The 57,671-nt window shown below is 46.1% G+C and carries 43 protein-coding genes (1 of these 43 running past the window's edge); 14 read left to right on the plus strand and 29 right to left on the minus strand.

The features are described from left to right. From NF543_RS21220 to NF543_RS21235, 4 genes are all read right to left on the minus strand, one after another. The coding region (locus NF543_RS21220) for a hypothetical protein (RefSeq protein WP_257670207.1) at positions 1-654 on the minus strand (654 nt) is incomplete at its 3' end. Positions 655-683: 29 nt separating this feature from the next. Continuing rightward, entirely contained in the window at positions 684-2,267 is a 1,584-nt protein-coding gene (locus NF543_RS21225; RefSeq protein ID WP_257670208.1) for an O-antigen ligase family protein, read from the minus strand. A 51-nt stretch (positions 2,268-2,318) separates the two neighbouring features. Further along, positions 2,319-2,453 carry a hypothetical protein gene (locus NF543_RS21230; RefSeq protein WP_257670209.1) on the minus strand — a complete coding sequence of 45 codons (135 nt, stop codon included), beginning with the start codon at positions 2,451-2,453 and terminating at the stop codon, positions 2,319-2,321. Continuing rightward, on the minus strand, positions 2,453-4,630 hold the full coding sequence (locus tag NF543_RS21235; RefSeq protein WP_257670210.1) for a discoidin domain-containing protein: 2,178 nt from the start codon (positions 4,628-4,630) through the stop codon (positions 2,453-2,455). The genes NF543_RS21230 and NF543_RS21235 overlap by 1 nt, the downstream gene beginning before the upstream one ends. A gap of 295 nt (positions 4,631-4,925) precedes the next feature. On the opposite strand from NF543_RS21235, the gene NF543_RS21240 reads away from it, so the two are divergent. Beyond that, positions 4,926-5,654, plus strand: a complete 729-nt coding sequence (locus NF543_RS21240; RefSeq protein WP_257670211.1) for a hypothetical protein — start codon at positions 4,926-4,928, stop codon at positions 5,652-5,654. 48 nt (positions 5,655-5,702) lie between these two features. On the opposite strand, the gene NF543_RS21245 is transcribed toward NF543_RS21240, so the two are convergent. From NF543_RS21245 to NF543_RS21315, 15 genes are all read right to left on the minus strand, one after another. Beyond that, positions 5,703-8,174 carry a glycoside hydrolase family 95 protein gene (locus NF543_RS21245; RefSeq protein WP_257670212.1) on the minus strand — a complete coding sequence of 824 codons (2,472 nt, stop codon included), beginning with the start codon at positions 8,172-8,174 and terminating at the stop codon, positions 5,703-5,705. Between the two features lie 37 nt (positions 8,175-8,211). Then, a complete protein-coding gene (locus tag NF543_RS21250) occupies positions 8,212-9,891 on the minus strand; it encodes a glycoside hydrolase family 28 protein (RefSeq protein ID WP_257670213.1) in 1,680 nt (559 codons plus the stop codon). A 37-nt stretch (positions 9,892-9,928) separates the two neighbouring features. Further along, complete coding sequence (locus tag NF543_RS21255; RefSeq protein WP_257670214.1) at positions 9,929-11,401, minus strand: pectate lyase family protein; 1,473 nt, start codon at positions 11,399-11,401, stop codon at positions 9,929-9,931. A gap of 365 nt (positions 11,402-11,766) precedes the next feature. Beyond that, entirely contained in the window at positions 11,767-12,837 is a 1,071-nt protein-coding gene (locus NF543_RS21260) for a pectinesterase family protein (RefSeq protein ID WP_257670215.1), read from the minus strand. 7 nt (positions 12,838-12,844) lie between these two features. Then, positions 12,845-13,516 carry a thrombospondin type 3 repeat-containing protein gene (locus NF543_RS21265; protein ID WP_257670216.1) on the minus strand — a complete coding sequence of 224 codons (672 nt, stop codon included), beginning with the start codon at positions 13,514-13,516 and terminating at the stop codon, positions 12,845-12,847. A gap of 115 nt (positions 13,517-13,631) precedes the next feature. Then, a complete protein-coding gene (locus NF543_RS21270; RefSeq protein WP_257670217.1) occupies positions 13,632-15,257 on the minus strand; it encodes a DUF5123 domain-containing protein in 1,626 nt (541 codons plus the stop codon). A gap of 24 nt (positions 15,258-15,281) precedes the next feature. Next, positions 15,282-17,309 (minus strand): RagB/SusD family nutrient uptake outer membrane protein, encoded by a 2,028-nt coding sequence (locus tag NF543_RS21275; protein ID WP_257670218.1) that lies wholly within the window; start codon positions 17,307-17,309, stop codon positions 15,282-15,284. A 10-nt stretch (positions 17,310-17,319) separates the two neighbouring features. Beyond that, positions 17,320-20,727 (minus strand): SusC/RagA family TonB-linked outer membrane protein, encoded by a 3,408-nt coding sequence (locus NF543_RS21280; protein WP_257670219.1) that lies wholly within the window; start codon positions 20,725-20,727, stop codon positions 17,320-17,322. A 397-nt stretch (positions 20,728-21,124) separates the two neighbouring features. Next, the gene (locus NF543_RS21285; protein ID WP_257670220.1) at positions 21,125-25,465 is read right to left on the minus strand and encodes a hybrid sensor histidine kinase/response regulator transcription factor; all 4,341 of its coding nucleotides are present in this window, start codon (positions 25,463-25,465) and stop codon (positions 21,125-21,127) included. A 121-nt stretch (positions 25,466-25,586) separates the two neighbouring features. Next, positions 25,587-25,760 carry a pectinesterase family protein gene (locus NF543_RS21290; protein WP_257670221.1) on the minus strand — a complete coding sequence of 58 codons (174 nt, stop codon included), beginning with the start codon at positions 25,758-25,760 and terminating at the stop codon, positions 25,587-25,589. A 231-nt stretch (positions 25,761-25,991) separates the two neighbouring features. After that, positions 25,992-27,455 (minus strand): pectate lyase, encoded by a 1,464-nt coding sequence (locus NF543_RS21295; protein ID WP_257670222.1) that lies wholly within the window; start codon positions 27,453-27,455, stop codon positions 25,992-25,994. Positions 27,456-27,566: 111 nt separating this feature from the next. Beyond that, positions 27,567-28,340 carry a rhamnogalacturonan acetylesterase gene (locus tag NF543_RS21300; RefSeq protein ID WP_257670223.1) on the minus strand — a complete coding sequence of 258 codons (774 nt, stop codon included), beginning with the start codon at positions 28,338-28,340 and terminating at the stop codon, positions 27,567-27,569. 51 nt (positions 28,341-28,391) lie between these two features. After that, positions 28,392-30,032: a DUF4957 domain-containing protein gene (locus NF543_RS21305; RefSeq protein ID WP_257670224.1), complete on the minus strand. Its 1,641-nt coding sequence runs from the start codon at positions 30,030-30,032 to the stop codon at positions 28,392-28,394. A gap of 12 nt (positions 30,033-30,044) precedes the next feature. Next, the gene (locus NF543_RS21310) at positions 30,045-31,889 is read right to left on the minus strand and encodes a RagB/SusD family nutrient uptake outer membrane protein (protein WP_257670225.1); all 1,845 of its coding nucleotides are present in this window, start codon (positions 31,887-31,889) and stop codon (positions 30,045-30,047) included. An 11-nt stretch (positions 31,890-31,900) separates the two neighbouring features. Next, entirely contained in the window at positions 31,901-35,161 is a 3,261-nt protein-coding gene (locus NF543_RS21315; protein ID WP_257670226.1) for a SusC/RagA family TonB-linked outer membrane protein, read from the minus strand. Positions 35,162-35,481: 320 nt separating this feature from the next. On the opposite strand from NF543_RS21315, the gene NF543_RS21320 reads away from it, so the two are divergent. Together NF543_RS21320 and NF543_RS21325 are read left to right on the plus strand one after the other, a co-directional pair. Beyond that, positions 35,482-36,486 carry a LacI family DNA-binding transcriptional regulator gene (locus NF543_RS21320; RefSeq protein WP_257670227.1) on the plus strand — a complete coding sequence of 335 codons (1,005 nt, stop codon included), beginning with the start codon at positions 35,482-35,484 and terminating at the stop codon, positions 36,484-36,486. Between the two features lie 65 nt (positions 36,487-36,551). Next, positions 36,552-38,174, plus strand: coding sequence for an ABC-F family ATP-binding cassette domain-containing protein (locus NF543_RS21325; RefSeq protein ID WP_257670228.1), 1,623 nt, complete (start codon positions 36,552-36,554; stop codon positions 38,172-38,174). Positions 38,175-38,310: 136 nt separating this feature from the next. Here NF543_RS21325 and NF543_RS21330 read toward each other — a convergent pair whose 3' ends face one another. Continuing rightward, a complete protein-coding gene (locus NF543_RS21330; RefSeq protein WP_257670229.1) occupies positions 38,311-38,490 on the minus strand; it encodes a hypothetical protein in 180 nt (59 codons plus the stop codon). Between the two features lie 374 nt (positions 38,491-38,864). Between NF543_RS21330 and NF543_RS21335 the strand changes: the two genes are divergently transcribed. Then, a complete protein-coding gene (locus NF543_RS21335; RefSeq protein WP_257670230.1) occupies positions 38,865-39,074 on the plus strand; it encodes a hypothetical protein in 210 nt (69 codons plus the stop codon). A gap of 41 nt (positions 39,075-39,115) precedes the next feature. Beyond that, the gene (locus NF543_RS21340; protein WP_257670231.1) at positions 39,116-39,376 is read left to right on the plus strand and encodes a type II toxin-antitoxin system RelE/ParE family toxin; all 261 of its coding nucleotides are present in this window, start codon (positions 39,116-39,118) and stop codon (positions 39,374-39,376) included. 200 nt (positions 39,377-39,576) lie between these two features. Here NF543_RS21340 and NF543_RS21345 read toward each other — a convergent pair whose 3' ends face one another. From NF543_RS21345 to holA, 3 genes are read right to left on the minus strand one after another with little or no spacing between them, the layout of a single operon-like run. Beyond that, positions 39,577-39,795, minus strand: a complete 219-nt coding sequence (locus tag NF543_RS21345; RefSeq protein ID WP_257670232.1) for a magnesium chelatase subunit ChlI family protein — start codon at positions 39,793-39,795, stop codon at positions 39,577-39,579. Positions 39,796-39,841: 46 nt separating this feature from the next. Then, positions 39,842-40,402, minus strand: coding sequence for a hypothetical protein (locus tag NF543_RS21350; protein WP_257670233.1), 561 nt, complete (start codon positions 40,400-40,402; stop codon positions 39,842-39,844). Between the two features lie 3 nt (positions 40,403-40,405). After that, positions 40,406-41,413, minus strand: coding sequence for a DNA polymerase III subunit delta (gene holA, locus NF543_RS21355; RefSeq protein WP_257670234.1), 1,008 nt, complete (start codon positions 41,411-41,413; stop codon positions 40,406-40,408). A gap of 191 nt (positions 41,414-41,604) precedes the next feature. On the opposite strand from holA, the gene NF543_RS21360 reads away from it, so the two are divergent. The 5 genes from NF543_RS21360 (at position 41,605) to NF543_RS21380 (ending at position 46,571) form a co-directional block, all read left to right on the plus strand. Next, positions 41,605-42,060: a type I restriction enzyme HsdR N-terminal domain-containing protein gene (locus tag NF543_RS21360; protein WP_257670235.1), complete on the plus strand. Its 456-nt coding sequence runs from the start codon at positions 41,605-41,607 to the stop codon at positions 42,058-42,060. 179 nt (positions 42,061-42,239) lie between these two features. After that, a complete protein-coding gene (locus NF543_RS21365; protein ID WP_257670236.1) occupies positions 42,240-42,935 on the plus strand; it encodes an ATP-dependent Clp protease proteolytic subunit in 696 nt (231 codons plus the stop codon). A gap of 1 nt (position 42,936) precedes the next feature. Continuing rightward, positions 42,937-44,184: an ATP-dependent Clp protease ATP-binding subunit ClpX gene (gene clpX, locus NF543_RS21370; protein WP_257670237.1), complete on the plus strand. Its 1,248-nt coding sequence runs from the start codon at positions 42,937-42,939 to the stop codon at positions 44,182-44,184. A 190-nt stretch (positions 44,185-44,374) separates the two neighbouring features. After that, on the plus strand, positions 44,375-45,199 hold the full coding sequence (locus tag NF543_RS21375; protein WP_257670238.1) for an AMP nucleosidase: 825 nt from the start codon (positions 44,375-44,377) through the stop codon (positions 45,197-45,199). 10 nt (positions 45,200-45,209) lie between these two features. Continuing rightward, positions 45,210-46,571 (plus strand): pyridoxal-phosphate dependent enzyme, encoded by a 1,362-nt coding sequence (locus NF543_RS21380; protein ID WP_257670239.1) that lies wholly within the window; start codon positions 45,210-45,212, stop codon positions 46,569-46,571. A gap of 59 nt (positions 46,572-46,630) precedes the next feature. Here the strand turns inward: NF543_RS21380 and NF543_RS21385 are convergent, their stop codons facing one another. From NF543_RS21385 to dnaB, 5 genes are all read right to left on the minus strand, one after another. Next, complete coding sequence (locus NF543_RS21385; RefSeq protein WP_257670240.1) at positions 46,631-47,263, minus strand: YceI family protein; 633 nt, start codon at positions 47,261-47,263, stop codon at positions 46,631-46,633. Positions 47,264-47,355: 92 nt separating this feature from the next. Next, positions 47,356-48,681, minus strand: coding sequence for a UDP-N-acetylglucosamine 1-carboxyvinyltransferase (murA, locus tag NF543_RS21390; protein ID WP_257670241.1), 1,326 nt, complete (start codon positions 48,679-48,681; stop codon positions 47,356-47,358). A gap of 4 nt (positions 48,682-48,685) precedes the next feature. Continuing rightward, positions 48,686-49,384 carry a DUF4290 domain-containing protein gene (locus NF543_RS21395; protein ID WP_373275023.1) on the minus strand — a complete coding sequence of 233 codons (699 nt, stop codon included), beginning with the start codon at positions 49,382-49,384 and terminating at the stop codon, positions 48,686-48,688. Positions 49,385-49,389: 5 nt separating this feature from the next. Next, on the minus strand, positions 49,390-51,660 hold the full coding sequence (locus tag NF543_RS21400; protein WP_257670242.1) for an ATP-dependent helicase: 2,271 nt from the start codon (positions 51,658-51,660) through the stop codon (positions 49,390-49,392). A 194-nt stretch (positions 51,661-51,854) separates the two neighbouring features. Next, positions 51,855-53,429: a replicative DNA helicase gene (gene dnaB / locus NF543_RS21405; protein WP_257670243.1), complete on the minus strand. Its 1,575-nt coding sequence runs from the start codon at positions 53,427-53,429 to the stop codon at positions 51,855-51,857. A 504-nt stretch (positions 53,430-53,933) separates the two neighbouring features. On the opposite strand from dnaB, the gene ubiE reads away from it, so the two are divergent. From ubiE to NF543_RS21425, 4 genes are read left to right on the plus strand one after another with little or no spacing between them, the layout of a single operon-like run. Then, entirely contained in the window at positions 53,934-54,671 is a 738-nt protein-coding gene (gene ubiE, locus NF543_RS21410; protein ID WP_257670244.1) for a bifunctional demethylmenaquinone methyltransferase/2-methoxy-6-polyprenyl-1,4-benzoquinol methylase UbiE, read from the plus strand. Beyond that, positions 54,668-55,444, plus strand: coding sequence for a type IX secretion/gliding motility protein PorT/SprT (porT, locus tag NF543_RS21415; protein ID WP_257670245.1), 777 nt, complete (start codon positions 54,668-54,670; stop codon positions 55,442-55,444). Before ubiE ends, porT begins: the two co-directional genes overlap by 4 nt. 58 nt (positions 55,445-55,502) lie before the next feature. Next, positions 55,503-56,273, plus strand: a complete 771-nt coding sequence (locus tag NF543_RS21420) for an SDR family oxidoreductase (RefSeq protein ID WP_257670246.1) — start codon at positions 55,503-55,505, stop codon at positions 56,271-56,273. A 49-nt stretch (positions 56,274-56,322) separates the two neighbouring features. Then, positions 56,323-56,772 carry a GatB/YqeY domain-containing protein gene (locus NF543_RS21425; RefSeq protein ID WP_257670247.1) on the plus strand — a complete coding sequence of 150 codons (450 nt, stop codon included), beginning with the start codon at positions 56,323-56,325 and terminating at the stop codon, positions 56,770-56,772. 43 nt (positions 56,773-56,815) lie between these two features. Here the strand turns inward: NF543_RS21425 and glsB are convergent, their stop codons facing one another. Beyond that, a protein-coding gene (glsB, locus tag NF543_RS21430) for a glycine N(alpha)-acyltransferase GlsB (protein WP_257670248.1) crosses the window boundary here: on the minus strand, positions 56,816-57,671 show its 3' portion. It continues 101 nt past the right edge of the window; the window shows 856 of its 957 coding nt (coding positions 102-957); its start codon lies off the right edge, out of view; the stop codon is at positions 56,816-56,818.

The raw sequence follows: 57,671 nt of genomic DNA on the forward strand, positions 1-57,671 counted from the left end.
CGATACAATCTTGCCGCCGCGGTAACGCCAGCCATTGATCAGGGTTCCGTCAAGTTTGTAGAACAGCACGTCGCCCTCGAAATCCGGATCACGGTTGAAGTAGCTATTCTTGCTGATCTTGCCCCCGTTGCGAAGATACGCATAAGTCCCTACAAAAACCATCAGGAAGCTACGGGTATGACCGATCCGCAGGTCCTTGTGCACCACAAGCTTGGCCGTATTGCGAATAGACCGCGAATCAGCACCGTCAGATACCAGGGCCTTCGTCTCGCTGTCCATAAACAGGGCTCTCCCCTTGGTCATCATCGTCAGTTCCACCACTTCAATGTCACCCTTCCGCTTTTCCTTGGCATCGGCCCAGTTAGGCTTGGCGAGCAAGCCGCTTTGCCCGCTACCCATGACCGCGCCGTCAAGGGCCGAAATTTTCTCCCCGCTCCCTTCCGCAACAGTATTTGCCCCAAAATCGAATTCCACGACCGGAAGGTTGTGCTGCTCGAACCATTGCTGTGCAGTACTGCGCGTCAACTCCCGGTTCGTGCTTTGCCGCATGCGCTCCGATAGGAAGTCGTCGCGCCTGCAGGCATACACGATCAACGTGAGTAGCAGGATGCCCGCACCCCACATCGCATAATTTTTAACGGTTTGTTTTACCATAGTTTAACACATTTAAATTTATCAACGGTTTAATTAATATCAAATGATTCCCGAAGGGAACGGTGCAACTCATAGGTGTCAAATCCGTATACCTTTACCGGCTCCTCCAATACCTGCCGAGCCAACGCCATGCCCTCCGCATCACGCCCCTGTACCTTATACAGCATCGCCAAGCGTCCACGCGCTGCCTGCCGCGACGGCACCATGCGGGTGGCATAGCGGTATCTGGACTCGGCACCTTCAAGGTCTCCCGTCTCCCGGAGGCAGTCGCCCCAAAGGATATAGTGATCCGAGTGCGGCATTTTCGGCACCCATCGTTTTAACAGGGCGATACAATCCGCATATTGCCCTGTCTGGTACAATTCACGACCATACCATGACAGGTAAAGCTGGTCTCCGGCTAAATAAGCCATGTTCCTGCCAAGGAAGTCTTTCACCTCGGCGGTATCCTTTACCCTCCCCTTCAGCAAAACATGGAGCATGGCATAGCGGCGATGTAGGTGTAAGATAGCCGACAGCCCAGCCAGGAGCAAAAGGCCCAGTGCCAGCCGTTGTACAGGCACCGCTATGATGGGCATAGCGGTCGTCAAGGCCTTCTGACCCGGCAAACCACAGGCAGCCGACCAGATAACCGTCATCCATGCCAACATTGCATATTGCTGCTGCGGATAGGAGAAAAGCCCGTAGGCAAGGAAAGCCAACAAGACGCCTTTTAGTACGTACCCCATCGGCACCTGGGGACGAAAGCCCCACAACAGGAAAGATACCGTGGCCAGGTACCCAGAAAGTCCGATAAGTCCGTATTCCACGGCGATACGGAGGGGTTCATTGTATGCCAGTACGTTGTTCCCGGCCAATAGCCGCTCGTCCATCGGCCGCTCTTGCTCGAAATAGCGGGCCTGGTGATGCATGTACTGCGAGGCAAATCCTTGTGCCCCGTGCCCGAACAGCGGCTTTTCCTGTACCATACCCCAAGCAATCTTCCAGACCAGCAAACGTCCATCGGCGGAGGCCGTACGTTTTTGGTATAGCCCCCACGCACCGGCACCAATCACGCAAAACATTCCAACCAGCATCAGCATCAGATGCATCCCCCTGCATTTATAAGGGGTCAGATAACGTCGGTAGACCAGGTATCCCGTACCCACCAGATAAGCCAACCATGCCGCCCGCGCATCCAACAAGATAAATACGGGCAGCGCAAATACGATGGCGAAAAGAAAGACATGCCTACATCTACCCTTTACGACCTTGAAAAGCAGCATCCCGCAAAGGAACGACAACAGCAAGGCCATCAGTCCGGCCATGATAGCAGGGTTGGAATAAGGCCCAGTAATCGTAAAATACAGGTTATTGGACGATACCGCACCGCCGTACTGTAAATAGCCGTGGCCCGATAGGATAGAGAGGGCTGCACTGGCACTCCAGCCCAGGATGTTGACCAATGTATAAGTAGGGGTTGAAAGCCGTAGGACAACATATAAACCCGCAAGGGCTATCTTGCTCATAAACCCCAAAGCATGTGTATATACTGGGAAATAGCAACTTTCCAGCAGAAACCAGCATATAAAGACCACATCCCACACATACAGCGCCGGTCTAACGGATCTCATATCCCAGATCATAAACAAGCCTCCCCACATGACGGCATAGCATACCGCAAGCTACATCGATGTGCGCATGCCGTTATAAACATCAAAGATGGGAAGGGTCGTTGCCAACACCAATACCGCAAAGAGCCCCACCATACCCATGCCGGCTATGCGCTCATGTTGTTTGATAGCTTGCCGCGCCCTCATCACTGGTACAATGGATTATGAAGGTTAATAAATTGTTGTTCCCCGTTCGGTTGGGTAAACGGAAGTTCCTCATTTCCTTCGCCGAGATTCTGAAGACGGTATAGGGTCCCGGCCGGCACGTTGTTAAATTGCAGGTAATGGTATGAGGCCGTTTGCCTGCTATGTTCCTGCCAGTTAAGTCCGTCATGATACCACAGCCGGTATTCGTTGCCGGGGACGATTCCATTGTTAGCCGTGCGCGGGACAAAACGTACATGGGTAATCTTCACTGGGCGGCCAAAGTCCATACCTGTACCAGAAGCCCCTACGTAGGTATCCACTACACCGTCAAAGGCATGCTCCGGGTTGGAGCCCGTGGGCAATGGGGTACCGTCAATCCGCACCAGCGCGGGTTCCCCTCCCCTGCCATCTGGCGGGTAAAAGATCGGCAAATCCGTGGCTGGCCGTGCGGAAAAGCCCGGTTGCCCGGGCCCCAAAAATTCCATATGGGCAATATTAACGGGACCACGGTCCGCGGTCCAGAACCGGTAGTATCGATATGTAGAATCGTTATCCAGCTCTATTTCCTGCAAATAGGGGGCCGGGGGCCGCGAAAGCACGGCCAACGTATCATAGCCTGATTTCTCTTCCTGACTGCCTGTAAAAAAGCCGCCGATCAGTTTTTCACGCATTGCTTTGAGCCTTCGCTTCTCCGGATATTTGCGGCTGATCATGAACGCAACCGACTGTTCATCCCTGGGATAATAGGACACGTAGCGAACCGGGGCCTTCTTCTTTCTCCAGAAGGATCGCTCGAACAGTGTATCGCCATCAAGTTCCAGTACCTTCTCGTCTGCCGCGCGGTTATGCGTGAGCGGCAAAGGAATATCCCCGGGGACACCATCGGCATCCAACATAAACGGAGGGCCGATCGGCACGATTTCTTCATTTTCATCCATGTAAGCGAGCACAAAAACCGTAAAGAGCGGTACCTGCTCAAAAACCGCCTGCCGACGTTTACGTTCTATCCTACCCCACGCCACGGGATTCAGCCCCTCGCGCGTCAGCATACAGAGATACGCCAAATGGTTGCCGGTTTCTCCCCTGAAAGGCAGCTTCAGGGTTACCGTTTGATGATAACGATGGGTCTGGTCAGACAGTAGCGGGGAAGACAGCTCTTCCGGAATGTACTCGTCTTCGCCTGCCAGAAAATATGGTGTGCGCGGGTTGGCCGCAAATTGGCGCCGGTATACCTTGCCCGCATATTGGATATCGCTTTCCCAATCTTCACGGAGGGCATTATCGGGTGAGGTGTACGGCTGCCATATACCGTTGGAATCAGGAGAAACACACCAAAAATGACGGCTTGGGCGATCCTTCCATTGCAGCGTGTACTCGTAAACCACCGGGATGCCGCAGGCGCGGAGTATGCGTATACTCCAGTTGGTCATATTGTGGCAATCCATCTTGAACTTGGGAAGCAGCAAATCGTAAACTGCTGACTTGGCCTTGGGTTTCGTAAAATGGTTGATCCATCGGCTCTTGGTCACGTAGGCTTGGTAGCGCAGTAACACATCATTCAGACCAATATCATCGGGTTTATGAATTTTCGATGCCCATTGTTGCCGCAGATTGCCGCGATTGAAAATCAGTTCTTCATTGGTACTACGGTACGGCAGCACAAACTCCCTGAATGTTTCAAAATCCATTCCTTGCAGGAAAGGGCTCTCCTGCCAAACAGCAAATGCCTGATCGATGTTATTTATGAGGAATGGGGCTTCGACCACTTCGATGTCCGCACGGCCATTCTCCTTATGCCGGGGCGGATCAAGCTGACCAAATTCAACTGCCAATTCCCGCCGGACCGAATCGTACCCCTTCGGTTTGGCCTTCAGTATGGTACGGATATTCATTCCCCCGAACAATTCGCGGTACAGGGAATCGGTGCGGCTGACGAAATGGTCATAACCATCGGGAATGAGCACGGATTGCCCACTGCCATGATATGGCATGTTGGCGATAAGGAAACACGCAGCCTCGAATTTCCTTTTGTCACGGTGCCTGTAATGGTCCAGCACCGTTTCCAGCTCAGCCCTGTTGGCTCCGGTCAATGCCAGCGCCCGCTCCACGTTTCTTGGATAGGGACGGCACCCGCCCGCGGCTAGCAGCACAAAAAAACAAATCAAGGCCCGGCTCATGTTAAGGTGTTGTATGGATAGCTGTTTATAATTGTCTTTAACACACAAAATTAGGAATCGGAATGAAACAAGCAAATAATCATTGGGATAAATCTACGCAAACGATACCGGTACGGTAAAAGCGGTCAATTGGCGAGGCTTTCCACGGACCAGGCGCCGGCTGCCATGGAAAAGGTGATGCCTTCCACGGTATAGTTGTCGGCTTCCTCGGACTACCCTCGCGCTACGTGGGCCAAGCCAGCGTTGGGCTTGTATGAGCTTGCCGCTTCCATGCATAAAGAAGCGCCGAGAAGGTATGAGGCAACCGCTCCCTAGGGGTAGGCAAAAGCAGCCATGGGATAGGCAGCCGAATAAACGTACCACGGAATTGCACCCTCGGGGTAGGTTGGTACTTCCTAGGGGTAGGGAGCCGCTTCCACGGGCTAGGAAGCCTAAGGAACGTACTGCCGAATTGAACCCTTGGGGTAGGTTGGCACTTCCTAGGGGTAGAAAGCCGAAGGAATGTACTACGGAATCGCGCCCTCGGGGTAGGTTGGTACTTCCTAGGGGTAGGGAGCCGCTTCCACGGGCTAGGAAGCCTAAGGAACGTACTGCCGAATTGAACCCTTGGGGTAGGTTGGCACTTCCTAGGGGTAGAAAGCCGAAGGAATGTACTACGGAATCGCGCCCTCGGGGTAGGTTGGTACTTCCTAGGGGTAGGGAGCCGCTTCCACGGGCTAGGAAGCCTAAGGAACGTACTGCCGAATTGAACCCTTGGGGTAGGTTGGCACTTCCTAGGGGTAGAAAGCCGAAGGAATGTACTACGGAATCGCGCCCTCGGGGTAGGTTGGTACTTCCTAGGGGTAGGGAGCCGCTTCCATGGGCAAGGCAATGGCATCCATGGGCTAGGAAGCCGTTGGCACGGGCGAGGGCATGGCATCGAAGCTCTAAGCCATCGATTCGAAGTCCTACGCCGTCGGGGAGAAACCCTACGCCGACCGCACCTACTGCGTGGAAATGGCAGTTGCCTTCCCGGATCTCCTGAAAACACTGAAGCCCATGAGCTATTTTCGGATCATGGAGCGAAACAAGCTCATCGTTTTAACACGTATTTTTTACCTTGTTTTGTCATCACATCAAATTCAGTAAACACGGGGATTGCACTTGTTTGTTTATCTACCGTAGGGTGGATGATCGGTTCTTTGATCGGATGCACCGCAAAGAAGGGATTTCGGTTTTCGCCAGTGGCCGGCTCCAACCGCAATTCCGGCGGGCAGTGCTGTTCGGCCAACCGGATCCGGCAGTTGCCCCCCAGCTTCGAATAGACCACCAGTTTGGTCAACCGGCGTTGCTTCCACGCCATATCCACCACGAAACCACCCCGGGCCTTCAAGCCTTTCACCTCGCCATTGGTCCAATGATCAGGCAATGCGGGCAGGAGGTGCAAAGCCCCGTCGTGCGATTGCAGTAGCATTTCCGCGATCCCAGCTGTACAACCTAAATTTCCATCGATCTGGAATGGCGGGTGCGCATCGAGCAAGTTAGGATAAGTACCCCCGCTCTGTGCCGACTCTTCCTCGCCTGCAGGGCTCAGTTGGTCGGCGATGAGCTTATACGCCCGGTTGCCGTCGAGCAGGCGGGCCCACAGGTTGACCTTCCATCCCATGGACCATCCCGTAGATTTGTCTCCCCGATAGACCAGCGATTGCTCGGCTGCCTTGAACAAGGCCGGGTGCCTGATGGGCGATATCTGGGCTGCGGGGTAGAGCCCGTAAAGATGGGAAACATGCCGGTGCTTATCGCCCGTGCGGTCCCAATCTTCCATCCACTCCTGCAGCTGCCCGAATTTACCCACCTGCATCGGTGCCAGGCGCGCTTTCTTGCTGATGACCGTATCCCGGAAATCGGCATCAGTACCCAGTACCTTCGAAGCCTCAATAAACGCCGTGAACACATCGAACACCAACTGGTTGTCCATCGTCGTCCCGGCGGCAATGCTTACACCTGATTGATGGCCATTTTCGGGCGACATGGACGGCGCCACTACCAGCCAGTTATGTTTGGGCTCTTCTTGCAACACATCCACATAGAACATGGTGATGCCCTTCAATACGGGGTAATAGTCCGCCAGGAAACGCTTATCGCCATTGTAGAGGTAGTGCTGCCAAATATGCTGAGTCAACCAGGCTCCACCCATTGGCCACATGCCATAGAAACCACCATCAACGACTCCCGTAATCCTCCATAGGTCTGTATTATGATGCATGTTCCATCCACGTGCCTTATACATTTCTTTTGCGCTCTCCTGACCTGTAATAGCCAAATCTTCAAGCATAGCGAACAATGGTTCATGCGTTTCGCTAAGATTGGTTACCTCAGCTGGCCAATAGTTCATTTCCGTGTTGATATTGACGGTGTACTTGCTATCCCAAGGAGGAGAAAGCTTTTCATTCCAAATTCCTTGAAGATTTGCTGGCTGACCTCCCGGTTGTGAGGAACTGATCAATAAATATCGACCAAACTGAAAATATAATGCCACCAAATGTGGGTCATGGGATTTTGCAAATTCTTGCACACGCACATCGGTAGCTTTTGCCGCTTGAGGGGAAACGCCTAAATCCAACTTTACGCGATTGAACTGTTCCTGGTACTTTTTGCTATGGTTGGCAATTGCCCTTGCATACTTAACCTTTATAGCCTTATCCAGCATTTCCTGTGCGCTTTGAGCAGGATCGACAGATAAATCATTATATTTCTTAAAATTAGTTCCGATAGCGATGTACAGCACTACCTCATCAGCATCTTGAATTTCCAGTTTATCATCACTTTCGATCAACCGACCGCCTTTTAACACGGGCCGAACGATTCCTTTGAAATTGACTTTGCCTACTTTACTGTCTACCGAACTACTGGTTCCCGACATGGTTAACTGTCCGCTTTCACCACGTACCGTGGCGGAGTTATGCGGCGATGTCAAATTTAGGCTAAACGAAATACTCTTTTTCTTAGACGACGTCAAACGCACTACAACCACATTATCGGTAAAAGAGGCAAACACTTCTCTCTTGAACGTTGTTTGATCAACCTGGTATGAAGTACGGGCTACTGCGTCTTCTATATCCAAGTCACGTGTAAAATTGGTGTAGTTGGCGTGTTCTGGGAAATCTAACCAAAGGCTGCCGAATGTTTGATATGGCATGCCATAGTCTAGACCTTCAGGTGCGTGTCTAGGAAAAGCTTCGTTAGACAAAGCTTGTGCCTCATGGGCTTTTCCTGCAGCAAGTAGTGCCCGAATCTGCTGTATTTTTTCAAAGCTGTTTTTGGGAACATTATTCCCTGGTTCCCCGGCCCATATCGTTTCTTCGTTCAATTGGATTTGCTCCTTCGACGGGTTTCCAAAAACCATGGCCCCCAATCGGCTATTCCCTATTGGCAAAGCTTCGTTCCACTCCGAAGCGGGCTTATCGTAAAAAAGTCGCAATCGTTGTTCCTGGGTGACAGACTGGCAAAAAGGAACAACTGCTAAAATGGCTACAACTATCGTATGCAAGACAGGTTTTTTCATGTTAAAATGGTATTTTGTATAATGTATTTTATTCCGATTAGTTATTGTTCAATTTAATGGCATCTTCGGTAGCTCCGTATTTAAATTCCATCTTATTTTCCCCAATATTAGAATTTTTAAACAGCAAGTTCTGAGCATTGCTCCCATTTACTTCTACCAGTGTACTCAGCTCCGTTTTGTAGACCAACCGATCAAAAGTCAAATCCCGGGCACTCTCGATATAGACCAATGGATCTACCTCATCTGTATACAAAGCTGCATTCTTAATCGAAATATTTTGTGCATCTTTTATTTCTATCCCTTTATCTGCTGTCAAGAACAAATTACTTAGGTAAATATCCTTCACAGGCATTTCGGGAAGACCCCGAACAAACACCCCAACGTTTGCTCCGTTACAGATCACGTTATCAATATATACGTTTCTGATTTGGGGTGTCTCAATAGTTACCGGAGGAATTTCCTGTACTTCATTTGCCTTGGGAGGCGCTGTCCAATAGTACATGTCAAAAAAGATAGCTTCATGCACGATATTAGACATATTGATATTGCGAATATGAATATTTTCTACAACACCACCACGACCACGAGTCGTCTTAAAACGAATGCCCTTATCGGTTCCCATAAACGTACAGTCTTCTACGAAGATATCCCTAGCGCCACCCGACATCTCACTGCCAACCACGAACCCACCGTGACCTAGATAGACTTTGTTACGGCGAATAATGACTTGTTCGGTGGCTATTCCCCTTTTGCGGCCTTCTTCGTCTTTACCCGATTTGATACAGATGGCGTCATCACCGACGTCCAATACACAGTCTTCGATCAACACGTTCGAGCAAGACTCGATATCGATTCCATCCCCATTCTGCGCATAATCCGGATTCTTGATCATTAGATTCCTCAGTGTGATATGCTGGCACATCAACGGATGGACATTCCAGGCTGGCGAGTTTTGTAATGTCACCCCTTCGATCAATACTTTTTTGCAGTTAGTGAGCATCAACATGTTGGGACGCAAATAATCTTTGATATCTTCAAAATCAGCCAGTGCTTTTCCTTCCGACAACAGTACTGAGCGTTTCTCCTCATGGGCTAACTTTGTTTTTTCTGAAGGAAACCATGTTTTACCATCTGCGCTGACCAAGCCTCCTGAATCCAGCTTTCTGCGCCATTCACCATCCGTCAGCGCACCCCTGCCAACCATTCTCCAAGCATCACCATTGCCGTCAATCGTCCCTTTTCCGGTCATCGCTATATTTTCCAGGTCCTTACCACTAATTGGTGATTGGTTACGTGCTGACGGTTTTCCCTCATAGTTTCCTTCTACGATCTCATACTGGTCAAAATCCGATGTAAATTGCAGAAATGCATTGTCGTCCAAATGCAGGTTTACGTTGCTTTTTAATGCTATCGGGCCAGACATCCAATAACCAGCCGGTATCAACACCACACCTCCTCCTTTTTTGTTACTGGCCCTAATTGCCTCATTGATACTTTTGGTATTCAATGTGCGCCCATCTCCTTTAGCCCCAAAATTCCGGATGTCGATGGTGTCTTTAGGAAATACCGGTTCATGAATAGTTGGAAGGTTGGACCAACTGTATTGGCTTGTATGATTTATAAACGAGGATTGTCCCAGTAGATCATTTGAGTAAGGGAGAGACGTTATGACCAAAGCAGTAATCCACAGATTTTTTTTGAGTTTAACGGGTTTCATAAATTATAGCTATCGTATTAAATCTTGTAAAAGGTATTTAAATCTGTTCTTTCGTGATGTGTTCTACTATACTGTTGAGATAAACTTCCAAATAGGTATATCCGTCTTCATTGATGTCCTCGGCTTTTTTGGTTGGGTGATGTTTTTCCAACCAACCGTCGGGTATACCATCCCTATCGCTGTCGAGAATCGGTATGCCAGAATCCAATACCGGCCAAGCCAACCACGTTTCATCTTTAGGGTTCGGATTTAGGTCTTGTTGCGAATCGATAATTCCTTTGCGAGGATAGTTTGCGCTTTTCCATTTCCCTCCCTTACCGTTGTGTTCACTTTTACCGATAAACTGAGCGGTCCCTGTTGCGGTTTCATGAACAATGCGTTGATCGATAGCATCCCTATGTAGGGAAGCCCCAACGCATGCCAACACTTTTTCATAAGCGGTATGGGCATCGTGTGTATGTATCCTGCCCCTTACGGGCACATCTTGGTCAAGTTTAATATTCTTCATCTTTTGATCGCCGACAATGCTAACGCCAAGCCAGTTGTTTTTAGAAAAGCGGTCATCATGTGGCAGCACATTCCCTGCAATGTAATACCTGCCCCACACACCTTTGATGGAGGGAAATGGCCTGCTCTCTGTTTTCGCGTTGAGGGCAACGATTCGATCTCCAATGCGGTTTTCTGTTGCAGGCCCCCGCTTGTAGTAATTGTTGACAATATTGATGTGCATGGCCTCGCCTCCATATGCTCCATTGCCATTCCAGTTATAGATGACATTGTTACGCATGTCGGTCGTATCGTGACCCGCGTATTTCGCGCCGGGTCCTAAGCGCGGTGTACGACTATCGTGATGCGCTAGGAGATTATGATGAAAAGAAGCGTGAACGCCTCCCCAAATAGCCCCGTAGCCATGTGCGCCTTTGGAGTGCCCGGAAAGGCGCAAGCTTTCTGAAATAATGCACCATTGCATCGTGAAATTCAGGTTGTCGTAGAAGGAAGAACATTCGTCGGTACCCCAGCTTATCGAACAATGGTCTATCATAATATCTTTATTCTTCCCACCACTAAAGGCGTCCGCTCCGTCCGCTTCTTCTTTGGAAATATGGAGGCCGCCCATGCGGAATCGGAGATACCTGACAATGACGTTGTCTGCACGTATAGCGACGGGAAAACCGGCAAGCGTAATTCCCCCTCCCTGCGCCGATTGGCCCACGATAGTTACATCACCTTTATCAATCGTAAGCCGGCTGTTCAACACGATCGTCCCTCCGGTTTTGAACACAATAGTACGAGGGCCTTCTTGATTCAAGCACCATCTCAGCGATCCTTCCCGCCGCATGGCATCGCCGTTATCGTTGTCTTCTAATGTAGTGACATAATAGACCTCTCCCCCACGTCCTCCCATCGTGTACATCCCTCCTCCTTCAGCGCCGGGAAAAGCCGGCGTTTGTGCAGATACGTACAAAGTATATCCGAGAGTAGCCAAAAATATGCAGATTAGTTTCTTCATGATGTTTATTTATTTAACAAAATACTAGTCATAATAAATAGTCTAACGGCTTTTGGATCGTTGTTAGCGAGCAAACGAGTGTTCTTTTCCTTGCCCTTTTGCTTCCACAAGTATAGAGAAATCGTCTAGTCAAACAGTTCAAAAATTGACACAAAAGGTTTGTAATTTCAATTTTAGGCCTATGAAATTGTTTTTTAAGTGCCTGAATGTCATTTTGTTGTGTTTATTTCTTTAGCTCATCATACGAATATTACATGGAGGCGATTGAAAACGCCCCTAGTTGCATGCATCCACTCGCTCGGATAGGAAGAATCTTGTGAACTATTATAAACAAAATCGTGGGATTTGGCCGACAACCGCTCGGGTCAATCTTGGGTAACAATTGCCGCATCAACAAACGACGGATGTTGGTTACCGATAACCTTTTCGTACGAAAAGGTTTGTACTTGTTCTTCGGTTAGCTGGTGGGACCACGGCACCCTCGTGCTTGGGCTCGCTCCCTCACCTTTAGAATTATACTCTGCATAAAACGCAGTCCTTTCATTGTCGGCATTATTCCAGTTGTGCCAGCCTGCCTGATGGATATGCTTGTTCAATTCACACTGCAGATAAACAACACTAGCATTGGGTCGCCACGGTCTTCCGAGATAAACTGAGCTGTCCCCAACGTCTGGTACCGATGTAAAATGGCACTTATTGAACACGTAACCAAACGATTGATTTGCGGGAGTGGAGGCTGCTGTAATATAACCATTTCGGGTACTTACCACGTGACAATGGTCAAAGAAAGCCGTAGAACCTCCAAATATAAAATCGACAGACCCTTCGATATAGCAATCCTCCAAGTATTGTATAGTGCCTTCGGCCGCATACCAAGTGTCTTGATGGCCTAGAAAACGACAATTGCGAAAGGATGATCTCGCGGCACCAATATTGATGGCCAAAGCCTGCCCCGCCGCTATGCCAGCAGTATTTTCGAATGTAATCTTTTCAGCGACAAAATAGCTGCCATTAGCAAAAAATGACGAAGAGCCGCTGGTACCATACGCTGTACCGTCGGGTCTCAGGCGTTTTGCATAGTTATCATACGTAAGAATGGTCTTATTGACATCCTCGCCTATTAAGTATATATATTCCTTACCATGCGGAATCGTGATCACTTCTTTGTAAGTGCCAGCTTTAATAAAAATATAGCAATAAGATCTGCTATTGGTTGGTGCAGCATTTATCGCTTCTTGAACCGTTTCAAAATCGCCACTGCCGTCGGCAGCAACCACTAAGTCGGCCTTAATAACATTGGTTTCGTTAGGTGCTGTCGTTTCATTCGTATCTTTTCCTTTCTTTTTAGCGCAAGACGTCGCGGCAGGAGATATTGAAAAAGCAATGATGATGCAAGCCAGTAGACTGGTCATACCGCTGCACCACTTATGGGTCATGATCATATTATTTGACAGGATTCGTTAAACTATTGATATACACTTCTATATTATCGTATGCCGTACTGAGGTCTCTGCCATTTGCGTTAGGTTTTTGAGGATCTAAATTATTCGCAATTTCCCAATCATCAGGCATTCCATCATTATCAGTGTCTTTGGGTGAAATTACACTGTTCAAAACTGGCCAGCCGCCAACATCGTGAGGTCTATCAATAATGCCGTTTCTACTATATTGATCCCCGCTGGAGCCATGTGCAGTAAATGACCCATTCCTGACGTCATTGATGATACGGATGTCTACATCATCTCTTTTGAGACTTGCACCAGCATGTTGTAATACTTTTTCATAAGCCTCCTGAGCCGAGTGGGTAGTGACATTATTCGCTACATCATGCGGTTCGGTTAAACGCATGGCTATCTTAATAACTCTTCCTCCTCTCCCTCCGGTTACTTTACGCCCAAAGCCTTCTGCGCCGAGAAAAGCCAAGGCTTCCTCTTCTATAGGTGTATTCGGATCTTCATCACTGGTAGCAGAGTTACTTTTCCCACAGCCCATTAAGAAAAGCATCATAAAAACACCTATACCGAAATGGGCTTTAAATTTGAATAGATCCAACCTTAGTGGTGAAACGCTTATACTAACTGCTACATGATTACTTGAATAATTCATTTTTATCATATTATTTGTCTAAATACGGATGAATCGGCCTCCGTTAAGAGACTAATTCATCCATTAACATTTGATTTTTTGAATCTGACCATGCGCCCCAAATGACACGCCCCTTCCTCCTTTGCTAGTCAAACCACCTCGGATCTCCAGCGGTGCCGCGCCCACCAAAACCATTCCCGGCCTTGATGCTAAAATTGCGCTGTTCTGGATTGACAAACAGATCAGCTGTAGTGCCATCGAAAATGGTGATGTTAGCAAAATCACGAGAAGCCCGCTCAATTTGCAATTCGGCTGTCCTATAGCTTCCTGCAAAAGAAACGCCCAGGCCAAAATTAGCATGATCATAACTTGTGGCATTGATGCTAGCACCACTGTTTGTTCCTGCAATAATATTGTTGTTTATTGTCAGCGCTAACGGCAAGCGGTTCGTATCAAAGCGCAGCAATTGAGACATTCCCAAATTTTGATTATAGAACGTACAGTTTTCAATCACAATGCTTGCCACGCTCACACGCACATCCATCAATTGTGTGGCCAAATCAGTCAATGTACTATTAGTAAAAGAAACCAGGTCGACAGATGCCGTACTTCCGCCAATATTCACGACTCCCCACCCTCCGTTTCTATTGACCATACAGTTATCAAACGTGACATGTCGTACGCTTACACTATTATTTAGGCGAACTACCCCGTTTCCAAACCCTTCAATATAACAGTTGGCGAACGAATACCCTGCTGCTTCAGCGCCGTTCTGATCCTGCGTGATCAAGAAAGCGCTTCCACTAACGGCATGGATGTCAACATTCTCAAAAATCACCTCCCCATACACGATATCCGCAAATCTGAATGAACTGAGGTTTAATTTTGGTTTATTCCCATTGGCATCGGGTTCGCCGGTAACACTCACGTTGGACACACCTAATGGCAATGTCAACGCACCTAAATCATACGTTTGGTTTCCTGAAAACATCAAAATGACATTGGGTTCCCCTGCTGCAATCGCTGCTGAAACCAGCGTGGGAATATCATCCCCAGGGCTAATGGGAATGATCTCGCCCCCATCCAATCCCGATGTCCTTAAAATCCTTGAACCGCGCTCTACATCGTCGTTGTAGATAGCTGCCCTATAATAAGTGCCCGGTTCAAGGTCAGTGATCTCGATCGAACCATTCGTCTTGTCACTTTCGGTCAGGTCTATTCTCTTTAGCTCAAGATTGCTTAACGTATCGAAAACACTGATATGAGTGACCCTGTCACTAGGGGACCAATGCATTACAATACGGTCTATATAGGTCTCCCAAGAAGTAAACAGCTGTTCGGCGGTCGTTTGAAAGTGTATTTCAACGTACTTGGACTCTTCCCCTGTTTTGGTATTGATGCCTTTCATGCGGGCAGCATAGTTAGCGCTTCCATCTAACTCATCAAACACTATACGATATTCAACTCTTGCTGGTGAAGTGGACGGAGCAAATGGAGTAAGGGTATCCGCCAAAATCTCAACCGCTTTTACAATCTCACTAAATTCATGATCATCTGTACTGAATTCAAAAATATACTTGTCTGCAGAAACGATCTGCGTATACCTAATCTCGACCTCCGTAGCCGCTACATGACTTACATCGAAAACGAGTGGCCTGAATAGCCTTTGATACGAGAGATCGACCTCCCAATCATTTATTTTTTTCTCACAACTCGTTATAGCAGCTATTCCTACAACAAAGAGTGCCAATTTGAAAATTATCTTTTTCATGATTCATCGCTATTTACAGATTCATTAATAACCGTAAGCATTCGTTAAGAAACCTCTTGACTCTCTTATATCGTCAACATAGATAGGAAAAGGATATCTGTAGTTACACACGCCATTGCCCATTCTATATTGATTTAACAATGATTGTATTTCACTTCCGTAGGTAAGCGTAGACAAAAAGCTGGAGTAATCATATGAGGCCATTAGCCCGGTTCCTGCCAAAAGAACTCTTACAGGCCACATGGTATAATTATATATTTGGCCGGGTTGTACATTTTCAGGTTTTTCTGCTGCAGTTGGAAACCAGTTTACTGAAAGATAGTCTCCTCCCGGATTAGCGGGAAGATCCCCATAATAATTCAAAGAAGACTGATCGATATATTCAGCATTTCTAAATCTGTAGTACACCGTTTTAGGAAAATCCGTAGGTTGGTAGGTTTTGTCAAAGATCTTCACTGGTTGCTTATTGTCATACATCAGGCACAGCGCCTTTTTCATATCTTCAATCTTATCAAACAACAGCCCCCATCTCACCAGGTCCTGCTTACGGATCGATTCCCCTCCAAATTCCCATGCCCTTTCGTGGATGATGGCATCCAGAAAATTGGCATCATACGTATAGATATTGGGTGAACCTACACCAAATGCTCTTTCACGAACTTTTTCAAGTGCCTGGCGAGCGGATATTCCAGCCGATTGGTGTACAGCATCCGGCCCTTCCAACTGACTCAATGCTTCTGCATACATCAAATATACATCCGAATAGCGCATCAAAATCCAATTGACACCGGTAGCAATGCGGCTGGTTGCCGTTCTGTGCATCGCCAAATAAGCATCCGACATCCAGTAAATACGCCATTTACCCAACTTTACATCATTAGGATTGGTGCTTATCGACTCTCTGTTTTCTGCAGTATATTGCAGCCAAGTCAACGTAACATCTCTTCGTTGGTCTTCTCGATCGAACGAGTAAAAATAATAGGCGGTAGAAGTCACGTAACTGCCTCCAAAACCACGCGTCCCGTACCTGGAGTTGCCTGCAACACCGTACCCCATCAGCGAACCAATATCTCCGTTGTTACCCATTCCAAAGGCAATTTCAAATAGGTTTTCGTTATAGGTGCTTTGCCGTCCGGCACATACGGATTCCCAAATGTTTTGGAAACTTGGATCTAGGTCATGTGGATTTTCCCCGGACCCCAGCATTTCAGCGGTATGCTGCACTGCAATCTGGTAGTAGTCTCTCCAATTTTGAGGACGCCCTACATAATAACCGTTGACTTCCGGAATAGAGGGATGTCTTTCGGCCGTCGAGTTGGGAAATAAGCTGGCATCTCTTAAAGACCATCCGCCAGCAAAGAGGGCCACTCTCGCCAAAAGCCCTTTCGCAAAACCTTTGGTAATTCGCTCCACTGTGCTGTACTCTGAGTCGGCGCCCTTCCAAGGCAAATATGACTGAGCTTCATCTAAATCTTCAATTAAATAATGGTACACCGTATCTTTGTCCATCTTACCCATGTAAACATTCGTCAGGTCAGATTTGGAAGCTTCCTTCTTATAAGGTACATCTCCCCAATACCTTGTCAATTCAAAAAAAGCAAGGGATTTAAGCGTTAAAGCTTCTCCTAATAAAGGCATCATTTGTGCGGCATCGCTTTCCAAAATGGGGGAATTTCGGATACCGTCTACCACAGCAGTTGACATTTCTGCAAATTCATATAAGCGTTGCCAACGGGTTGTTTGATTGTTTGGATCTCCAAAGAAATTCCCTGCTCCATAGTCACTTGTCGGAGAATTATATTGCGTTTCACTAAACGATCCGTTTGATTCTATATCCGAAACCCCCTGCCAGTTTACAGAAAGCTTTTGCCCATAAATATTAGCATCTGTCATTCTACCATATAGCCCCATTACAGCAGCTTTGGCCATTGAACTCGTATTAAATACAGTTTCAGGACTTAAAGATGATGGCGAACTTGTCTCCAAGAATTTCTTACAAGAGGCGAAAACCACCAATGAAACAATGGAAATCAATAACAATATCTTTTTCATTTTCAACATTTTAAAATGTAACATTTAATCCAAACAATACTTTCCTTGATTTTGGATAAGCAGAATAACCTACTCCTGGAGTTAATGGATTGCGCTGTGTATCCACCTCCGGATCTTGACCTGTATAGTTTGTCCAAACATGTAAGTTATAGCTCGCCACGTAAACCCGTAATCGTTGCATCAATAGTTTATTAGCTATAGATGACGGCAGTGTATAACCTAATGTTAAATTACTTAGGCGTAAGAAAGATCCATCTTCAATAGCCCAATCGGTCAGAATACGACCGTTAGCTGCGGCTGGATTCCACATGATCTTCCCTTCATTCAGCTCACGGAAAAGGATAGGATCTGCATTATTTCCAAACATGATATTCGCTCCTGTTACGGGGTCTATGGTAGTAAACCTTTCAGACAAACTCATGTTACTGCTAATATTCTGGTATTTTTTGGATCCCTCGTAGGCTGCAAAGTCAACTTTATCAGCGTTATAGATATCATTTCCATAAGACCAATTGAACATAGCCGTCAAATCAAAATTCTTGTATTGGCTATTTAATGTAAACCCACCTGTATGTTTAGGCTGAGCACGGCCAATCACTACCCGATCTTCCTCAAGAGAAATCTCAGTACCTTCACCGCTCATTTTTTTCAATTTGATATGGCCCGGCCCAAAATAATTACCCGATCGGCTCATGACCGTGGATGCGTCTGCCACCCCCTCATTGAGCACCCACCTATTCATGTCATGGTCAAAAGTGAAGTCGTCAAAGCTATAGTATCCATCAGAAACAAAACCATACATCAGCCCTACTGACTGCCCCACTATTGCTCTAAAGTCGTCACGACCAAAATCCAACCAAGGTGAAGCTGGCGTATTCATTTCATCTAAGCCGTCGATCAATGACCTGATTTTGTTTCTATTAAAAGCGATGTTGAAATCAGCAGATAATCTAAAATCACGTTTATCCACAATGACAGCAGAAGCGGCAAACTCAAGACCTCTATTTTGTGTACTGCCCACATTTTGATACTGTTGGGCATATCCAGAGCTTGATGGTAGGGGCACTTGAAGAATCAAATCCTTTGTAATATTGTTGTAGGCATCCATGGCGAATGTAACCCTATTGTTAAAGAGACTTACATCCAAACCCACGTTAGAAGAAGAGGTACTCTCCCATGTCAGGTTCTCATTTTTCAGTGTATTCTGAGTCCGAAGGGCACTCTGTGGGATTTCATTGATATAGTATAGCTGGTTGCCTGCGGTTACAAACCCATACTCCTGCCTCCAATATGAGCCGACTCTTGCATTTCCAACGGCACCATGGCTCAGGCGTACTTTGGCATCAGATAACCACGAAGTGGTATTTTCCATAAATGCTTCGTCTGAAAATCGCCATGCGAAGGCAGCACCGGGGAAAAAGCCCCATTGATTGCCGGGCGCAAAAACATTCTTACCGTCTGCTCTTCCGACGAACGTAAAAATATATCGATCATTGAACGTGTAATTGATACGCGAAAAGAACGACGACGTTCGGGAGGGTTCGCGAATGGTGGTGTAGGTCGGTTGAGGGGTACCATAATTCCACATCGCCAGCACATCGTCGGCAGTGAAATCATGCGGGTAGAATTTAGATTCAAGCAACATATCATTACGTTGGCTATTGGTTAATTCTTGCCCTCCGACAATGGTAAACCGATGTTTATCGTCTTGCAAATTAAGATCATAGGTCAAGACGTTTTGAATAGACCACAATGTGCCTTTTTGATCTTCTCTCCGTGCCACGGGTTGACCGCCGTTGGCACTAGACTGACCTGTTCCTTTTACCCAAATATTGTCTGTAAAATCCTTGTTAAACCCAAATGAACCTTTTGTGCTAAGACTTAAACCATTAGTGATTTTCCAAGTAAGACCGCTGTTAAATGTTGCATTAAAACGGTTTTGATCTTTGTACTCATTCACAACATTAATTACAGGATCTTGCAATGAACTTAATGCTTCTGCAGATGTAATATCTTCGGCTCCTCCTAAAGCATCTTCATTAAGTGACGCCAAACTTCTAACTGGGGCATATTTAACGCCTTCTCTCAATTTTCTTCCGCTTGAAATACTCGGACCTGTGATCTTCGTATTGGACATCCGGGAATTAAATTCAAATGAGAGCTTGGGACTAATCTTTTTGTTTAATTTAGCACTCACATAGTCACGCTGATAAGCCGAATTAAGCATAATATAGTCTTCACCATCACGCGTGTAATTCAAGTTGTAATTCAACGAACCTTCTTTATCCCCTCCTGTCAATCCTAAACTGTAGTTCTGTTGCAACCCAACATTTCCATATAATTTGTCCTGCCAGTTGATGCCTTCCTTAGATTTATAGATGTCAATATCTTCCCATAAACCATACATGGAATTAAAGCTGTTATTAGCAGCCATCGATGGATCTAGTTCTCTCTGCCAATAGACATATTCGTACGGAGATAAAACTTCGGTTAGATTATAAACATTACTGACAGCGGCAAAAGAGTTGAATGTAACTTGTGATTTTCCTCCACGACCTGATTTTGTTGTGATTAAAATTACACCATTTGCTCCTTCTGAACCATAGATTGCTGTCGAAGCCGCATCTTTCAGCACATCGATTGTCTCAATATCTGTCATGGGGATATCGTTTATATTAGCAACGCGAAACCCGTCAACTATATAAAGTGGAGAATTGTCTTGTGTAATGGATCCTCCTCCGCGCACGCGCACTTTGATCTCCGCGTCCGGCGAGCCTTCTGTAATCGTCACATTTACTCCTGGTAGACGCCCTGCTATTGCTTGAAGTACTGAAACAGCGGGTATGTCACGTAGTTCATCGGCATTTATGGAGGCTACCGAACCTGTCAAATCCTTCCTTCTCGCCGTACCATAGCCAATAGCGACAACTTCATCTATTGCAAATGAGCTTTCCTGTAAAACGAGATCAATTTTTGTACGTCCTTCGACCGCTATTTCCTGAGATTCCATCCCAATCGAACTGAAAATTAAAATTGCAGTTTCGGGGATTCCCCTTATTGTATATACGCCATCCGCATTTGTAGCTGCATTCTTGGACTCTCCTTTGACATTCACCCCGACTCCGGCAAGCGCTACTCCATTATTGTCCGTCACTTTTCCCGTCACGTCAATTGTTCTTTGAGGATACCCCTCCCCAAAGGTGGCCTCCGAATCCCTATAAAATGTTTCGGGTTCCAAAGATGAAGTAATTCTTGAACCATAGGCCGTGTGAAAAGCAATCCCCAGCAAAAAGAGTGAAATCCCGAACCTAAGCGCAACTGAGCACGAAAGCCTAAATCCGCACAATGTTACCTCTCCAAAGTCAGATCTGAAAAGAGAAGCCTTGGATTTACATAAGTTAAAGTTTAGTATATTCATTCAAATTGGTTTATAATTTTTATGATATTTAATTCTCTCTGCACCTGAATGCTACCACGTCCTTGCCGCATAAAGTTGATTGACTAAAAACCAACATCACTTGCTGTTACTTACTGAAACAAGAAGTCGCTTCTAATACACTTTGATTTACCACAAAACAGTGATTAAGAAAACTCGGCCTATCTAACTGGTTTATAATTTTTAATTGATCTTCCTATTTCCCTCTAAATTTGGAGAACAAGAAGATGCAGCAAAGCTAAAAGCCAGTCGTTTTATAAAGGTTCAATTTTTGATTATTTAGGTTCAATTTTTGAAAAGTGCCCCATATATAGCTTATGAGCACAAAAAGACATTTATTGCAGGAAATAAAGTCAAAAAAATGACTCAACATCACCGGTTAATTATTCTGCTCCTGTTGGAAATAGGCTTTGGGAGATATTCCAAATTTTTCTTTAAAACAGGTGCTAAAGTACTTCGGATTGTTGAAGCCTACCCGATAGGCAATCTCCGAGACATTATCAAGACGCTGACCCAGCATCAACTTCGCTTTTTCAAGGCGCAAATCACGGACAAACTCTACAGGAGCCATATTGGTCAAGCTCTTGAATTTTTTATAAAATGTATTCCTACCCATGTGGAGCGCATCGGCAATCTTATCAATGTTTAAGTCCGGATCTACCATTTTTTCTTCTACGATAGAAATCACATCTTTCAAAAATTGACTATCGTGATCCGTGATGACTACGTCTTCGGAACTAATAAGCAGATCACGTCGATCAAGCATGCGCTCAAACAATCTCTTCCGTTGCCTGAGTAGACTTTGTACCGATGTCAACAGAAAATCTACACGAAAAGGCTTTGTGATATAATAATCTGCACCGTATTCCAGCCCCTGTATTTGTGTTTCTATTGCATGTTTCGCACTCAAAAGGATAATAGGGATATGACTCGTATTTTTGTTATCTCGAAGTTGCCTTACTAGTTCTATGCCATCCAATCTCGGCATCATCACATCACTAATGATAATGTCTGGAAGGTTTTTAATGGCCAGTTCCACTCCTACCTCCCCGCTTTCTGCTGTCGCTACCTCATAACTATCGTTTAATTGCGAAGATAAAAACGTTCGTAGTTCATCATTATCCTCCACTAAAAGAACTTGTTTTTTCGAGTTACTTTGATCTTTTGATGCTCTTTGCTTTTCATTAATGATGTGCTCCGGGCTGCCATCCATCGCATCCGGTATTAAAGTTTCTTTCGGAATAGCTGATATTTCTTTTTCCAACTTTAACGTGAATGTAACCTCTAGTCCACCGGTGTCCCTATTTGTGGCCCAAATATCTCCGCCATGTAAATGAACCAACTCTTTGCTTAAGGACAAACCAATCCCTGAACTTTTTGCGGTCTTTTCAGAAGAAATAGCCTCCACGTGAAATAAGTCGAAAATTTCTGGCAAGGCTTCCTCTCTAACCCCAGGGCCTTCATCCAAGACTGAAATCATCACGGTCTCCTCGAAAACATCTATTGTCAGGTTCAGTATAATATTACTGTTAGGTGGGGCGTATTTAAAAGCATTTGACGATAGATTATACAAAACAATTTCAATGTTGTCTCGGTCAATCAATAGAAACAACGGCTCCCCAGGCAGGTTCTCTTGTACGGTGATATTTTTTTCTTCGGCCAAAACCTTAAAACTACCCAACACCTGTTTGACCAGGTCCACGATATCGACAAGCGATTTGTTCAAGGTGTACTTGTGTTCCTGTATTTGTCTCAGTTCCAATAGCTGATCAACAAAACGCTGCATACGTTTGGCATTCTTATCAATCAATTGAGCATACTGTCTACCTTCTTTGCTAAGTGGCTCACGCTTCAGCAATTGTTCTACCGGGCTTAACATCAAGGTTAGCGGTGTTCGCAATTCATGAGACACATTGGTAAAAAAACGCATTTTTACTTCTGCTAACTTTCGTTCGACGCTCACTCGCTGTTTGAGTATCCACATGGACCTCACCAAGTTTCGCACGACAATGGCTACCGCCACTACCAAGGCAAAATAGATTAGGTATGCCCACCAGGTTTTCCACCATGGAGGCAAGATCACAATAGACAATTGCCTAAAGGGGGCAGATTTATAAAAGTCATGGTCGCTTCGAACCTCAAGGACATATTTTCCGGGTTTCAGGTTGGTGAAAGTTGCCCTATTCAATGTCCCGTTTTGATGCCATACACTGTCCAGACCCAACAACCGGTAAACAAAGTGGTGCTGGGCCAACCGAAAATCCGTCACCGCAAAATCCATACTCAGATTATTTTGATCATGTTGGAGAATTAATCCGCCTGCATATTGAATATTGATCTTTTGCTTTTCCCCAACCAAATTTTGCTCTTCGTTATTGATCAGTAATTTAGTAAACACCAAACTGACAGCATGTTGTTTATTCGTGTTCTCTTCTGGGTGATATTCGAGGATTCCTTTTCTTGTTCCCCAAAAAATGTGCCCCCCCTGTCCGCTGCTCACCGTTTTTTCAGAAAATGACAATCCCTCTAAACTATTGTTGACCTCCACATTGTAGAACTTCTCCTGCTTACTATTGTACTTAATCAATCCGCCTTCTGTAGAGAGCCAAAGATTCCCATCAAGATCTGCTATTCCACTCAGAATAAATCCATTGTACAGCCCATCACCTCTTCCGAAATTTTTAAAGTTCAACGTAGCAAACGGATCTCCCTCCACCTTGGTCAGGCCTCCTCCCGCAGTACATAGCCACATGGCACCGGTGGGGTCACTAAAGATATATTGTATGTCATTATCCCCTAATCGTATATCATCGGGTGGCGTATCGAAGAAAAAACAAGTCTCTCCATCTGGTGCATGTACGACGAGCCCTTCGGTCGTTGCTATCCAAAGATTTCCTTTGGCATCAAAGACGATATGCCTAATCTTGTTGAATAATCGCTTTGATCCTACGTTGTCATGCCAAGATACCTTCTTCAACCTGGATTTTCCAAAACCTTCCTCCATCTTGTACAAACCGTCATCAAAGGTGCCTATCCAAACATGCTGTTGCTTATCCTGAGCAAGAGAATATACTTGGTTACCGCCTAGTTCATGATTTGTTTTTGCATATTGCTTCAATACATAAGTACCGTCTTTTTCCAGTACCGCTTTAAAAAGACCTCCTGTCTTGGTACCTATCCATAAGTTTCCTGACCGATCTTCTAATAAACTGTAAATCCCACCAAACCCACCTATCGGTTTATTGATGAATATCGGTTCAGATACAGCATCGCCCTCTCGGATGTAGAGATTGCCTGCCTTCGTCCCTATCCATAACCTACCTTTTGAATCGAACATCAGACTTCGTGCCTCATCATTCAGGACATTATTGCTTTCCAAAAAAAGAAAGCGATGCCTGAAATTCGTATTGGGAAAAACTAATTTGGCAAGGCCTTGTTCTTCGGACGAAAACCAAGCTACCCCAATGGAATCATAGAAGAAATTGTTGTTGTACTGTGGAAGATCTATCACTTGATTACCACTTCCGTCTATAGCGAACTTAATTTCACGAGCTTCTTCGTCATAATATCCAAAACCACCACCCTTCATGCTAACCCAAACGCGTTGATTAACATCCTCAAAACAATGAAACAATACGGTCGAACTCCGTTGTGGATATAACGGTTTGAAAATAGTGGGCAGATTGATTTCTCGATCCAGATGCAAAACGCCATGATCTAACTCAATCCAAAGATTTCCTTTGGAATCTTCGAACATCGCAAGCAAGGCTTGTGTGTGTGTCACTAATTTGGTGACTGCTTTGGTTGATAAATCCACGCTATACAAATTACCGTCATCACTCGTGGCATAAAGAAAATCACTATACTTTGAAAACAGGAGGTGATTAATCTTACTCGACGCAAACGCTACTCGCTCAATACGACCTTTATTCTTTTCGACTAACAATGTTGCTGCACTATCCGTCATAAATGCACTTCCCCATCTTCCTTCTACAGCTTTAAGAATTGGCCGTTGGTTTCCTTGATATGGTAAACGCACTACCTGATATTCACCATCAACATAATGAAGTAGGTTCAATCCTTTATCTGTGCCTATCCAGACCTGACCATCGCTACCCCGCTGTAGAATGTTTATCCTATCAGAGTCTATGCAGTAAGGCTGTTCATTGCCCTGCCTATAGTGCGCAGTCCCCTTTTCGGCTTCATTACATGAAAAAGCGATTACCCCTTGCTGTTCCGTTCCCAGCCAGACAAGCCCCTCTTCCACCGCGAGTATTTTATTCACCGGATAAATCCCCCCTAATGATTGCTCCATATTTGGAGATATCGGATGGAACTCCTCGGTTCTCTTATCGAACCAATATACTTGCTTGTCATAGGTCAATACCCAAAGACGATCGTCACTGCCATCCGCGATTTGGACAATCCTTCGGCTTTGTAGAAAAAACTTATTGCTAACGTAGAAAGAATCGAATTTTTTAAATATCGTTCCATCATATCGATTGATACCGTCCCATGTCCCAAACCACATGAAACCATCCTTGTCCTTGACTATACTCGATATGGAACGATGAGACGGCCCGTTTTCTCCAGAATAGTAAATTACTCGCCCTTCCTCCTGAGCAAATCCAATGCAAAATGGAAAGCACAGGAGCACCATAAACACGGTTCTACATTGCAAAATATAATAAAGGCTCATCAATTGTTCAATGTCGTTCACGGACTAAAATCATCCTGATAATCTTCTTTCAAAGCTACAGGTTTATCTTGAAAAAAGTATAATCAGCCAATCACTCCATGGTTAGTTCAGCATCAATAAACGGTTGCCAATCACCGAGAACCTACCCGTAAGTATATTGCCCCAGATCGGCCTGTGTAAGCTGACTCGACCAGGAAACACGTTTACCTTCTTGATAACCCAGCCCGGTGGATTGGTACTCGGCATAATAGGCCGTTCCCTCATTGTCCGGATTGTTCCAGTTATGCCAGCCCTCCGGGCGGATATGCGCCCCCATTTCGCACGAGAGGAAAACGACCTGCGCATACGGGCGTGTCCAGATAAACCGAAGCCGTATCCACGGTCACGTCCGCCGTCAGCATGCATCGGTCAAACACATAGCCATGCCGCTGGTATCCCACCCCACAGCCTCCGAGGTGGTCATCACGATCAGGAAAATCAGCAGGTAAACGATACCTTGTTTCATCACATCGTTAGTTTATGGCAGCGTTCGCATTAACTATGCCTTTTACATCATCAGGTGTTTGACCAGGCTGTTGATATAGACTTCAATGTTGTCATAAGCCGTACTGAGGTCGTGGCCGTCCGCATTGGCCATATTGGGGTCAAGGCCGTTGGCGATTTCCCAGTCATCGGGCATGCCATCGCCGTCGGTATCGACCGGTGGGGAGAGGCTGTCCAGCACCGGCCATCCGCCCACATCGGTCTGCGAGTCAATAATACCCGGATAGCCTGTCTTGGAGCCGTTGTATGTAGCCGTTCCGTTCCTCACTTCATCCACCACACGTTGGTCCACTGCATCGCGCTTATACGAAGTACCCGATTTTTCCAGCACCTGCTCATAAGCCTGTTCGGCGGTGTATTGCATGCTCAGGGCTTCAAAGGTAAACGGCTCGGCCATCCGTGCCTGCGCTTGGGAAACACCGGAATCATAGATGACACCCAACCAGTTGTCTGCCGACACCCCACCATTTCCAGCCACATAGTTACCAGCAATGTAGAACGTCCCATGTCCCGGACTGTACTGCTCGTTATTTTCCTTCGATACCTGCATGATTCGTGCGCTGCGGTTGGCAGGCGTAGCTGGGCCGGCCTTGTAGTAGTTGCCGACCATGTTGTATTCGCCATTCTCGCCACCATATGCCGAGTTGTTCCGCCAATTGTAGATCACGTTGTAGCGGTAGTCCACGTTATCGATCCCAACAGGACTCAAGCCCCCCGTCCCCGGCCGGTTGCCTCCGTCAAACCGCGGGTTGCGGCTGTTGTGGTGCGCCAGAAGGTTGTGGTGGAATGACGCTCGGTTTCCACCCCATATCCCCCCATAGCCATGATCGTCTTTCTCGTGGAACGACTTGTTCAGGCTTTCCGAAAGGATGCACCACTGCATGGTAAAGTCCTGGTTGGCATAGAACGACGAGCATTCATCGACGGACCAGCTCATGGAGCAGTGGTCAATGACAACGTTCTTCTGGTAGCGCCCCCACAAGGCATCCTGCTCGTTTTGAGTGAGGTCGCCCATCCGGAAACGCATAAACCGGATAATCACATTGTCAGCGGCTACCGCCATTTCATAATCCTGAAGGCAAATCCCATCCCCCGGGGCGGTTTGTCCGGCAATCGTCAAATCGCCACTTGCAATCCGCAACCGGCTTTTCAATTTTATGTTTCCGGAAACCTCGAAAACAATAATGCGGCGGCCAGATTCCGCTATTGCCACCCTTAGGCTACCCGGACCCGCGTCCTCGAGATTCGTCACCTTGATTACCCTGCCCCCACGCCCTCCGGTGGTGAATTTGCCAAAGCCCTCGGCGCCCGGAAAGGCAAAGGCTTCCTCCTCTACAGGATCCAGTTTATTGGGCTCATCGGTTCCATCCCCGGGCCCATCCTCACCGGGACCGCTTTTGGAGCATGATAGCTGGAGGGTCAGCACCGCGATGGCCATGCTCAACAGTCGTAACATTGTTTTTGTCATACTCGCCATTATTTTAATATTTATTTTTTACTGGCCCGGGAAATCCACCGGCAAGTCTCGGGAATCAATCCAACACGCTGCAATTGCCTATAATACTTCATTCGGTTTTCTTCAATCAAAATCGAGCTCTTTCATTGCGTCAAACACAAGTCCTGCCACCGCACGGGCGCCAGCGGGCTGGAAGTGCGTGTTGTCTTTCTGCCCGTCGGGGTAGGCCGGGTACCGGCCCGCTTCCAGGTTCATGAAATAGTTGGTCGTGACATAGTCCTTCCCTTTGGATGAGAACACATCCATCGACAGCTGGTTTAGGTCGATAAGCGGTACCGCTAACTCGGCGGCAACGGCCTTGACGGCATCCGGATATTCCCGATGCACATTCTGGAGATGCTCGTCTTTCCACGGGTAATTCCGGGCCACGGGAGTCAGCAATATCGGCTTCCCTCCTTTTTCCCTCGTTTGCGACACGAATAGTCGCAGAAACTCTTTATAGCCTTCGATATCGACATAACGTTCGGTTTTGTCCACTGCGCCGTCATTATGGCCAAACTGCACCATGACGATATCGCCAGGTTTCAAGGCTTCATAAACCGCGCGCCAGCGTCCCTCTTGGAAGAATGTCCGCGTACTCCGGCCACCTTTGGCCCGGTCGTCCACGCGCACGCTGTCTGTGCCGATAAATGGGATTTCCCCGCTTTGGAAATCATGAAAGTAGGATCGAAATTCCTGTCCCCATCCGGCCACTGGATAACGCTTACTTTGGTAATCAGCCTCCAAGGTATAATCTGCCACCGTTGAATCGCCTATCAGATATATCGTTGTGACGCTGCTCGTTTCAAAAAAAGATAATAAAAGAGAAAAAAGCGTCAAAAAGGTTGGTACCATCATACTACTCTCCTGTTTAATTTCTCTTGTCCAAATATTCGTTTAACTAGTAAATCACATCCGCCACCTCGGGTCACCGGAATTAAGTCGTCCAGGAAAACCGTTATCCTTGATCTTGAAGTTAAAATTATCCGGATCCGTAAAAATATCTGCGCTTGTCTTGTTATAAGGTGTAACCTCTGGATACAACAAAGCTTCATTTTCACGCCAAAGGAAGTCAGATGTACTGAAGTTATTGGACGAGTTGATAGAAACACCAGTATTGCTACGTATGCCATTGATGTCATATGTCGGAGGCGTGGCGTTGCTAGCTTTCGGTCGACCGAAAATGTTATTAATTACGTCGATGCCCCCGATCGTATTTGAAGAAGCATTGCTATAATCGATCAAATACCTGTTATTGGATTGGATCGCATTGTAGAACGTATTGGAATGTAGCACGATCTTGCCTGAAGCACTACTCTTACTTGCAATGAACACCTCCACATTGGAAATGGTAGAATTAAGAATACTTATGTTATTAATTGTCGTGTTGTTATCATCCACATTGACGACACCGTATCCACCTACGTTATATATCAAGCAGTTGTCCATAATCACCTCTTCGATGGCAAGCCCGCCGCGGAATCGCGCCACTCCCCGGACAGTATGGATGTAACAGTTACTAAACACCAATTGCTGGATATTGCCGGTCGTATTGGGGTTAAATATATATTTCCCCGTCCCGTCGTTGGTATAGAGTTCCAAATCAACAAGTGCAATGAGGTCTATGGCTGATCCGGAAGCGATATTGAAGTTGCTTGCATTCGGACCAAAAAACACTTTAGAACGCGCTGTTTCCAACGGATTATCACCCCCTCGAATCGATATCGATTTGGAAATGGCCAATGAAGAGGACATCTCGTATATACCTCCCTTTTTAAGCAGGATGGTTGCACCCGATGGTGCATCATTAATCACCGTCGCTAAATCAACGGTAGTCGGATCGGCCGCTTGCAAATCAACAACCTCCCCGGCAACAGGATTCTTGGTTCGATATACATTGGCTCCGCGAAAGGTTTCTCCACTATACAGTTCTACCCGGTAATCCGAAGCACCAGTTAACCCGGTGACAAGGACATACATGTTGCCAATATCGGTCTGCGTCAAGGGCACTTCTTGCTCCAAGGTTTCATTTTCGAGCATTTCTCCCTCCAGGCGGAAAACCTTGATCGCTGTCACCGGTTCGCCTTCGTTTCGCCATTTGAATAGAACACTTGTTATCCCAATATCTGACGAACTCGAGCGCTCAACAATGCTAGGAAAGCGTTCGGTTTTGAATTCTCCCAAATTGGCGGGATGGGAGTTCTTACTCGCATCAGTGGCGTGATATGCTGTGACCTGCACTTGATAAAGTTGATCCCATTTTAGCGATTCAATAATGGCTAATGTGGTGTCTACTTCAACGGTAAGGTCAATCGTCTTAAACGTATCCACACTCAGGTCTACCCGATACCGAGATACCCCTTTATTATTCTGCCATTCGATCTGGACATAATTACTCATCACCACCATAGCACCTTTCAGAATTGGCCTGAAAATACGTGGTGGTTCACCCTCTAATTCGGCTAATTGTTCTTTTTTACAAGATTGCCATCCGAATACCACCGTACCTAGCAGCAATATATAAACTATTTTATAGATTATCGTTCTCATGATCAATGGTATTTAAAAACTGAAATTGTAGCCATCATTTTTCAGTGTACCCAAACTACTTGTTACCGTAGAAGCATGCAGCGGGAGGATATACCGCACCGGGGTTTCACCTGTATCGTCGGTATAACCGCGCCAAGAACGTAAGATATAATCCGCAGGCCTGCTTTGGTTCGCATTGTACAACGACCTAAACCAATTTATACGTGTATAGCCATTTGGATTGTCACCTAGGCTGGGGTTATCCTTGAGGGGAGGTGCCACGGCTACCTTTCTAAATATGCTTCCGTACCATTCCACCTTTCCTTCTCCATCGAGCCGATAGTAAAGATAATCCGGTAAATAGTCATATGGCCCTGCTCCATTGAATGTATTTTCCCCTATTTCGATCAATGCTTGCCTGGTTTCAGCTATTTTTTTACCGTAGTTATTCCACCGAATCAGGTCATATCTTCTCAAGCACTCTCCTCCAAGTTCCCATGCCCGCTCATCCACGATGGCTTCAAAAAACGCTCCCTTATTGGCCGATACATTGGAAACATATTGGTCGACTCTCTCCGGCCAGTATTGTGCTTCAAAAGCGCGTTTTCTCACCGTTTTCAAGGCTTCTTGTGCAGCTGGTGTCGGGCCATCCAGTTCATTCTCACTTTCAGCAAACATCAAGATTACGTCTGATAGGCGCATAATGGGCCAGTTTATACCCGTACCTTTTGCCGACGCCGATCCCGATGGTGTCGGCATCAGCAACCTGTTCCACTTGCCAATATCAATTGAGGTGACCGATCGTGGAACCTGCTCCAAGGCTGCGTTGTATTTAACCAATCCTGCTGTCTTATCCAACCGATTGTCCAATGAATCGTAGCTGTATACAAATGCCGGATTCAACGGCATATAGGTACTTCCGGATCCATAGGGGTGACTACCGGCATCGACAGCGATACCGATATTCCAACCGACATCGCCATATCCCGGAGCGAACGCAACTTCAAAGAGCACATCCGTTTCGCTATCAACAATCCATTTACTTTGGTTGTCAAAAACATCCGCAAAACTGGGATTTAGGCTACGGCCGAAATCCTCCATGACACGCTTCGCGTAAATTCTGGCTATTTCATAGTATTGCAAGTAGTCCTCCTTACGCTTGGTAGTCATATCCGGATAAAGCCAATATCCTCCTCTACATAATGCCATGCGTGCGATAAACCCAAGGGTAAACTCTTTGTTGATACGCTCTACGCCAAACTCCACCTGTGTGGCTGGCTTCATACCGGATTCAACTTCAATTAAATCGTCAATAAGCGTGGATAAGATGGTATCCCGACCGGTTCTAGGTAAATAGAAATTGTCTCCTCCGCGGGTAGGACTCAAGTTAAAAGGTACATCCCCCCAATAATTCACCAACCAATAATACCACATGGCGCGCAAGGTCTTCGCTTCGCCAAGCAATTGCGTCATATCCGGATCATTGGCGATCGCCGATGCTTCAATCGCCGCAATGGCGATGTTTGCCCGGTTAATCGCGCTGTATGCGTTATTCCACACCGTCCTGATATCACCGTTAGCATCGGTCGCCTCCATGGACCAAATGTCCCTGCGGGAATTGTCCGGTGACGCGCCTACACCTCCGACCTCAACATCTGTATTGGTAATGAATGAGTTAGACAATCTTGACGTAAACGCATCCTGATTAAATAGCGCGTAGATGCTATAAACTCCTTTTGTTGCATCTGCAACGTTACCGTAAACACTTTCTTCGGTAAAATTCGAAGGTGAATCGGTATCCAAAAATTTTTGGCAAGACGCCAAGGCGATAATCATAACGCCGCTGGCAATGTATCGTTTATGTAAAAACTGTAACATAGCTTCAATCTTTAAAAATTAACATTTAAACCGAACGTTAGCGTCCTACTTTTCGGATAGGCCGAAAAATCCACTCCCGGTGTCAGTGCTGCATAAGCACTGCTCCGTGTCGTTGAAACCTCCGGATCATAGCCACTATAATTGGTCCATGTAAACACATTATATACCGTACCGAAAACGCGAAGGCTTGAAATGCCCACCCTGCGAGTAAGGTGTTGTGGCAGGGTGTAACCCACCGTGACAAGAGACAACCGCAGAAACGAACCATCTTCTACCGCATCCGTGGTGAAGACCGGCGACGCAGAACCCATGGAGAAGGGGGACCAAATCGTGGCATTTTTGTTTAGCTCCGCCAAATCGGCAAGTTCGGTCACCAATTGTCCTTCTTCATTGATGTACTTAAACCGATTATCCGAATTCATACGATCGAAGATGTTTCCAAATGTGGAGCGATATAACATATTGAATTGGATGTTGCCGGTGTTGTAGATATCATTCCCGTAAACCCAGTTAAAGAACGCACTGATATCAAAGTTCTTGATCCGTCCATTGAAGCCAAAGCCGCCCGAGTGCTTGGCAATTGCATTCCCAATCACCCGTCGATCCCCATCAGCCGTAATCAGGCCGTCTCCATTCAAATCTTTCAATTTCATTGTTCCGGGGCGAACGCCTATTGCACCACCCAGGATTGCCGCTGCGGGGATACCCTCTTTCAACACGTAGACACGGGTAGTCGGGTTATACGACTCAAAATCGTCTGCCGTATAAAATCCGTCTGCCACATATCCGTACATCTGTCCGATCGTCCCCCCCGTTTCCAATAGAAAATCGTCCTGGGTCTTCAAATCCGTACCCGCCCAGTTTGATTGGAAAAATCGGGTATCATTTCCATCCAATTTGTCAATCTTTGGGATATTTCTTCCGATATTAAACGTTGCGCTTAACGAATAGTCAGCCTTTCGGATAATTGGTGCATTTATACCAATTTCGAAGCCTTGATTTGACGTTTTCCCAAGGTTGATCAACTGCCGTGGGAAGCCGGTATGCGCAGGTATGTCATTATTGATGATCAGGTCTTTGGTGGTATTTCGATACACATCAATGGTGGCATATACCCGGTTATTGAAAAGGCCAAAATCCAACCCCAGGTTTCTCGAAATCGTGGTTTCCCATTTCAGGTTTGGATTGGGCAGTGACGAATTGATAATATTGAAATAGGTTTGGTTGATGTCTCCGGCTCCATAGCCCCTATTTTGACTGGGCCCAAAAAGAAAGCGCCAAGAATCGTTTGCAATCCGGTTATTCCCTGCTTCCCCATAGCTTAAACGGAGCTTTAAGTCACTGACGAAATCCACATCCTGCATAAAGTCTTCTTCAGATACTTTCCATGCTGCGGATGCTGCGGGAAAATAGCCCCACCTTTCCTTTGGCGCAAACTTACTCGAACCATCAGCCCGCAGCGTCAAGTACAGCAAGTAGCGATCTTTGAAACTATAATTCACCCTTCCAAAAAAGGAAACAAAATCCTCGCCCCTCAGTTCCCTGGTTTCCAACCGCTCGGAAGTACCCAGCGCCATATTTGCAAACACGCTTTCAGGGGTCATATTCGCATCAAAATACTTTGCGCGATTTAACACGGTACTTCCGGAAGTGGTGCTTAACTCATGACCAAGTAGCACGCTTAAATTGTGCTGATCAGATGTGAAAACCCGATAGTTAGCGGTGTTTACCCAACGGTATACATCAAACTTTCCTGAGGTTAATTCCGCAACAGGCAGATTTAGCCCTTCGTTGCGTGAAACACTCGTAAGCGGCCCCCAGTAACGTTCGCCACCAGCGCTTTTCAAGGTCGTCGCCAATTCAGTTTTGAGCGTCAACCTGTCCGTAGCATTCCAAGTCAATATTGCACCCAAGGCAAAATCGCGGTTGAAACGCTGACGGTAGTCCTGCTGAACGAGGTCTCTCGGATTGATCATGCCGCGAATAAAACTATCGTAGTCATCATCGCCGTTAATGGCATCTTCGGGGTCAATGATGATTTGATCCGCTAGCCCGTTTATTGGACGGGTTTGTACGCCATCACTTATCCGCATACTCGACGAACCCGAGGTTCCTGCACCATCGATGATATTATTGGTATATCGTGCTGCAAGATCAACTTTTAGATTCTTCGCAATTTCATGATTGAGTTTAAAATTGAAATAGAATCGTTTTTGCCCGGAATTTAGCAACAGTCCATCGTCATCATTGTATGTTCCATTGAAACTCAGCTTCGTCTTTTCAGTGCCGCCAGACATACTAAGGTTATGTTGCGCAGAACGAATCGCTCCGCCAAACAATTCTCGCTGCCAATTTGTGCCGGCCTGGTATTTGTATAATTCCAAATCGTCGTATTCGCCAAAAAACTTCTTGAAATTAGTGTATTCTCCAGAGGTGGTACCTCGGATGACTCCATACTCATAATGTAGAAGTGCAAACTCATACGGCGAAAGCACATCCAATTCCTTGGGCATATACTTGCTTTGGAAAAAATTGTTATAGTTGATGTTGGTACGTCCGGCCTTCGGTGATTTTGTCGTGACGATAATGACTCCGTTTGCACCCCGTGAACCATAGATTGCGGTCGACGATGCATCCTTCAGTACATCAATGGATTCAATATCAGACACGGCAATATCATTGATATTATCTACAATGAAACCATCCACAATATATAATGGGGAATTGTCTTGCGTTATGGATCCCCCACCCCGGATCCGGATCACGATTTCCGCTCCCGGTGAACCGTCAACGCTGGTCACTTGCACGCCCGGCAACCTACCGGTAAGCGCTTCCGCCACATTCACAACGGGGGCCTGGGCCAATTCTGAACCTTTTATCGAGCTGACTGCTCCAGCCAAATCTTTTCTGGCGATGGTCCCATACCCAATCGTGACCACCTCCTCAAGCATATTATCCTCCGGCTGCAGGGATACGTCAATCTGCTGTCCTTTAGAAGCGGTTTGTTCTACGGATTGATACCCGACGTATCGAAATACCAGGGTAACGGATTCCTTTCCATTGGGTAAATCGATTCGGAAATTTCCGTTTTCATCTGTTTGGGTGGCACGTGTATCTCCCTGAACCATAATGGATACACCTGTCAACACTTCATTGTTAGTCACGTCTCTCACCGTACCCCTAATTGAATTATCGGTCTGGGAAAAAACTTGTTGACCAGCCCCAAGCCAAATAGGGATAGCAATTAAAAGAAAAAAATAAACATTTCTCATACTAGCATTTTTAAGCTTAATAATTGGTAATTGGTAAAACTATTGCAAACTGATTGACAACGTTGGCATGCTAAAACAAGTCTACCAGCAGCAGCAATTTTTCATCGCAATTATAAGCTATAATCGTATCGGCTTATGCACTGTCGGCAATAAAAATCTACGCAATCGATACCGGCAACGATTGCAGGACAGTACATGACAGCACAACACAGTTCATAACAGCTGATCATCCGCCCTAATCGCCACCTCACCATGCAGGACAAAACATCAGTAAATGCCGATTTTTTTTGCTATTTTTGACCAGAAACAAAAGATAAACCGTGTTTAAACCCATTACCATCAAAGACATCGCCCAAGCTCTGGATCTTTCACCTTCGACAGTGTCAAGGGCGTTGAGCGATAGTTATGAAATCAACGAGGAAACCAAGAAGCGCGTCCTCGAATATGCCGAACAGCATAATTACAGAAGGAACCCTGTGGCGCTGAGCCTTCGACAAGGGCGCAGTTATTCCATTGGCGTTATTGTATGTGAAGTGGCCAATAGCTTCTTCTCTCAAGCCATCAATGGTATTGAGTCCGTAGCTTACGGCAAAGGCTATCATGTCATTATTTCCCAAAGCCATGATTCGTATGAACGCGAGGTGGTGAACGTGCAACACTTGGCCAACCGCTCGGTGGATGGCTTGCTTATCTCCATGTCTGCCGAAACCAAGGATTTTTCACATTTGATAAATCTGCATGGGGAGGGATTGCCCATCGTCTTTTTTGACCGCGTCATCGATGTGTTCGATACCCATAAGGTTACCTCAGACAACCGGGAGGGCGCCCGGAAGGCTACTCAATCACTTATCGACAAAGGTCTTAAAAAAATTGCCCACCTGGCCAATGCGCCGCATTTGTCTATCACCCGGGAACGGCTTGAGGGCTATGAAGATGCACTGAAAGCCAATGGTATTTCACTAGACGAATCACTCATCCGCTACTGCCACCATGGCGGGCGTATACGGCAGGAAGTGGAAGACGCAGTGCAGTATTTCCTGAAGCTGGAGCATGTCCCAGATGCCATCTTCGTGGCCAGCGACAGGCTGAGCATGGGCTGCCTCAGTGCTTACAACAAGCTTGCGCCCCACGAACAGCATCCCGCTGTGGCCGGGTTCTCCAATTCGGAAGTGCTTGACCTTATCCAACCCGGTTTTCTCTGCGTGCGCCAGCCTGCTTTTGAGATGGGCCGCGTGGCCATGGAGATGCTCATCCAACTTATTGAAAGCAAGTACCCGGTATATGACTTTGAAAATGTGGTGTTGGATACCGAGTTGATTGACTAATTTTTGCGAAGAATCCACACGCTCCCTCATTTCTCATTTCACATTTAAACTGTACCTTTGCGGCCATGATTAATGTATCCAATCTATCGCTCCGCTATGGAAAGCGCGTCTTATTTGAAGACGTCAATCTCAAGTTCACACCCGGCAACTGTTATGGCATTATCGGTGCCAATGGTGCAGGCAAATCCACCTTCCTCAAAATCATCTCAGGCGAAGTGGATGCCACCACCGGTTCGGTAAGCTTCACCCCTGGCGAACGCATGGCCGTATTGAAACAAAATCACTATGAATTCGACGAATTTTCAGTGATTGAGACCGTGATGATGGGCCACAAAGAGCTATATGATATCATGAAGGAAAAGGATGCTATCTACGCCAAGGAGGATTTTACTGATGCTGATGGGGAACGGGCAGGCGAATTGGAAAGTCTTTTTGCCGAAATGGACGGTTGGAATGCAGAGAGTGCCGCCGCCACACTACTAAGTAACCTTGGCATCGCTGAAAATCTACATTACAAATTGGTCAAAGAGCTAGATGGCAATCAAAAGGTGCGGGTATTGCTAGCGCAAGCGCTTTTTGGCAACCCTGACATTCTACTGCTTGACGAGCCCACGAATGACCTAGACATCGATACCATTGCCTGGCTGGAGAATTTCCTTGCCGATTATGAAGCCATCGTTCTTGTGGTATCGCACGACAGGCACTTCCTCGATGCGGTATGTACCCATGTTGTCGATATCGATTTCGGTAAAATGAACATCTATACAGGCAACTACACCTTCTGGTACGAATCTAGCCAGCTTGCACTGAAACAACGTACCGACCAGAACAAAAAGATGGAAGATAAGGTGAAGGAGCTACAGGAATTTATCCGCAGATTCAGCGCCAATGCTTCCAAATCTAAACAGGCGACAAGTCGTAAAAAAGCATTGGAAAAAATCAATATTGATGAAATAAGGCCGTCCAGTCGCAAGTATCCGGCTATCATGTTTAATACCATGGCCCGCGAGGCCGGTGACCAAATTTTACAGATAGAAAACCTGGGCAAAACCCTCAATGGCGAACCTTTATTTGACCAAGTGAACCTCATGGTAAACAAGGGGGATAAAATTGCTGTATTAGCCCAAAATAGCTTGGCAACTACGGCATTTTTCGAAATATTAGCTGGTAGGGATACCGATTATGCCGGCAATTTCAAATGGGGGGTTACCATAAGCATCGCCGATATCCCCATGGATAACAGCGCCTATTTTGAAGGCAAAAATGAAAACCTTGTCGATTGGCTACGCGAATATTCGGATGCAGATAAGGATGAGCAATTTATCAGGGGATTTTTGGGCAAGATGCTGTTTTCGGGAGAGGAAGTACTCAAAAAATGCTCGGTATTGTCTGGTGGGGAAAAAATGCGCTGCATGTTTTCACGTATGATGCTTCAACAGGCCAACTTATTATTACTGGATGAGCCCACAAACCACCTTGACTTGGAATCCATCACGGCTCTCAATAATGGCATGGAAGATTTTAAGGGCACCATTCTATTCACCTCGCGCGACCATGAACTCACGCAAACCGTGGCCAACCGCGTCATCGAACTCACACCGAGTGGTATCATTGATAAGCTGATGACGTATGATGAATACATCAACAGCGAAACGGTGAAAGATCAGCGGGAAGCGATGCTTGCTTAAAAGACCATCTGGGGTTCCCATTCTGGGTTCAGAGTTGTATCTTTGAATCCGTAGCCAAGCCACCACGGAGGAAAACGTACGCATTATTCACGGATGAAGTACTGGCCGATTTGATCAAACAGCAGGATACCTATGCCTACTCCGCGACGAGGCGCAGGCCACCGATACGGTGCAGGACGTATTCGTTCATTTCTAGGAAAATGCCCCGCACTTGGAACTTCGCTTTTCCCTCAGCAGCTACCTCTATGGCGCCGCCCGCAACCAAGTGATCCAGCACATCCGTAAGGAAAAAGTGAAGGCCAACTACCTTAGCCAAAGACTAAACACTCATGCAAGCCGGTTACGGGTTTTTCCAAGACCAATGCGCAAGGGCCAACCCATTTTTCAAACTTACAAATCAAACAACACTACAGTCTACAACGAATATAAGGTAAAAGGACGCGCGCTAGCATGGAGCAACATACTAAGAAAGAACCGGGTACCATAACGGAAATACACGGAAACCACCCAATATGAAAAACCCGGCATTTGGGATAGCCGGGTACAAAGACTTGCACGAGTGAGGGGTTCCGCTGAGACTGGGATAAACGAAGTGATTTGTATCATTCATCTACCTGACGGCATGAGATAATGATTTGAAATCTGAGGTGAATCGAGTATCTTTGTCATGGAATCAAAATAGAAACGAACATGGCAACGATTGATTCAGCATTGAGCGAATTTATGCAGCTGGATTTCAACACCCGGGAAATGCTGCTGGACATCATGCAGAAGCGGCAGACGGAAGCAAGGCGTGAAGTTATCGCGCGCAACGCGAAGAGCGGCCTGCGTGATTACCGCGCAGGCAAGCTGAAAAGCGAATCGGCATTGGCGTTGATCCAGCGCTTGGAACAGCTTTAATTCCATGACAACCGCACGGAAACCAGTAGCGACCAAGGCCTTTGAAAAGATGTACAAGAAATTTGCTTCCAGAAACCATCAACTTAAATCTGCCATCGCCAAGAACACTGGCCCGTTTGGAACAGGATGCATACGATCAGGCATTGAAAACACATAAATTAAGTGGAAACCTTGCTGCTTATTTGGCATGTTCCTGTGGTTATGACTGTCGCATCGTATTCTCTATTGAAAAAGCTATCGATGATCCAGCGGCGGAAGTAATCTTGCTTCACGACATCGGAACACACGATGATGTGTATTAGTTGACGTTCATTTCAGGCAGTGCTCTTGCGCCAGGGGGCGATGACAATTGGTTTTTGGCCTATATCACCATCTATTATCTACATCACTTTATCCTTCCTCAAGCCATTATTGAGGGAAACGAAGCAAGATTGTATGAGATACAAACATACAATGGCTATGCTTTTTGTAGTCAGGCCGATCAGGAGACCTTATAAGTCGTTCAGCTCCCGTGGCTTCCGTCCATCGAGCGGTAATGGATCGCCTCGGCTACATGGGGAAGCTTGATGGTATCGCGTCCTGCGAGGTCGGCAATCGTACGGCTTACTTTAAGGATGCGGTCATACACACGTGCGGATAGCCGGCAATTCTCCGTGTGGTTATAGAGCAGCCGCTTGCTGGACTTGGTGCGCCTGGGCAGTCGCCCGGCACATCTTGCCAAGCGATCAGTACACGGGCTGAAGGCACCGAAACGGGTCAAGGTCGCATCAATGCACAAACAGTCCTATCGTAATGAATACATTGTGCTGGTTGAACATATTGCTCGAGAACCGGGAATCAAACTGCTGGAACCCATACCCTACAGTGAATAGCAAATCGGATCTTTCGGCCAAAAGCTGAGCGTAGGTGAGCCCGGCTTTAGCCAGAAAGCCCTTGAAATAATCATTGCCGATGCTGGGTGCATACCCGGCATTGGCCATCGCACCAAAGGTCCATAATGGCGATAAACTAGCTAACGGCACCCTGAAATCGGCAAAAATAGGTAAGGTATTAATACGGCGGATTGAACGTGTGCCGTCTGCTATGGTAGTTTTCCCTCGGTACACATCATTCCCGATGCCAAGCCCAAGATAGAAATTATCATAAAAATTCTTACCAAAAGCAAACTGGAATTGGTACCCATGCATCGGGCTTTGATCATTGGAACTGCTTAGACCAAAAATCCCACCTGCCTGTAAAAGTGTGTAAGTGGCGCTCCGTTGGGCCTGTACCTGTAATGAAAAACCACCCAATAAAAGAAATATTGATAATAAGAAATATTTGTCCATCTGTTAATATAGGATTTTATAAACCAATTCCTTGAGTAAATCACCTTGTTCTATATTCACCGCGTTCAGTCCCTTGGACTTCAAATCATATTCGCGCAAGTAAGCAATGATATCAAATGTCTTCCGGCGATTGTAACTTCTTGCGGCTGTATCGTATTCCCTGGTAAAGAAAGGATGAACGCCAAGCTCTCGAGCCACGGTCTGAGGCGATTTGTCCGTGAGGTAATGGTACTTCAATATTTTTATGAAATAGCCTCCCATGGCACCTAATATCACCTGTATGGGGTTACTCCGGGGATTGGTGGCGAAATAATCAACAATCTGAAAGGCTTTTACCACATCCCTTTTTGCTAAGGCTGTATTCAACTCAAACACGTTAAAATCCTTGCTGATGCCAATATTACGTTCGATATCTTGCGCAGAGATTTCTTGGCCCTTGGGTACATTCAGCATGAGTTTTTCTAGTTCATTGACCACTTTTGATAGATCGTTCCCTAAATACTCTGCCATCATCGCCGCTGCCTGGGGATGGATATCCCATCCCCTATCCATTACGAAAGAAGCAATCCATGGGGCAACCTTATCATCGTATAGTTTGGTTGATTCCAAAACTACACCGGCCTTTTCAGTAAGCTTATAAGCCTTTTTTCGTTTGTCGAATTTTGAATACTTGTAAGCCAGTACCAGCAACGTACTTTTCATTGGGTTTTCAAGGTAATTCAATAGCAGGTCATCATCACCTTTCCATTTAAGGTTTTGCGCTTCTTTTACAATAATAACCTGATAATCACTCATCATGGGATAGCGCTTGGCAGCGTTTACAATCGTGACGAAATCGGTATCCTTACCATATAATACCGTTTGGTCAAACCCCTTTTGTGCATCATCGAGCACATGATCTTCCATATAGTCGCTTATCAAATCAATGTAATAAGGTTCCTCCCCGTGCAGCAAATAAACAGGCAAGAGCTTTTTGCTTTTGATATCGGCTATGATTTTGTTGGCATTCATTTTTGTTCTGTTTCTCGCAAAGATCACGAAGGCGCATACGCTTATAGCAAAGGCCGCAAAGATGTGATACGGCCCACCACGCACGGCAACATCGAGATGGTTTTCTTCGCGCACTTTGCGAACAACTTGGCGTCTTTGCGTGACCCTCCTTCGGGTTGGCAAATTAAACAATTAAACCCTAAGTTTGCAATATGTTTACTCCGATACCCCTTAATCTGCCTACATATGCTGCAAAAATCCAACGGGATGGTGATAAGTTGTTCATATTTGACGAATTGCGCAAAAAACAGCTGATACTTACTCCTGAGGAATGGGTGCGCCAACATTGGATTCAACACCTTATCCATGGAAAACGATACCCTAAGTCGCTTATCAAAATCGAAGGGGGGTTAAGGCTAAACGACATGCAACGAAGGAGTGATTTAGTCATATATGACACGCAAGGCAATAAAATTCTACTGGCCGAATTTAAGGCACCAACCGTGAAGATTACACAAGCTACGTTCGAACAAATTGCCAATTACAACAGCGTATATCGGATTCCGTTATTATTGGTGAGCAATGGGCTGCAACATTGGTATTGCCGCATCCATTTTGATCGAGATCAATTCGAGTTTCTTGCAGAACTTCCTGATTACCAATACTAAATAAACAATGGTGGCACCGGAATGCGCAGACAGTCTGGCAGGCCTTCCGCACGGCATTTTGGCAGTAGATTTATAAACTAAACCCAATGGCGCGATGTTTGTCCAATGAATATAACATCTGGTATATTAAAAATTGGACGAAATCACCTATCTTAGTCGGATTAAAAACAACGAAAACCATGAATATAGATAAAAACGAATTCAGAAAATATGCAATCAAACACCACCGGATTGGCAGCCAACATGTCGATGGTTTTATTTCCCGTGTGCAACAAAAAGTTCCAACATCATTGACCCCATACATCATTGAAGAGCGCCAAATGAACGTGGCTCAAATGGATGTATTCTCTCGTTTGATGATGGATCGGATTATTTTCATGGGTGATGCTGTGAGCGATCAAGTGGCAAATATCATACAGGCACAATTATTGTTTTTGCAATCAGCAGATGCCCAACGCGACATTCAGATATACATCAATTCACCAGGAGGAAGTGTATACGCTGGACTTGGCATCTATGACACCATGCAATACATTTCCCCAGATGTAGCTACCATCTGTACCGGCATGGCCGCTTCAATGGGTGCTGTGTTGTTATGTGCTGGAGCAAAGGGCAAACGGGCTGCATTAACCCATTCACGGGTGATGATCCACCAACCTTCGGGCGGCGCTCAAGGTGTAGCGTCAGACATGGAAATCAACCTCAGGGAAATGCTCAAGCTCAAAAAAGAATTATATGAAATTATTTCATTCCACTCGGGCAAAGACTACGATTGGGTTGAAAAATCCTCTGACCGTGATTATTGGATGACCTCTACGGAAGCCAAGGAACACGGCATGGTGGATGAGGTCTTGACCTCCAAAAAGGAGAAATAAAATGGCAAAGAATATGAAGGAAGTAATCTGCTCGTTTTGTGGCATACGAAAACAGGACGCATTGATGCTCATCGCTGGTGATGGTGCACATATCTGCGACCGCTGTATCACCCAAGCAGGCGAAATACTGGCTGAGGAGATGAATCTCCGAAAAAGTAAGGCCCTGCAAACCACACTGAAGCTTATCAAGCCTGCAGAAATTAAGGAACACCTTGACCAATATGTCATCGGTCAGGATGACGCCAAAAAGGTGATGGCTGTATCGGTATACAACCATTATAAACGGCTTAATCAAAAGGTGGAAAAGGATGAAATCGAGATTGAAAAGTCTAATATTATCATGGTGGGCGAGACAGGCACGGGCAAAACATTGCTGGCAAAAACCATCGCCAAAATCCTCAATGTACCCTTTTCTATATGCGATGCCACGGTATTGACAGAAGCTGGCTACGTAGGTGAAGATGTGGAAAGCATCCTTACCCGGCTGTTACAGGCTGCAGACTATGATGTGCCCGCCGCCGAACGCGGCATTATCTACATCGATGAGATTGATAAGGTAGCTCGTAAAAGTGATAATCCATCCATCACACGTGATGTGTCCGGTGAAGGGGTCCAACAAGCCTTGCTGAAGATATTGGAAGGTACAATCGTAAACGTTCCGCCACAAGGTGGACGTAAGCACCCCGACCAGAAAATGATTGCCGTCAATACCAATAATATTCTGTTTATCTGTGGCGGTGCATTTGATGGTATACAGAAAAAAATTGCCAACAGGCTGCGCACGCAAACCATCGGTTATAAGGTGAACAAGGAAGAAGTCGATATCGATTTAAACAACCTGTATAAATACATCACCCCGCAAGATCTAAAAAGCTACGGGCTGATCCCCGAACTTATCGGCAGGTTGCCGGTATTGACCTACCTCAACCCACTCGACAAGGAAACATTGCTGAATATCCTCACTAAACCCAGAAATGCGTTGATCAAGCAATACACAAAATTGTTTGACTATGAGGATGTCGAACTCAAATTCGACGAAGATGTTTTCCAGTTTATCGTGGATAAAGCCGATGAATTTAAGCTGGGGGCACGTGGCCTCCGCTCCATCTGTGAGGCCATTATGCTGGATGCTATGTTTGAAACACCTTCCAATAAAATCAAAGGCGAGCAAAAAGAGCTTTATATATCGCTCGAATATGCCAAACATAAACTCGAAAAATCCGATATAAAGAAGCTGAAAGCTGCATAACAAAAACCCCCACTGAATTGGTGGGGGTTTTTGTTATACTTTTTCCTTATATTTCATCTAAAAAGCAAGTTCTCAATGGCAGATGAGAGATCGGCAAATTGCTTATATATGCCGTTTTTGCAACTTGCATATATAAGGCAATTTATCTAAGTTTGTAATCATCCTACCCGTATATCCAGCTTTAATAGATATGGCCAAAGAAGAAAAAGAAAAACCTGTAGAAAGCCCCATTAAGCCCGGGTTGAAAACCAAGGAGGATATTGTGACCAACTGGTTACCAAGGTACACCGGCCGACCATTGGAAGAATTCGGAAAATATATCCTGCTAACAAACTTCTCTAACTACGTAAGGTTATTCTCGGAGATGCACGGCAATGCACCGATCATAGGTTTGGATAAGCCTATGCAGACGGTAACAGCCGAAGGCATCACCATCATTAATTTTGGTATGGGCAGCCCCATGGCAGCCACCATTATGGATTTGCTATCTGCGATCTCACCGAAAGCAGTATTATTTTTGGGTAAGGCTGGAGGCCTCAAAAAGAAGAATAAAATCGGCGATTTGGTCCTTCCCATAGCCGCCATCAGGGGTGAGGGCACGTCCAATGATTACTTCCCTCCTGCGGTACCCGCTCTCCCAGCTTTTGCTTTGCAAAAGGCCATCTCGACCACCATACGTGACCATTCCTTGGATTATTGGACAGGAACTGTTTACACGACCAACAGACGGGTATGGGAACACGATAGGGAATTCAAGAAGTATATCAAAAGCATCCGGGCCATGCTGGTGGATATGGAAACGGCTACTATCTTTTCCGTAGGGTTTGCCAATAAAATTCCGACGGGCGCCTTGCTGCTGGTATCGGACCAACCCATGATTCCTGAAGGTGTCAAAACAGTGGAAAGTGATTCCGGTGTTACCTCCCGATTTGTAGAAACGCACCTGACAATCGGCATCGAGTCACTCAAACAGCTCATCAACAACGGGCTCACGGTGAAACATTTGCAGTTTTAATCTGTGGATTATGTGGTATAATAATATTTTAGAGACTATTGGCAATACGCCTTTAGTAAAGCTCAATAATATCACCAAAAGCGTGCAAGGCACGGTATTGGTCAAGATAGAAACCACTAACCCTGGCAATTCCATCAAGGATCGCATGGCGGTAAAAATGATAGCCGATGCCGAAAAAGCGGGATTACTCAAACCCGGGGGAACTATTATTGAAGGCACGTCGGGTAATACAGGGATGGGATTAGCCATTGCGGCGATAATCAAGGGCTACAAATGCATATTTACCACAACAGATAAGCAGTCCAAGGAAAAAATTGATGCGCTCCGTGCGTTTGGTGCAGAGGTCATCGTATGCCCTACTAATGTCGATCCGGAAGATCCCCGCTCTTACTACTCCGTATCCAGCCGGTTGGAAAGTGAAATCCCCAACTCCTGGAAAGCCAACCAATACGACAACCTCTCGAACACTCAAGCCCACTACGAACAAACAGGGCCCGAAATATGGGAGCAGACCGAAGGCAAGATTACACATTTGGTGGTAGGTGTCGGCACCGGGGGCACCATCAGTGGTGCCGGAAAATACCTCAAAGAAAGAAATCCTCATATACAGGTATGGGGAATTGATTCATATGGCTCCGTCTTCAAAAAATATAAGGAAACGGGCATTTTTGACAAGGGCGAAATCTATCCTTATATCACCGAGGGCATCGGCGAGGATTTCTTGCCGAAAAATGTGGATTTTGACATCATTGACCTATTCGAAAAGGTGACCGACAAAGACGCAGCCCTGATGACTCGGGAAATTGCACGCAGGGAAGGCATCTTCGCCGGCAACTCAGCAGGTGCTGCTGTGGCGGGCTTGCTGCAACTAAAGGATAGACTCCATGCAGACGATGTGGTGGTCATCATCCTCCATGACCATGGATCACGTTACGTGGGCAAGATGTACAACGAAGACTGGCTTCGTGAACGGGGATTCCTCAAGAATGAGAAATTAACGGCACAAGGTATCCTCAAAAAACGGGGCGATGTACCCATTGTCACCGCTGATCTGGAACAATCCGTGATGGAAACGTTCAACATCATGAAAACACTCAATATCTCGCAAATACCTGTAACACAACAGGGGATGGTCATTGGAAAGGTCACCGAATCTGACATCTTAAATGCCCTGTTGGACAATCCTGCCCTGAAATCGGCCAATGTATCGGAAATCTGCACGCCACCTTTCCCTTTCGTGGATTTACGTACATCTATCGACAGGATTTCATCCCTTATTCATAAAGATAACCAAGCTGTACTGGTGGAGGATGAGCATGGGCAGATTGCCATCATTACGCAATACGACATTATCAATGCCATTTCGGGGTAAGCAAAAAGCCCCGAAACACGCATGTGCCTCGGGGCTTTTTGTAAATCTTCACTTAATACCTATGCTCCAGCAACCAATGTTATTTTCAAATTGATTTCCTTGCTGATCAAATCATCTGCCTGTCCTGCATAACTCACACCCCAATCCTCACGGGCAATATTAAAGTCAGCAGTTGCTTTCACGGCAGAATCGCTGGCTTCTTCCACATTGGCATCAAAGGTAATGTTCTTGGTCACACCACGGATGGTCAAATTGCCTGAAATCACTACCTGGCCCGCTTCGGCACCATTTTTCACTTCGGTAATTTCAAACGTGGCCTCTGGATGATTTTCTACATGAAAGAAATCTTCAGATTTTAGGTGGCTTTCCAGCTTGCCTTTATATTCCCCCTCTAAATCCAAATTGTAAATGCTATTGAGGTCTATGATAAAACTCCCCCCTGTCAATTTACCCTCATCTACAAACAAAGAACCCGATTTGATGCCGACAACACCATGATGCTGGCCGCTTACCTTTTTGCCCAACCACTCCACTTTAGAGTCTGTGGTATCTACAGCCAGTTCGGTGCCTAGGCCAGCGCTTTCCGCTAGGTCTACACTATCCATGGTTTCTGCTTTTTTCCCCTCAGGGTTTCCAACGCAAGATGCCAATACCCATGCACCAGCGCCCAATAATAACGATACTCTTTTCATAATATTCAAATTACTGATCTAGAAATATATGATTAAACATTTATTTCATACAAAAGTATGGATTCGATTTTAATTTCCACCAAGTAATATACTTAAAGGAGTTTGGGGTTTGCATCAATACGCCTGATATCCGCTCCCAAAGCTTGTAGCCGCAATTCGATATCTTGGTACCCCCGCTCAATCTGTTCAATATTATGAATCACGGATTTGCCTTGTGCTGATAGTGCGGCAATTAGCAACGAAACACCTGCTCGTATATCTGGGGAAGTCATTTCGATGCCACGCAATCTGAAAGCCTTGTCAAGACCGATTACCGTGGCCCTATGCGGGTCGCAGAGGATAATTTGGGCACCCATATCAATGAGTTTATCCACAAAAAATAGCCTGCTTTCAAACATTTTTTGGTGGATGAGTACGTTCCCTTTGGCCTGTGTGGCCACCACCAAGATGATACTCAACAAATCGGGTGTAAAGCCGGGCCAAGGGGCATCGGAAATCGTGAGGATAGATCCGTCAATAAACGTGTCTACCTCATAGCTTTTTTGGGAGGGTATATAGATATCATCGCCCCGAAGTTCGAATTGGATGCCGAGTTTTGAGAAAACGGAGGGAATAATACCCAGTTCACCGAAATGGACATCCTTGATCGTGATTTCAGATTCCGTCATGGCGGCCAATCCGATAAACGAGCCTATCTCAATCATATCCGGCAGCATCCGGTGTTCGGCACCTCCTAGGCTGTCTACTCCTTCAATAGAGAGGAGATTGGAACCGATACCGGATATCTTTGCTCCCATTCTGTTCAGCATCTTGCATAGTTGCTGGAGATATGGTTCGCATGCTGCATTGTAAATAGTGGTCGTCCCGTTGGCTAGCACGGCCGCCATCACAACGTTCGCCGTTCCGGTCACAGAGGCCTCATCCATCAAAATGTAGGTCCCTGTCAAATTAGTGGCATCTACATTGAAGAAATGTGCATCCGCATCGTAGTGGAACCGTGCCCCCAGCTTTTCGAATCCCAGAAAATGGGTATCCAACCGTCGTCGGCCAATTTTATCTCCACCGGGTTTCGGGATGGCAGCCCTCCCAAACCTTGCTAATAGGGGGCCCACAATCATAATAGACCCCCTCAAGCCACTGCCTTTGGATTTGAATTCCGTTGATCTGAAATAATCAAGGTCGATGGTTTTGGCACAGAACACATACGTGTCTTTGCTTTTGCGCGTCACCTGCACCCCCAAATCACCAAGCAATTCGATGAGCTTGTTTACATCCTTGATGTCTGGTATGTTACTTATCGTCACCTCTTCTTCCGTCAACAATACCGCCGAAAGAACTTGTAACGCTTCGTTCTTAGCTCCTTGCGGGACAATAGCTCCTTTCAACGGCTTACCGCCGTGTATCTCGAATGCATTCATGCACTTAATACCGCTTGCCTTTTTGTTGCTTCTTTTGGACTTTTTTACCTTTCCCGTTACCGTTCGGTTGGCTGCCTCCTCCTTTTAGTTGGCTACCTCCTCCTTTTACTCGACTACCTGGAGGCGGGGTCTTGAAATCTAGCTTCGTCAGGCTTACATTCGCATCGAGTTGCAACTCACCGTTTGATAATTCCCTAAGGTCACTTATGATCAAATCGTCTTCCACCGCGTCCTTGTTCCATGTCACGTAAGCCATTTTCATGAAGTTAGCGACGGACTGGGCCATTTGCTGTCTTTTTTCAGCGTCGGGTATGGCTTTGGCCTTCGCAATCATTTTTTCGATGGTATGGCCATAATGCTTATACCTGATCCGGTGCTGCGGGTAGTCAAGCAGTTCAGGTTTCGGATGTATGGCATCCCGGTCTGGGATGGGATATGGCGAATCTACATCGATTTTGAAGTCCGATATGATATGCAAATGGTCCCACAACTTGTGTTTGAAATCGGCCACATCACGCAAGTGTGGGTTCAGGAACCCCATCATATCGATGACAACCTGCGCGTGGAGGTTACGTTCTTCCTTTGTAGGCATTGCACAGATATAGTCTACCATATTCTGTACATTTCGCCCATACTCAGCCAAAATCAATTTCGGCCTGGTGCTATTATAGTCAAATTCCATTTCTATTTTTTTTGTATTCATTAAGCTCACCCTACAATTCTCAATTTGGCAAATTTAAGCAACAATTGCTTCTGTCCCAATTCTTTGAAGAAAATAGTTGCTTTTATATCACTTTTGTTCCCTTCCACATTAATTACTTTACCAAATCCAAACCGTTCATGTTCCACTTCCATACCCACTTGGAGGTTACTGGTATCCGATGGGGCGAAGCCTGATGTGGGTGTATGTGCCTTGGGCAAGATGGATGTGGTTTTGGGCAATACCTTCGGTTTAGGTTTCGTGAATACCTCCCGCTGTTGCCATGCCGTACGCTCATCGTCAAAGGAATTGTCCGCTTGGGGCATTGTCCGAGGTTTGAAATCGAGCTCAAGGTATGCCGGATTCAATTCGTCCAGAAACCGGCTCGGTTCGCAATTATTCAAGGTGCCCCAGCGGTACCGCGAAGTGGCATAGCTAAGGGTCAGTTTCTTCTCAGCACGGGTTACCGCTACATAGAAAAGCCTACGTTCTTCCTCTAGATCGCTTCTGGAATTGAGCGACATTTGCGATGGAAAGAGATTTTCCTCCAACCCTACGATGAATACATGAGGAAATTCCAACCCTTTGGAGGAGTGGATGGTCATGAGCGACACCGTATCGGCATTGGGGTTTTTGTCATTATCATCGTTGGTCAACAGGGCCACATCCTGCATGAACACATCAAGCCCTTTCTCTGCAATATCTTCGCGTTCACTAAATTCCTTGATACCATTCAGCAACTCTTGGATATTTTCATAGCGGTTAAGCCCTTCCACCGATTTATCTTCATACAGGTCTTTCAAGATACCTGAATGTTGTGCGATATGCATGGCGGCATCGAATGCCGAATGGTTCTTGGCCACCACTTGGAAACCTTGTACCATGGTAGCAAATACCCCCACGGCCCCAGCACTCCTACCATCTAGATAGGTGCTCGCATTGCTAATGATGTCCCAAAGCGTTACTTGATGTTGGTCTGCGGCAATAAAAACGCGGTCCACCGTGGTATCGCCTATCCCCCTTCGGGGATAATTGATGACCCGCTTGATGGCTTCTTCATCATTGGGATTGAAAGTGAGCCTAAAGTAGGAAATCAAATCCTTGATCTCTTTACGTTGGTAAAAAGAGGTGCCCCCATAGATTTTATAGGGCACGTTGATTTTCCGGAGCGCTTCTTCCATTGCCCTCGATTGTGCATTTGTACGGTAAAGAATGGCAAAATCGCGGTAGTTCAACTGGTGAAGCGAGCGTTCCTGCGCAATGGCTTCGGCTATTATTTTTCCTTCCTCATTATCGCTGAATGCCCGGCAAACCTTGATTTTCTCACCTGTTTCATTTTCGGAGAACACATGTTTCTTCAATTGGTCCTTATTATTGGCAATGATGCTATTGGCCGCATTCACGATGTTCTGCGTAGAGCGATAGTTCTGCTCAAGCTTAAAGACCTTCAAATCGGGATAATCCTTCTCGAAATTGAGTATGTTCTGGATGTTGGCACCACGGAAGGCATAAATGCTTTGGGCATCATCGCCCACCACGCAAATATTCTCATTGATTGCTGCGAGCTTGCGCACAATCAAGTATTGGGAAAAATTGGTGTCCTGATACTCATCCACCATCAGGTATTTAAACTTGTGTTGGTATTTATGCAATACTTCTGGATATTCCCGGAAAAGCACATTGGTTTTGAACAATAAGTCATCGAAATCCATGGCCCCGGCCTTGTAGCAGCGTTGTGTATAGGTCATGTAAATCTGCCCAAGCTGTCCCCTACCGTTTGATAAATCATCGGCCTGTACCTGTTCATTGCCATTGTACTCAGCAGCTGATATGAGGTTGTTTTTTGCCGATGAAATTCGATTATAAACAAAATTTGCATTGTACAATTTATCATCCAGTTGCATTTCCTTGAGGATGCTACGAATAAGGCTCTTGCTATCATCCGTATCGTAGATGGTAAAATTGCGCGGATAGCCGATGTGTTCGGCTTCTACCCGCAGTATCTTGGCAAATACGGAGTGGAATGTACCCATCCAAGCGTTTTTAGCTTCATCACCCACTACAGCCATGATACGTTCACGCATCTCCTTGGCAGCCTTGTTGGTAAAGGTAAGCACCAAAATGTTGAAGGGATCCACGCCTCGGCGCACCAAATGAGCTACGCGGTAGGTAATCACGCGCGTTTTGCCGGAACCCGCACCCGCCACGATCATTACTGGCCCTTCGGTTTGTTCCACCGCGGCCCGCTGCGAAGGGTTTAATCCTGCTAAATAATCCAAAGTTTCACTCCTGTAATTGTCTGTTTTCCGATTAGAGGCGTAAAGGTACGAAATTACCGGCAGAGCTGGAAAAATAGCGGCCAGAATTCGGTGATCAGCAATCAGCTTTACGCCATTCGAAAAAAGAATCCGACCGTATATTATTATGAATCAATCTAATAGATTACTGATAGTCGATTGCTGAAAGCTGATGGTTAAAAAGGTGAATCATCATTCATGTCGTTCATCCGGGACTGGCGAACAATGCTTCCCGGCTGGTTAAATGAGGATGACGGGGCCATTCCTGAAGCGATTGAGCCAGACTCCTGCAAACCACCCCCAACGGAAAAATCGTCTTCCAAGTCGGTAAATTTCACATATTTACCTACAAATCGCAGCTGCACGGTGCCCGTTTCCCCATTTCGGTGCTTGGCGATGATGATCTCGCCCACTCCCGCAGTGGAGCGCCCAGCCTCATCTTCCGTGAGGCCATAGTATTCTGGTCGGTAGAGGAAAAGCACCATATCTGCATCCTGCTCGATAGATCCCGATTCACGCAAATCCGATAGCATTGGACGCTTACTGCCTCCGGGTCGACTTTCCACGGCACGACTAAGCTGCGAAAGCGCAATCACAGGGATATTCAATTCCTTGGCCACCGACTTGAGCGAGCGGGAGATGCTGCCGATTTCCTGTTCACGGTTGCCCCCCTTGCCATCGTTCTTACCATGCATGAGTTGCAGGTAATCCACAATAACCATCTGGATGTCATATTGGGCTTTGAGCCTACGGCACTTGGCCCTGAATTCGAATATGTTAAGGGCCGGTGTATCGTCAATCAATAAGGGTGCCTGAGTAAGCCGCCCGATGCGGGAATGGAGCTGTGTCCACTCGTGATCAGCCAAACTGCCCTTTCTGAGTTTCTCTTGCTCAATCTCGGTCTCACCGGCAATAAGACGGTTGACGAGTTGCACAGACGACATCTCCAAGGAAAATACGGCTACAGGTTTGTTGTGGTCTACCGCCGCATTGCGTGCACAGCTCAATACAAACGCGGTCTTACCCATGGCCGGGCGAGCGGCTATAATTACCAGATCGGAGGGTTGCCATCCTGAAGTCATTCGATCCAGTTCGGTAAAGCCCGAAGGGACACCGGTAAGGCCATCAGTACGGTCCCTTAGCGTTTCTAGGGCTTCTACAGCCTCCCGCATAATATCATCCACCTTGCGTGTATCACGCCGCAGGTTATTCTGCGCGATGTCAAATAGACTTTTCTCTGCATGGTCCATCAAGTCGAAGATATCCGTGGTATCTTCATAGGCATTGTTGATGATTTCCGTCGACACCTTGATCAGTTCACGTTGGATGTACTTCTGGGAAACAATACGGGCATGGTATTCAATGTTGGCAGCGGACACTACACGGTCTGTTAGCTGCGTGATGTAATACGCACCACCAACCAATTCCAATGCACCCATCTTCCGCAGCTCGGCGGTTACAGTAAGTAAATCTATTGGAGAAGTTTTCTGAAATAGGTTGTATATTGCCTCAAAAATCTTTTGGTGAGCTTCAACATAAAATGTTTCCGGCTTAAGAATGTCTATGACCTCACTGAGTGCGTTCTTCTCCAACATCAACGCTCCCAATACGGCTTCCTCCAAATCCACGGCTTGCGGGGGTAATTTACCCAACCCACTCACTAAATTATTCAACCGCGTACGTCGCTCGGTAAATGTACCACGCGCTGAAGGATTGGCTTGGTTGGAGGCATATTCATTCTCGTTGCTCATGTAATTATTATGCTTAAAATAAATTTAAAATAGGAGTCGACTTGATACCAAGTTTATCAACGGCTACTGCTCCGAAAACCAGCAAAACAAAAGTATGTATTTTTGCCGGCCTACATCTAGGCGAGTTCTAAACAGCATCTTCACAATCTATTTCATTTGATTTCTTACCTGTTGAAACAGGCTCAGTTAGCAATATACGTTTTTAACATCAATTGTGCAAAAAATGTTTATAAAAACAAATGCATACTGATAACCAATGTCTTGTACGTATGTTAATAACTTTCCAAACTGTGGATTGTCCAAATAAACCCTAACAAAATCTGGTTTATACCCGCATAGAAATTAGTCCGATCATATACCTATTGATTATCAATTCATAGCACAAAAATCCTTAACAATTACTTAACAATAGAAGTCCGGAAGCCTGGAAGTTCGGAAGTCCGAAAGTGGCTACTGCTTATTGCCCACTACCTACTTCATTATAAAACTGTATATTTGCTTATCATGACGACATCTGATACAGTGAAACCCTATAAGGACGCCGAGGCAAGCAAAAAACAGCAGGTTGCCGATATGTTTGACAACATTTCTGGCACCTATGATTTCCTTAACCATTTCCTATCACTCGGTATCGACATCATTTGGCGGAAAAAAGCCATCCGTTCATTGAAAGCATCAAATCCCCAACACCTGTTGGATGTAGCCACCGGCACTGGCGATTTTGCATTGGAGGCCATCAAGCTATTGAAGCCCACCAAGGTTATCGGAGTAGATATCTCACAGGGGATGTTGGATGTCGCCAATGAAAAAATAATAAAAAAAGGCCTCAGCGCCCAATTCGAGGTACGGTTGGGCGATTCGGAAAATCTTCCGTTTGCAAGCGATACATTTGATGCGGTAACAGTGGCCTTCGGGGTACGCAATTTCGAAAACCTAGAAATGGGCTTATCCGAAATCTGCCGGGTGCTTAAACCGGGTGGCAAAGCCGTGATCCTTGAATTTTCAAAACCGAAAGGATTCCCCGTGAAGCAACTCTACAACTTCTATTTCAACCGAGTGACACCCTTTATTGGCAAGGTATTTTCAAAAGACAATAGCGCTTATTGTTACCTGCCGGAATCCGTTGCCAGGTTTCCCGATGGGGAAAAGTTTGCCAACATCCTTCACCATGTTGGCTTCAGTGAAACGGTTTGCCGCCCACAGACATTCGGTATTTGCACCATCTATATTGGCACGAAATGAATAATTCATTTCCCCTCCTTTCCATCGGGTGTCTATTGGCTCTCTTAGTGGCAACATCGCTATCGGCATCCGCCCAGCGCCGGCAAACGCTTCAGCGTTGGGGTGGCGGAGTGGATGATGAGGTAATCCATTTCGGCTTCAGCTTCCATTATGTCAATGCAGATTACAAAATCGAACTGAAGCCGGATTGGCAGCGCCCATTCCAAGATCAAGAAGGATGGGTAGGCGATTCATTATACAGCGTATATTCTCCTTTTTATCAGGGTATGGGATTGGGGTTGCTAGCAGATATCAAACTTACTGAAAATGCCAACCTCCGATTTACCCCTTCACTGGTTTTTTCTAACAAGGCGGTAAATTACGGTTACACACCATTCGCTAATAGCACCCATGACCGGCAGTTGACCACCTTGGTGAGATCATCCTACATTGATTTGCCTCTGCTATTCAAATTCAAATCCGACCGCAAGGCCAACTACCGAGGCTACCTTATTGGTGGCGGCAAATATTCCATCAATGTGGTATCAAGCAAACGCTATGATGATGCTGGCGTTCCTCCGTTTGAAAAACTATTGAAAACCAAACCCACTTATTTTTCCTATGAAGCGGGGATTGGCTTTGATTTTTATTTTGATTTTTTCAAGATGTCGCCGGAAATCAGATGGGTGCAAAGCATCGGCAATTTATTGGATGCAAGAGAGCCTAATATGTTTAACCATCCCATTGATCGGCTTATGCTGCGGAATCTCCAAATCAGTTTATTTTTTGAATGATATTGAGCAATATCCCATATCTCATGTCTAACATCTCATATCTCTTTTCTAATATCTCATGTCTAACAAAATAGCATTCATCACAGGAGCAAGCGCAGGTATTGGGGCGGCCTGCGCAACGATTTTTGCACAGGAAGGATATAACCTGCTGCTCGCAGCAAGACGTGTCGATCGTTTGGAAGTGCTATCCAAAAACCTTACCGCTTCTCATGGCACTGACATCAAGCTTCTGCCCCTCGACGTCCGCAATGCGGAGGAAGTGTCTTTTACTTTTGGCAACCTGCCCGAAGAATGGAAGCAGGTAGATGTACTGGTCAACAATGCCGGTCTGAGCCAAGGACTCGATCCTATTCATGAGGGCGACATCGGTGATTGGGACCGCATGATAGACACCAATATCAAGGGCTTACTTTATGTCACCCGTACCGTAGCGCCTTTGATGGCGGCACGCCAAAGTGGGCACATCATCAACATTGGATCCATTGCCGGCAAGGAAGTATATCCGAATGGCAATGTCTACTGTGCCACTAAACATGCCGTAGATGCGCTCACCAAGGCTATGCGCATCGATTTGTTGGATAAAGGCATTCGGGTCACCTCCATCCATCCTGGAATGGTTGAAACCGAGTTTTCGGAAGTACGGTTCAAGGGCAACAAAGAACGGGCTTCAGCGGTGTACCACAATATGGAGCCCTTAGTAGCGGAGGATATCGCGGAAACCGTTCGGTTCATAGCCTCCCGACCGAAACACGTCAATATTAGCGATATAATCATCATGCCTACAGCACAGGCCACTGCCACCATGGTTATGAGGAATGAAGAAGGATAATTCAGATTACCGCACATAATTTCTACCTTTGATTTTTAAAATAATCAAAATGGCTTTACAGGAAAAAATAGACCAAGACATCAAATCGGCAATGCTGGCTAAGGACAATACCCGGCTTCGTGGCCTACGCGCCATCAAGGCCGCAATATTACTGGCCAAAACAGAAAAAGGCCATGCCGAAGCGCTTACCGAAGAAACGGAGATCAAGGTCTTGCAGAAATTGGCAAAACAGCGTAAAGAATCGGCAGACATCTATAAGCAACAAAACCGTGATGATTTATACCGAATCGAAATCGAGGAGCTGGAAGTGATTGAGGGTTATATGCCGAAACAATTGGGCAGGGAAGAAATAGAAAGCATCGTTAAGCAGCTAATAGCCGATACCGGTGCTTCAGGCATTAAGGATATGGGTAAAATTATGGGATTGGCAAATCAAAAACTTGCTGGACAAGCCAATGGAAAAACCATCTCCGAAATAGCCAGAGCTTTGTTGGCATAGGGCTAAGCGGTTATCAACTTTCAGCAATATTAGTCGGCCAACATCAGATCACCTTCCGACTTCTCATGTCCTTATCTCGCTCATACGTGGAAATATGGCGTTCTTTTTTGCTTTCAAAGATATCATCGATGACGATCAAGATACCTGTCTCCTCGACCGTACCAAATTCATCGTTTATGGCCGTGCCAAACGTTTTCATTGTGGAAGAGAGGTTCATATAGGTATTGATTAACGGAGGGATATTCTCACCTAATAACCGTATTCTCCCATTGAGGATTTTGTAACCTTCTTTATATTCCAGCCCGTCAAAAATGCCGCTGAATGTAGTTGCATTCCCGTGGTAACCCAAAGGCCTGATAGGCCATACCAGCTGATCTTCATCCGGAAAATAATGGTTCATGAAATAAAGCAGTAAGTCCCTGGCTTCTTTATTATAGTGAGGATACATTGTCACCTTACCAAACAAATACTTAACATCCGGATTGAGCTTCACGACGGCTCCCAGCCCATCCCATAGGTTATCAAGTGAAAATAATCCCCTACGGTTATCCTTAGCGGGTTGATATTTTGGCTGCACAAAAGATCGACCCAGTTCAATCGTGAAGGGCAAATATTCCTGTATGAATTTCTCTGAAAAATGGAAATAATGGGAGGTCGATAGATTGATTTCACCATGGCTGTTTACCCCTACATCCTTGCATTTGATGAGTCGATATCCAGCGATAATCTCTTCATCCTCAGGATTCCAAGCAATCAGTTGATCATAGGCGTCAGCACCGGTATCGTTATCATCTAGGTCATATGTGAGGCCTGTCCCCCCCCCTGCTGCCCTGAATGTAAGCTCCCTCAATCTCCCAATCTCCTTCACTGTATAAGGCGCATTATAATGGTTTACAAGG

It is taken from the genome of Parapedobacter tibetensis (genome assembly GCF_024704835.1).
Taxonomy (GTDB): Bacteria; Bacteroidota; Bacteroidia; order Sphingobacteriales; family Sphingobacteriaceae; genus Parapedobacter; species Parapedobacter tibetensis.

Excerpts from the sequence above, each read along its gene's own strand:
- NF543_RS21225 (WP_257670208.1), bottom strand. The coding sequence starts at position 2,267 with ATGAGATCCGTTAGACCGGCGCTGTATGTGTGGGATGTGGTCTTTATA.
- NF543_RS21230 (WP_257670209.1), bottom strand. The coding sequence starts at position 2,453 with ATGAGGGCGCGGCAAGCTATCAAACAACATGAGCGCATAGCCGGCATG.
- NF543_RS21235 (WP_257670210.1), bottom strand. The coding sequence starts at position 4,630 with ATGAGCCGGGCCTTGATTTGTTTTTTTGTGCTGCTAGCCGCGGGCGGG.
- NF543_RS21240 (WP_257670211.1), top strand. The coding sequence starts at position 4,926 with ATGAGGCAACCGCTCCCTAGGGGTAGGCAAAAGCAGCCATGGGATAGG.
- NF543_RS21245 (WP_257670212.1), bottom strand. The coding sequence starts at position 8,174 with ATGAAAAAACCTGTCTTGCATACGATAGTTGTAGCCATTTTAGCAGTT.
- NF543_RS21250 (WP_257670213.1), bottom strand. The coding sequence starts at position 9,891 with ATGAAACCCGTTAAACTCAAAAAAAATCTGTGGATTACTGCTTTGGTC.
- NF543_RS21255 (WP_257670214.1), bottom strand. The coding sequence starts at position 11,401 with ATGAAGAAACTAATCTGCATATTTTTGGCTACTCTCGGATATACTTTG.
- NF543_RS21260 (WP_257670215.1), bottom strand. The coding sequence starts at position 12,837 with ATGACCCATAAGTGGTGCAGCGGTATGACCAGTCTACTGGCTTGCATC.
- NF543_RS21265 (WP_257670216.1), bottom strand. The coding sequence starts at position 13,516 with ATGATAAAAATGAATTATTCAAGTAATCATGTAGCAGTTAGTATAAGC.
- NF543_RS21270 (WP_257670217.1), bottom strand. The coding sequence starts at position 15,257 with ATGAAAAAGATAATTTTCAAATTGGCACTCTTTGTTGTAGGAATAGCT.
- NF543_RS21275 (WP_257670218.1), bottom strand. The coding sequence starts at position 17,309 with ATGAAAAAGATATTGTTATTGATTTCCATTGTTTCATTGGTGGTTTTC.
- NF543_RS21280 (WP_257670219.1), bottom strand. The coding sequence starts at position 20,727 with ATGAATATACTAAACTTTAACTTATGTAAATCCAAGGCTTCTCTTTTC.
- NF543_RS21290 (WP_257670221.1), bottom strand. The coding sequence starts at position 25,760 with ATGGGGGCGCATATCCGCCCGGAGGGCTGGCATAACTGGAACAATCCG.
- NF543_RS21295 (WP_257670222.1), bottom strand. The coding sequence starts at position 27,455 with ATGACAAAAACAATGTTACGACTGTTGAGCATGGCCATCGCGGTGCTG.
- NF543_RS21300 (WP_257670223.1), bottom strand. The coding sequence starts at position 28,340 with ATGATGGTACCAACCTTTTTGACGCTTTTTTCTCTTTTATTATCTTTT.
- NF543_RS21305 (WP_257670224.1), bottom strand. The coding sequence starts at position 30,032 with ATGAGAACGATAATCTATAAAATAGTTTATATATTGCTGCTAGGTACG.
- NF543_RS21310 (WP_257670225.1), bottom strand. The coding sequence starts at position 31,889 with ATGTTACAGTTTTTACATAAACGATACATTGCCAGCGGCGTTATGATT.
- NF543_RS21315 (WP_257670226.1), bottom strand. The coding sequence starts at position 35,161 with ATGAGAAATGTTTATTTTTTTCTTTTAATTGCTATCCCTATTTGGCTT.
- NF543_RS21325 (WP_257670228.1), top strand. The coding sequence starts at position 36,552 with ATGATTAATGTATCCAATCTATCGCTCCGCTATGGAAAGCGCGTCTTA.
- NF543_RS21335 (WP_257670230.1), top strand. The coding sequence starts at position 38,865 with ATGGCAACGATTGATTCAGCATTGAGCGAATTTATGCAGCTGGATTTC.
- NF543_RS21350 (WP_257670233.1), bottom strand. The coding sequence starts at position 40,402 with ATGGACAAATATTTCTTATTATCAATATTTCTTTTATTGGGTGGTTTT.
- holA (WP_257670234.1), bottom strand. The coding sequence starts at position 41,413 with ATGAATGCCAACAAAATCATAGCCGATATCAAAAGCAAAAAGCTCTTG.
- NF543_RS21360 (WP_257670235.1), top strand. The coding sequence starts at position 41,605 with ATGTTTACTCCGATACCCCTTAATCTGCCTACATATGCTGCAAAAATC.
- NF543_RS21365 (WP_257670236.1), top strand. The coding sequence starts at position 42,240 with ATGAATATAGATAAAAACGAATTCAGAAAATATGCAATCAAACACCAC.
- clpX (WP_257670237.1), top strand. The coding sequence starts at position 42,937 with ATGGCAAAGAATATGAAGGAAGTAATCTGCTCGTTTTGTGGCATACGA.
- NF543_RS21375 (WP_257670238.1), top strand. The coding sequence starts at position 44,375 with ATGGCCAAAGAAGAAAAAGAAAAACCTGTAGAAAGCCCCATTAAGCCC.
- NF543_RS21380 (WP_257670239.1), top strand. The coding sequence starts at position 45,210 with ATGTGGTATAATAATATTTTAGAGACTATTGGCAATACGCCTTTAGTA.
- NF543_RS21385 (WP_257670240.1), bottom strand. The coding sequence starts at position 47,263 with ATGAAAAGAGTATCGTTATTATTGGGCGCTGGTGCATGGGTATTGGCA.
- murA (WP_257670241.1), bottom strand. The coding sequence starts at position 48,681 with ATGAATGCATTCGAGATACACGGCGGTAAGCCGTTGAAAGGAGCTATT.
- NF543_RS21395 (WP_373275023.1), bottom strand. The coding sequence starts at position 49,384 with ATGAATACAAAAAAAATAGAAATGGAATTTGACTATAATAGCACCAGG.
- dnaB (WP_257670243.1), bottom strand. The coding sequence starts at position 53,429 with ATGAGCAACGAGAATGAATATGCCTCCAACCAAGCCAATCCTTCAGCG.
- ubiE (WP_257670244.1), top strand. The coding sequence starts at position 53,934 with ATGACGACATCTGATACAGTGAAACCCTATAAGGACGCCGAGGCAAGC.
- porT (WP_257670245.1), top strand. The coding sequence starts at position 54,668 with ATGAATAATTCATTTCCCCTCCTTTCCATCGGGTGTCTATTGGCTCTC.
- NF543_RS21420 (WP_257670246.1), top strand. The coding sequence starts at position 55,503 with ATGTCTAACAAAATAGCATTCATCACAGGAGCAAGCGCAGGTATTGGG.
- NF543_RS21425 (WP_257670247.1), top strand. The coding sequence starts at position 56,323 with ATGGCTTTACAGGAAAAAATAGACCAAGACATCAAATCGGCAATGCTG.